53 protein-coding genes and 3 pseudogenes (1 of these 56 running past the window's edge) are annotated in these 57,671 nt (G+C 67.3%); 16 read left to right on the plus strand and 40 right to left on the minus strand.

Annotated features, from left to right (window positions below; all coding sequences use genetic code 11):
* Window positions 1–538: pseudogene (locus tag NA10_RS37490) on the plus strand (ABC transporter); the annotation flags it as partial.
* Here NA10_RS37490 and NA10_RS07180 read toward each other — a convergent pair.
* From NA10_RS07180 to NA10_RS39750, 5 genes are all read right to left on the minus strand, one after another.
* Window positions 539–1,708: a glycoside hydrolase family protein gene (locus tag NA10_RS07180; protein WP_084514391.1), complete on the minus strand. Its 1,170-nt coding sequence runs from the start codon at window positions 1,706–1,708 to the stop codon at window positions 539–541.
* Window positions 1,709–1,784: 76 nt separating this feature from the next.
* Window positions 1,785–5,330, minus strand: a complete 3,546-nt coding sequence (gene dnaE / locus NA10_RS07185; protein WP_084514392.1) for a DNA polymerase III subunit alpha — start codon at window positions 5,328–5,330, stop codon at window positions 1,785–1,787.
* A gap of 109 nt (window positions 5,331–5,439) precedes the next feature.
* Window positions 5,440–6,327 (minus strand): DMT family transporter, encoded by an 888-nt coding sequence (locus NA10_RS07190; RefSeq protein ID WP_067564945.1) that lies wholly within the window; start codon window positions 6,325–6,327, stop codon window positions 5,440–5,442.
* 57 nt (window positions 6,328–6,384) lie between these two features.
* The gene (locus NA10_RS07195; RefSeq protein ID WP_067564950.1) at window positions 6,385–7,635 is read right to left on the minus strand and encodes a serine hydrolase domain-containing protein; all 1,251 of its coding nucleotides are present in this window, start codon (window positions 7,633–7,635) and stop codon (window positions 6,385–6,387) included.
* Between the two features lie 217 nt (window positions 7,636–7,852).
* Window positions 7,853–9,343 carry a hypothetical protein gene (locus tag NA10_RS39750; RefSeq protein ID WP_507763260.1) on the minus strand — a complete coding sequence of 497 codons (1,491 nt, stop codon included), beginning with the start codon at window positions 9,341–9,343 and terminating at the stop codon, window positions 7,853–7,855.
* Here NA10_RS39750 and NA10_RS07205 point away from each other — a divergent pair.
* Entirely contained in the window at window positions 9,251–9,808 is a 558-nt protein-coding gene (locus tag NA10_RS07205; RefSeq protein WP_507763259.1) for a class I SAM-dependent methyltransferase, read from the plus strand. The genes NA10_RS39750 and NA10_RS07205 overlap by 93 nt on opposite strands.
* A gap of 25 nt (window positions 9,809–9,833) precedes the next feature.
* Here the strand turns inward: NA10_RS07205 and NA10_RS07210 are convergent, their stop codons facing one another.
* The 4 genes from NA10_RS07210 to NA10_RS07225 form a co-directional block, all read right to left on the minus strand.
* On the minus strand, window positions 9,834–10,235 hold the full coding sequence (locus tag NA10_RS07210) for a VOC family protein (protein WP_067564956.1): 402 nt from the start codon (window positions 10,233–10,235) through the stop codon (window positions 9,834–9,836).
* 164 nt (window positions 10,236–10,399) lie between these two features.
* Window positions 10,400–10,606: a hypothetical protein gene (locus tag NA10_RS07215; RefSeq protein ID WP_067564958.1), complete on the minus strand. Its 207-nt coding sequence runs from the start codon at window positions 10,604–10,606 to the stop codon at window positions 10,400–10,402.
* Between the two features lie 32 nt (window positions 10,607–10,638).
* Window positions 10,639–11,322: a response regulator gene (locus tag NA10_RS07220; protein WP_067564960.1), complete on the minus strand. Its 684-nt coding sequence runs from the start codon at window positions 11,320–11,322 to the stop codon at window positions 10,639–10,641.
* Window positions 11,304–12,992 carry an ATP-binding protein gene (locus tag NA10_RS07225; protein ID WP_067564961.1) on the minus strand — a complete coding sequence of 563 codons (1,689 nt, stop codon included), beginning with the start codon at window positions 12,990–12,992 and terminating at the stop codon, window positions 11,304–11,306. The genes NA10_RS07220 and NA10_RS07225 overlap by 19 nt, the downstream gene beginning before the upstream one ends.
* A gap of 162 nt (window positions 12,993–13,154) precedes the next feature.
* Here NA10_RS07225 and NA10_RS07230 point away from each other — a divergent pair, with 162 nt between their 5' ends.
* From NA10_RS07230 to NA10_RS07240, 3 genes are read left to right on the plus strand one after another with little or no spacing between them, the layout of a single operon-like run.
* Window positions 13,155–14,072: an ABC transporter ATP-binding protein gene (locus NA10_RS07230; protein ID WP_245677080.1), complete on the plus strand. Its 918-nt coding sequence runs from the start codon at window positions 13,155–13,157 to the stop codon at window positions 14,070–14,072.
* A 4-nt stretch (window positions 14,073–14,076) separates the two neighbouring features.
* Window positions 14,077–14,952, plus strand: a complete 876-nt coding sequence (locus tag NA10_RS07235; protein ID WP_067565376.1) for an ABC transporter permease — start codon at window positions 14,077–14,079, stop codon at window positions 14,950–14,952.
* A 2-nt stretch (window positions 14,953–14,954) separates the two neighbouring features.
* On the plus strand, window positions 14,955–16,007 hold the full coding sequence (locus NA10_RS07240) for an ABC transporter substrate-binding protein (RefSeq protein ID WP_067564962.1): 1,053 nt from the start codon (window positions 14,955–14,957) through the stop codon (window positions 16,005–16,007).
* Between the two features lie 69 nt (window positions 16,008–16,076).
* On the opposite strand, the gene NA10_RS07245 is transcribed toward NA10_RS07240, so the two are convergent.
* Window positions 16,077–16,466: an ArsR/SmtB family transcription factor gene (locus tag NA10_RS07245; protein WP_067564964.1), complete on the minus strand. Its 390-nt coding sequence runs from the start codon at window positions 16,464–16,466 to the stop codon at window positions 16,077–16,079.
* A gap of 168 nt (window positions 16,467–16,634) precedes the next feature.
* On the opposite strand from NA10_RS07245, the gene NA10_RS07250 reads away from it, so the two are divergent.
* Window positions 16,635–17,105 (plus strand): GtrA family protein, encoded by a 471-nt coding sequence (locus NA10_RS07250; RefSeq protein ID WP_245677081.1) that lies wholly within the window; start codon window positions 16,635–16,637, stop codon window positions 17,103–17,105.
* A gap of 1 nt (window position 17,106) precedes the next feature.
* Here NA10_RS07250 and NA10_RS07255 read toward each other — a convergent pair whose 3' ends face one another.
* Window positions 17,107–18,135, minus strand: coding sequence for a DUF1444 domain-containing protein (locus tag NA10_RS07255; protein WP_157556171.1), 1,029 nt, complete (start codon window positions 18,133–18,135; stop codon window positions 17,107–17,109).
* Between the two features lie 77 nt (window positions 18,136–18,212).
* A complete protein-coding gene (locus NA10_RS39440; RefSeq protein WP_084514415.1) occupies window positions 18,213–18,575 on the minus strand; it encodes a CGNR zinc finger domain-containing protein in 363 nt (120 codons plus the stop codon).
* Between NA10_RS39440 and NA10_RS07260 the strand changes: the two genes are divergently transcribed.
* Together NA10_RS07260 and NA10_RS07265 are read left to right on the plus strand one after the other, a co-directional pair.
* Window positions 18,557–18,913: an MBL fold metallo-hydrolase gene (locus NA10_RS07260; RefSeq protein WP_373862345.1), complete on the plus strand. Its 357-nt coding sequence runs from the start codon at window positions 18,557–18,559 to the stop codon at window positions 18,911–18,913. The genes NA10_RS39440 and NA10_RS07260 overlap by 19 nt on opposite strands.
* 8 nt (window positions 18,914–18,921) lie before the next feature.
* Window positions 18,922–20,196, plus strand: coding sequence for an MFS transporter (locus tag NA10_RS07265; RefSeq protein WP_067564970.1), 1,275 nt, complete (start codon window positions 18,922–18,924; stop codon window positions 20,194–20,196).
* Here the strand turns inward: NA10_RS07265 and NA10_RS07270 are convergent.
* Window positions 20,190–20,657 (minus strand): annotated as a pseudogene (locus NA10_RS07270) (EamA family transporter); the annotation flags it as partial. The gene NA10_RS07265 and the pseudogene NA10_RS07270 overlap by 7 nt on opposite strands.
* 212 nt (window positions 20,658–20,869) lie before the next feature.
* On the opposite strand from NA10_RS07270, the gene NA10_RS07275 reads away from it, so the two are divergent.
* Complete coding sequence (locus NA10_RS07275; RefSeq protein WP_067564973.1) at window positions 20,870–23,383, plus strand: HAD-IC family P-type ATPase; 2,514 nt, start codon at window positions 20,870–20,872, stop codon at window positions 23,381–23,383.
* 146 nt (window positions 23,384–23,529) lie between these two features.
* Window positions 23,530–24,357, plus strand: a complete 828-nt coding sequence (locus NA10_RS07280) for a PhzF family phenazine biosynthesis protein (protein WP_067564974.1) — start codon at window positions 23,530–23,532, stop codon at window positions 24,355–24,357.
* 89 nt (window positions 24,358–24,446) lie between these two features.
* Here the strand turns inward: NA10_RS07280 and NA10_RS07285 are convergent, their stop codons facing one another.
* The 8 genes from NA10_RS07285 to lspA all read right to left on the minus strand — a co-directional run bounded on the left by NA10_RS07285 (window position 24,447) and on the right by lspA (window position 30,561).
* A complete protein-coding gene (locus NA10_RS07285; protein ID WP_067564976.1) occupies window positions 24,447–25,358 on the minus strand; it encodes an ADP-ribosylglycohydrolase family protein in 912 nt (303 codons plus the stop codon).
* Window positions 25,359–25,786: 428 nt separating this feature from the next.
* Window positions 25,787–26,158: a hypothetical protein gene (locus NA10_RS07290; RefSeq protein WP_067564978.1), complete on the minus strand. Its 372-nt coding sequence runs from the start codon at window positions 26,156–26,158 to the stop codon at window positions 25,787–25,789.
* 11 nt (window positions 26,159–26,169) lie between these two features.
* Window positions 26,170–26,607 (minus strand): roadblock/LC7 domain-containing protein, encoded by a 438-nt coding sequence (locus NA10_RS07295; RefSeq protein WP_245677082.1) that lies wholly within the window; start codon window positions 26,605–26,607, stop codon window positions 26,170–26,172.
* A 120-nt stretch (window positions 26,608–26,727) separates the two neighbouring features.
* Window positions 26,728–27,585 (minus strand): hypothetical protein, encoded by an 858-nt coding sequence (locus NA10_RS07300; protein ID WP_067564980.1) that lies wholly within the window; start codon window positions 27,583–27,585, stop codon window positions 26,728–26,730.
* On the minus strand, window positions 27,575–27,967 hold the full coding sequence (locus NA10_RS07305; protein WP_067564982.1) for a hypothetical protein: 393 nt from the start codon (window positions 27,965–27,967) through the stop codon (window positions 27,575–27,577). The genes NA10_RS07300 and NA10_RS07305 overlap by 11 nt, the downstream gene beginning before the upstream one ends.
* 336 nt (window positions 27,968–28,303) lie before the next feature.
* Window positions 28,304–28,996 carry a hypothetical protein gene (locus tag NA10_RS07310; protein ID WP_157556173.1) on the minus strand — a complete coding sequence of 231 codons (693 nt, stop codon included), beginning with the start codon at window positions 28,994–28,996 and terminating at the stop codon, window positions 28,304–28,306.
* Between the two features lie 15 nt (window positions 28,997–29,011).
* Window positions 29,012–29,938 (minus strand): RluA family pseudouridine synthase, encoded by a 927-nt coding sequence (locus tag NA10_RS07315; RefSeq protein WP_067564984.1) that lies wholly within the window; start codon window positions 29,936–29,938, stop codon window positions 29,012–29,014.
* Window positions 29,935–30,561 (minus strand): signal peptidase II, encoded by a 627-nt coding sequence (gene lspA / locus NA10_RS07320; RefSeq protein WP_067565388.1) that lies wholly within the window; start codon window positions 30,559–30,561, stop codon window positions 29,935–29,937. Before lspA ends, NA10_RS07315 begins: the two co-directional genes overlap by 4 nt.
* A gap of 89 nt (window positions 30,562–30,650) precedes the next feature.
* Between lspA and NA10_RS07325 the strand changes: the two genes are divergently transcribed.
* Window positions 30,651–31,652 carry a hypothetical protein gene (locus NA10_RS07325; RefSeq protein WP_245677083.1) on the plus strand — a complete coding sequence of 334 codons (1,002 nt, stop codon included), beginning with the start codon at window positions 30,651–30,653 and terminating at the stop codon, window positions 31,650–31,652.
* Between the two features lie 34 nt (window positions 31,653–31,686).
* Window positions 31,687–32,424 carry a hypothetical protein gene (locus tag NA10_RS07330; protein WP_084514394.1) on the plus strand — a complete coding sequence of 246 codons (738 nt, stop codon included), beginning with the start codon at window positions 31,687–31,689 and terminating at the stop codon, window positions 32,422–32,424.
* Between the two features lie 61 nt (window positions 32,425–32,485).
* Here the strand turns inward: NA10_RS07330 and NA10_RS07335 are convergent, their stop codons facing one another.
* The 3 genes from NA10_RS07335 to NA10_RS07345 form a co-directional block, all read right to left on the minus strand.
* Window positions 32,486–35,791, minus strand: coding sequence for an arabinosyltransferase domain-containing protein (locus NA10_RS07335; RefSeq protein WP_067564986.1), 3,306 nt, complete (start codon window positions 35,789–35,791; stop codon window positions 32,486–32,488).
* Window positions 35,792–35,893: 102 nt separating this feature from the next.
* Window positions 35,894–36,397, minus strand: coding sequence for a WKL family lipoprotein (locus NA10_RS07340; RefSeq protein ID WP_067564987.1), 504 nt, complete (start codon window positions 36,395–36,397; stop codon window positions 35,894–35,896).
* A 204-nt stretch (window positions 36,398–36,601) separates the two neighbouring features.
* Window positions 36,602–37,933: a DNA polymerase IV gene (locus NA10_RS07345; protein WP_245677084.1), complete on the minus strand. Its 1,332-nt coding sequence runs from the start codon at window positions 37,931–37,933 to the stop codon at window positions 36,602–36,604.
* A 230-nt stretch (window positions 37,934–38,163) separates the two neighbouring features.
* Between NA10_RS07345 and NA10_RS07350 the strand changes: the two genes are divergently transcribed.
* Both NA10_RS07350 and NA10_RS07355 read left to right on the plus strand, forming a co-directional pair.
* Window positions 38,164–39,042, plus strand: coding sequence for a UTP--glucose-1-phosphate uridylyltransferase (locus NA10_RS07350; protein ID WP_067564990.1), 879 nt, complete (start codon window positions 38,164–38,166; stop codon window positions 39,040–39,042).
* Between the two features lie 189 nt (window positions 39,043–39,231).
* Window positions 39,232–40,260 (plus strand): alpha/beta hydrolase, encoded by a 1,029-nt coding sequence (locus NA10_RS07355; protein WP_067564994.1) that lies wholly within the window; start codon window positions 39,232–39,234, stop codon window positions 40,258–40,260.
* 131 nt (window positions 40,261–40,391) lie between these two features.
* On the opposite strand, the gene NA10_RS07360 is transcribed toward NA10_RS07355, so the two are convergent.
* On the minus strand, window positions 40,392–40,850 hold the full coding sequence (locus tag NA10_RS07360; protein WP_067564996.1) for a MarR family winged helix-turn-helix transcriptional regulator: 459 nt from the start codon (window positions 40,848–40,850) through the stop codon (window positions 40,392–40,394).
* Window positions 40,851–40,904: 54 nt separating this feature from the next.
* Between NA10_RS07360 and NA10_RS07365 the strand changes: the two genes are divergently transcribed.
* On the plus strand, window positions 40,905–41,942 hold the full coding sequence (locus NA10_RS07365) for a hypothetical protein (RefSeq protein ID WP_067564998.1): 1,038 nt from the start codon (window positions 40,905–40,907) through the stop codon (window positions 41,940–41,942).
* A gap of 25 nt (window positions 41,943–41,967) precedes the next feature.
* Here the strand turns inward: NA10_RS07365 and NA10_RS07370 are convergent, their stop codons facing one another.
* On the minus strand, window positions 41,968–42,510 hold the full coding sequence (locus NA10_RS07370) for a TetR/AcrR family transcriptional regulator (RefSeq protein ID WP_157556175.1): 543 nt from the start codon (window positions 42,508–42,510) through the stop codon (window positions 41,968–41,970).
* Between the two features lie 75 nt (window positions 42,511–42,585).
* Here NA10_RS07370 and NA10_RS07375 point away from each other — a divergent pair, with 75 nt between their 5' ends.
* Window positions 42,586–42,999 carry an organic hydroperoxide resistance protein gene (locus NA10_RS07375; RefSeq protein WP_067565002.1) on the plus strand — a complete coding sequence of 138 codons (414 nt, stop codon included), beginning with the start codon at window positions 42,586–42,588 and terminating at the stop codon, window positions 42,997–42,999.
* Between the two features lie 18 nt (window positions 43,000–43,017).
* Here NA10_RS07375 and NA10_RS07380 read toward each other — a convergent pair whose 3' ends face one another.
* The 14 genes and pseudogenes from NA10_RS07380 to ftsW form a co-directional block, all read right to left on the minus strand.
* Entirely contained in the window at window positions 43,018–43,545 is a 528-nt protein-coding gene (locus NA10_RS07380; protein WP_084514395.1) for an NlpC/P60 family protein, read from the minus strand.
* A 229-nt stretch (window positions 43,546–43,774) separates the two neighbouring features.
* A complete protein-coding gene (locus NA10_RS07385; protein ID WP_218021471.1) occupies window positions 43,775–44,185 on the minus strand; it encodes a carboxymuconolactone decarboxylase family protein in 411 nt (136 codons plus the stop codon).
* Between the two features lie 176 nt (window positions 44,186–44,361).
* The gene (gene ileS, locus NA10_RS07390; RefSeq protein ID WP_067565006.1) at window positions 44,362–47,517 is read right to left on the minus strand and encodes an isoleucine--tRNA ligase; all 3,156 of its coding nucleotides are present in this window, start codon (window positions 47,515–47,517) and stop codon (window positions 44,362–44,364) included.
* A 292-nt stretch (window positions 47,518–47,809) separates the two neighbouring features.
* Window positions 47,810–48,013, minus strand: coding sequence for a hypothetical protein (locus tag NA10_RS07395; RefSeq protein WP_067565400.1), 204 nt, complete (start codon window positions 48,011–48,013; stop codon window positions 47,810–47,812).
* An 88-nt stretch (window positions 48,014–48,101) separates the two neighbouring features.
* Window positions 48,102–48,926 carry a DivIVA-like cell division protein Wag31 gene (gene wag31 / locus NA10_RS07400; protein ID WP_067565008.1) on the minus strand — a complete coding sequence of 275 codons (825 nt, stop codon included), beginning with the start codon at window positions 48,924–48,926 and terminating at the stop codon, window positions 48,102–48,104.
* Between the two features lie 71 nt (window positions 48,927–48,997).
* A complete protein-coding gene (locus tag NA10_RS07405) occupies window positions 48,998–49,300 on the minus strand; it encodes a YggT family protein (protein WP_067565010.1) in 303 nt (100 codons plus the stop codon).
* A 466-nt stretch (window positions 49,301–49,766) separates the two neighbouring features.
* Window positions 49,767–50,555 (minus strand): cell division protein SepF, encoded by a 789-nt coding sequence (locus tag NA10_RS07410; protein ID WP_067565012.1) that lies wholly within the window; start codon window positions 50,553–50,555, stop codon window positions 49,767–49,769.
* Window positions 50,556–50,659: 104 nt separating this feature from the next.
* Complete coding sequence (locus tag NA10_RS07415) at window positions 50,660–51,454, minus strand: YggS family pyridoxal phosphate-dependent enzyme (protein WP_084514396.1); 795 nt, start codon at window positions 51,452–51,454, stop codon at window positions 50,660–50,662.
* Window positions 51,451–52,191: a peptidoglycan editing factor PgeF gene (gene pgeF / locus NA10_RS07420; protein WP_067565014.1), complete on the minus strand. Its 741-nt coding sequence runs from the start codon at window positions 52,189–52,191 to the stop codon at window positions 51,451–51,453. Before pgeF ends, NA10_RS07415 begins: the two co-directional genes overlap by 4 nt.
* A gap of 129 nt (window positions 52,192–52,320) precedes the next feature.
* Window positions 52,321–53,592, minus strand: a complete 1,272-nt coding sequence (gene ftsZ / locus NA10_RS07425; RefSeq protein WP_067565016.1) for a cell division protein FtsZ — start codon at window positions 53,590–53,592, stop codon at window positions 52,321–52,323.
* A gap of 317 nt (window positions 53,593–53,909) precedes the next feature.
* On the minus strand, window positions 53,910–54,719 hold the full coding sequence (locus NA10_RS07430) for a cell division protein FtsQ/DivIB (protein WP_084514397.1): 810 nt from the start codon (window positions 54,717–54,719) through the stop codon (window positions 53,910–53,912).
* Between the two features lie 6 nt (window positions 54,720–54,725).
* Window positions 54,726–56,171, minus strand: a complete 1,446-nt coding sequence (gene murC / locus NA10_RS07435) for a UDP-N-acetylmuramate--L-alanine ligase (RefSeq protein ID WP_067565409.1) — start codon at window positions 56,169–56,171, stop codon at window positions 54,726–54,728.
* Between the two features lie 319 nt (window positions 56,172–56,490).
* Window positions 56,491–56,643: pseudogene (locus NA10_RS39445) on the minus strand (glycosyltransferase); the annotation flags it as partial.
* Window positions 56,640–57,671: the 3' portion of a putative lipid II flippase FtsW gene (gene ftsW, locus NA10_RS07445; RefSeq protein WP_067565019.1), read on the minus strand. 483 nt of this gene lie beyond the right edge of the window; 1,032 of the gene's 1,515 nt are visible here — the last part of the coding sequence; its start codon lies off the right edge, out of view — the gene reads right to left on this strand; the stop codon is at window positions 56,640–56,642. The pseudogene NA10_RS39445 and the gene ftsW, both read right to left, overlap by 4 nt.

The following is a 57,671-nucleotide window of genomic DNA, read 5'->3' on the forward strand; positions in this document are numbered from 1 at the left end:
GGCCGCACCGCTGGCGGCCGCGGGCATGGCGGCGGCGCTGCTGGTGGTGGCGCTGCCGGTGACCGCGCTCGGTATGGACAATCAGCTTATGGCCGTGCAGGAGTACGCCCTGGACGCGGCGCTCTTCCCGGATCCGCACGATGTCTCCGCCAAGCACGACGATGAACTCCGCATCGCCGCCACCTTCCGCACCGAACGGCGGCTGGCCGACTATCTCGACGATCTGGACCTGCCGCCGGGTTCGGTGGTGATGGATACCGTGTACGGCTTCGCGGTGCTGGTCGCCTCCGACAAACCCGATCGTTTCGTCATCCCCTCGGATCGCGATTTCGTGCGGGTGCTGAACCGCCCGCTCGATCGCGGCGCGAAATACATTCTGGCGGTGCCCAATACCGGTCGCGGTAGCTCCGATGCGGTGAACCGGCGCTATCCGAGCATGTACGAGAACGGTGCGCAGATCGCTACCCTGGAACTGGAGATCCCCAATGACGGTGCCGGACAGCCGAACTGGCGGCTGTACCGGATCATCGGGAGCTGATCAGCCCAGGGTGCTGTGCTCGGCCACCACACGCCAGAGCGGATCATCCGGTCCGACATCGTAGGTGCACTGATCCAGCCGGGGGTCGGGGACATAGGCCCAGATGAGCGCGCCCGCGCTACCGGCCGCACGCTGCCCGTCCATACGACGGCCCATGATCTCGGCCCGCCGTTCCAGGCTGTCGCAGGAGCCCGCGTATTCGCCGATCTCCCCCACCAGCAGGGGTTTTCCGAGTGCGCGCGCCTGGTCCAGGCGGTAGGCCAGACCGTCGGCCGGGCCGCCCGGCAGTGGATTGCCGTCCTCGGTGTAGTCGTGAAACTCCACCACGTCCACATTGCGCGAGGCGCTCACCAGGCCGAATTTCTCGCCGGTGATACCGCATTGGCTGCCGCCGACGTATCCGGCGAAGATCAGCCGGCCGGGATCCTTGGCGCGCAGCACATCTCCGGCCTGATCCATGAAGGTGCGTAGCACCTCGGCGGCGTCGGCGGGGCAGGTGCGGTGCCGCAGATCGCAGCGGGTGCCATCGCAATTGCTGGGTTCGGGCTCGCCGACCAGCTCCCAACCGGCCAGCATCGGCGAGCCGCGCCAGCGATTCACCGCGGTGTTCACCCAGTCGCGGTAGCTCATGACCGAGCGGCCGGGGACCTCGACCGGCTTGGTCCAGCCGTCCACGTACCACTGTCGCTGTTTGAAGACCTCGTCCCCGCAGTCGCCGGTCTGCGCGGCCAGCACCGGCAGCACCGGGTGGCCGTACTTCTCGGCGGCGGCGAAGACGGCGTCGGCGGGCTTGAAGTTCAGCTCCCCGGTGTCCTTGTTCAGCACGAACGCCTGGAAGAGCGAGAAACGGGTGAGGGTGTTCGGGGGCAGGACGCGGAAGAACTCGTCCAGATCCACCTCCGCCCCACAGCCGAAATTGACCGCGTAATCGGTGGCGAGCTGCGGGCCGTTGAAACCGCTGGGCCACCACGGCTGTCCGTGCCAGCGCAGTCCGGCGGGGGTGGCGGTCACCGCGGCGGGCGCGGCCGGTGCACCCTCGGGTTGCGGTATGCCCCGGGCGATTCGGGGTGCCGAGGTGCTCACCACCGAATGCGGGCCGCTGTGCCCGCACGCGGCGAGCAGGCTGACGGCCGCGAGCGCGGCCAGTAGTCGAGCGCGCGGGAAGGGCACCTCGGATATCCTCTCCGGTCCTGATCACGGCTGCTCTTCGCACCATACTGCCGTGATCAGCGAAATCCGGGGAGGCTCAGCTCGCCAGACAGCCCGGGCCCAGCAACGCTTTGAGATCGCCCATGAGCGCCGAGGAGGGTGAAACCCGCAGGTTGTCAGCCACTTTCAGCACGGTGGTGCGCTCGCGGGAGCCGACGTGCTTGATCAGGACATCGGCGGTGCCCGGATGGCTGACCAGCACCCGCTTGAGCGCGCCGATCTTGTCCGGGGTGCACAGGCGGGTCGGAATGATCACCGACAGCGGTTTCTCCACGCCGATATGCGAAAGGTCCGGCACGATCAGGTCGTTGGCGATGAGCGAGATTCGGTCGTCGCGCGCGGAGACGCGGGCCTTGACCAGCACGATGGCGTCCTCGGTGACATCCATGCCGTACACCGAGTAGGACTGCGGGAAGAACAGCACCTCGATACCACCGCTGAGGTCTTCCAGCTGCGCCGAGGCCCAGGCCAGACCGTTCTTGTTCACCCGGCGGGTGACGCTGGCGAAAATACCGCCGATGGTGACCTGCTGGCCGTCCTTGACATCGCCCTCGAGAATCGTCGGAATCGCCGTATCCGATTGCGCCGCAAGCACATGCTCGACGCCATTGAGCGGATGCCCGGAGACGTACAGGCCCAGCATCTCGCGTTCGAGGGCGAGTTTGTGCTTGGACTCCCACTCCTCGTCGGGCACCTTCACATTGAAGACGCTGGCCATGGAATCGTCATCGTCCAGGCCGCCGAAGAGGTCGAACTGGCCGATGGCCTCGGCCTTCTTGGTCGACATGACCGCGTCGATGGCATCGGAGTGCACCAGCAGCAGACCCTTGCGCGGATGGCCGAGCGAATCGAAAGCGCCTGCCTTGATGAGGGATTCGGTGACCTTCTTGGAGCAGGCCGTCGCGTCGATCTTGTTCAGGTAGTCGGAGAAGTCGGTGAACTTCGACTTCTCCTTGCGGGCGGCGATGATCGAGGAGACCACATTCGCGCCGACGTTGCGGACCGCGCCCATACCGAAGCGGATATCGCCGCCCACGGAGGCGAATTCGATCTCGGACTCGTTCACATCCGGCGGCAGCACCTGGATGCCCAGGCGGCGGCAGTCGGCCAGGTAGATGGCGGCCTTGTCCTTGTCGTCACCGACGGAGGTGAGCAGACCGGCCATGTACTCGGCCGGATAATTGGCCTTGAGGTAGGCGGTCCAGAACGAGACCAGGCCGTAGCCCGCGGCATGCGATTTATTGAACGCGTACCCGGCGAACGGGAGAATGGTGTCCCACAGCGCCTTGATGGCGGGTTTGGAGAAACCATTGTCCAGCATGCCCTTTTCGAAACCCTCGAATTCGGCTTCCAGGACTTCGGCCTTCTTCTTGCCCATGGCGCGGCGCAGAATATCGGCTCGGCCGAGCGAGTAACCGGCGACCTTCTGCGCGATCTGCATGATCTGCTCCTGATACACGATCAGGCCGTAGGTATCGCGCAGAATGTCCTTCAGGGGCTCCTCGAGCTCCGGATGGATGGGTTTGACCTCTTGGCGACCATTCTTGCGGTCGGCGTAATCATTGTGCGCGTTCATGCCCATGGGGCCGGGGCGGTACAGCGCGAGCACGGCGACGATATCCTCGAAGCCGGTGGGGATCATGCGGCGCAGCAGATCGCGCATGGCGCCGCCGTCGAGCTGGAAGACGCCGAGAGTGTCTCCGCGCGCGAGCAATTCGTAGGTGGCGGGATCTTCCAGCGGCAGCGTGTCCAGATCCAGGTCGATACCGCGGTTGTTCTTGATATTGAGCAGCGCGTCACCGATGACGGTCAGGTTGCGCAGGCCCAGGAAGTCCATCTTCAACAGGCCGATGGCCTCGCACGACGGGTAGTCCCAGCCGGTGATGATGGCGCCGTCCTGGGCGCGCTTCCAGACCGGGATGGCGTCGGTGAGCGGTTCGCTGGACATGATGACCGCGCAGGCGTGCACGCCCGCATTGCGGATCAGGCCCTCGAGGCCGCGGGCGGTCTCGTAGATCTTGTTGACGTCCGGGTTGGTATTGATGAGCTCGCGGACCTCGGCGGCCTCTTTGTACCGCTCGTGTTCGGGATCCATGATGCCCGAGAGCGGAATGTCCTTGGCCATGATCGGCGGCGGCAGCGCCTTGGAGATCTGGTCGGCGATGGCGAAGCCGGGCTGGCCGAACTGCACGCGTGCCGAATCCTTCAGCGCCGCTTTGGTTTTAATGGTACCGAAGGTGATCACCTGGGCGACGCGGTCGCTGCCCCACTTCTCGGTGGCGTAGCGGACCATCTCACCGCGGCGGCGATCGTCGAAGTCGATATCGATATCGGGCATGGAGACGCGCTCGGGATTGAGGAAGCGCTCGAAGAGCAGCCCGTGCGGAATCGGGTCGATATTGGTGATGCCCATGGCGTAGGCGACCAGTGAACCGGCGGCCGAACCACGACCGGGGCCGACATTGATGCCGACCGAGCGGGCGTAGTTGATGAGGTCGGCGACGATGAGGAAGTAGGCCGGGAAGCCCATTTCGATGATGACGTCGAGTTCGAATTCCGCACGCGGAATGTAGTCGCCCGGAATGCCTTTGGGGAAGCGGCGCTCCAGGCCCAGCATCACCTCGCGGCGCAGCCAGCTGCCCTGGGTCTCGCCCTCGGGGACCGGGAAGATCGGCATCCGGTCGCGGTGTTCCCAGACATCGTCGTACGGCTGCACACGCTCGCCGATCAGGACCGTATTGTCGCAGGCCCCAGGGACTTCCGCGTCCCAGATGGCGCGCATCTCCTCGGCGGACTTGAGGTAGTAGCCGGAGCCGTCGAATTTGAAGCGGGTCGGGTCCGAGAGGGTCTTACCGGTCTGGATGCAGAGCAGCGCCTCGTGATTGGCCGAATCGGACTCGTGCACATAGTGGCAGTCATTGGTGGCCAGCGGCGGGATGCCCAGCTGTTTGCCGACCATGAGCAGACCCTCGCGCACCCGGCGTTCGATGGACAGGCCGTGGTCCATGATCTCGAGGAAGAAGTTCTCCGGACCGAAGATCTCCTGCCATTTGGCGGCGGCCTCGAGGGCCTCGCGCTCCTGGCCCAGGCGCAGGCGGGTCTGCACCTCGCCCGAGGGGCAACCCGTGGTGGCGATGATGCCCGCGGCGTGCTCGGCGATGATGTCGGCGTCCATACGCGCCCACTTGCCGAGCTGACCCTCGATGGAGGCGAGGCTGGAGAGCTTGAACAGGTTCCGCAGACCCTGCGCGTTCTCCGCGACCATGGTCATATGGGTGTACGCACCCGAACCCGAGACGTCATCGCTCTTCTGCGAGGGGTCGCCCCACTGCACGCGCTTGGTGTTGAAACGCGATTCGGGCGCGATGTACGCCTCGATGCCGATGATCGGTTTGACGCCGAGCTTCTTGGCGGAGTTGTAGAACTCCGAGGCGCCGTACATGTTTCCGTGGTCGGACATTCCGACGGCGGTCATGCCCAGCCGTTTGGCCTCTTTGAACAGAGGCGTGATCTTCGCCGCGCCATCGAGCATCGAGTACTCGGTGTGGTTGTGGAGGTGAACGAATGATCCCGACGACGACACGTCACGATACCTTAGGTGCTCCCACCGACAAGTAACGACTCGACCCTCCGACAGCGCCGAGGCAATCTCGATCGTCGGCGTGCCGCGCCTCAGCGTGTCGTGACGAGAGTCACTCTGGGAGTTGCGAAGCCGGCGCGGAATCGGACGCTTCGAGCGGTTCGCCCGCCTGCGCGCGCGACAGCGCAACGGTCGCAACGCACATGACGACGACCGCCACCAGCACGCACGCGGTGCCCACCGGACCGCTGCGCAGGCGCTCGTCCAAGACCGTGATTCCGACGAACGCGGCGACGAGCGGTTCGGCGATCGTGAACGCCGGCAGACAGGCCGCGAGCGAACCCGCTTGATAGCCACGCTGTTGCAGATAGACGCCGCCGACCCCGGTGGCCACCAGCACGTAGATCTCCCAACTGGTGAGCGCCGTGCTGATCCCGTGCCCGAACAGCCTAGTCACATTCGCGGTCAACGCCGCCGAAACACCCACCAGCGTGCCGCCCGCACCACCGAGCAGAAGTGCCCGCAGCGCAGGCGTTTTCACCACCCGCGCTCCCAGGACACCCGCCGCCACCACCCCGAACACCAGACCGAGCGGCAGCACCCACCGATGCCACGGCGCGGTGTCCAACCCCTCGGTGGGGTCGCCGACGATCAGGAAGATCGCCAGCGCCGCCGACAGCGCCAGCGCGTTCGCCCACATTCCCGGCGTCGTCCTGCGCCCGCTGTAGCGCGCCGCCATCGGCAGCGCGAACACCAGCGCACTCACCAGAATCGGCTGCACGATCAGCACCGACCCCAACGCCAGCGCCGCCACCTGGAACGCGAATCCCCCACCGTCCCCGATCATTCCGGCCCACCACGTCGGACTCCTGATCAGCGCCCGCATCAACCCCTGATCCTGCGGCACCTCGGACGCCGCCCGCTGCTGCGCCACCGCCGACACCGCGAACAGCAGAGCCGCGACGAAGGCACAAATCACCGCACCGAGAGGAAGTTGCACGCCCCCAGTCTGCCGTCCGGCCCCGCTCCCCGAACGGCGGGGCCGGGCGCGCGGCGCTCAGGCGGCCCGCGAAGCCGGGAGTTGGGTGGTGCGACGCGCGGATCGGGCGCCCCGCACCACCAGCGGCAGCACCCATGCCGAGGCGAGTTGATCCGAGGTGAGCGCGGAGAGCGAGAGGCGGTTGTGCACGAAACCCACCGAGAGGCCGCGGTTCGGGTCGGCCCAGCCGAAGGAGCCGCCGAGGCCGATATGACCGAAACCCGCTCTGGCGCCGGGGATGGGCAGGGAGTGGTAGCCCATGCGCCACATCATCGGGATGTACATCAGGGCGTGGTCCAGCCCGAAGGTCTCGATATGGCGCATCGCCTTCACGGTGGCGGGGCTCAGGAAGCGACGGCCCTGGGACATACCGCCGTTGGCGAGCGCACCGTAGAGGGTGGCCAGGCCGGTGGCGGTGCAGACGCCGTTTCCGGCGGGCAGTTCGGTATCCAGGATGGGCGGGGTGTCACCCTCGAGGAACTCCTCCAACCCGGGCAGGAACAGGGCGCGAGCCGCCGCGCCCAAAGCGCCGGGGAAAGAATAGGAACGGCCCAGCACCAGCGAGACGTACGTGGTGCCGACGAAGGCGAGGCCACCGCCGTGCAGGGTGGCGGCCGTGGTCGCCGAGGTGGCGGGCGGACGGCCGAGGTGGATGCCGTCGGTGCCGAGGGGTTCGGCGATCTCGGTGCGGAAGAGTTCGGCCATACCGCGGCCGGTGACCGCGCGCGCCAGACCGGCCAGCAGCCAGCCGTAGGTGAGGGCGTGGTAGGTCGGAGTGCCCAGCAGGTGATCTGGTTTCGCGGCGGCCAGGCGCTGTTCCATCAGGCGGTGGTCGAGGATGTCGTCCAGGCCCGCGGCGATGGCGGGGAGGCCGGACAGACCCGCGCGGTGGGAGAGCAGGTGCCGCACGGTGATTCGCTCTTTGCCATTGGCGGCGAACTCCGGCCAGTAGGCGGCGACGGGAGTGTCGTAATCGATGAGACCGCGGTCCGCCAGGCGGTGGATGACCGTCGCGGCAATGCCTTTGGTGGCCGAGAAGACGACCGCGCCGGTATCGGCGGTCCACGCGGTGGCGGGGGCGGAGTCCCCGGTCCAGATCTCCACCAGCGGGGTGCCCCGCAGGTGCACGGTGAGCGCACCGCCCGAGCCGGGCCGACCACCCATCAGGCGGGCGAAAGTCCTTACCAGGGGGCCGAATTCGGGTGTCGCGTAACCGCCCACACCGGGGGGAAGATCCGCGAGATCGGGGGCGGCGGCGACGGTGCTCATCGACCCACGGTACGACCCGGACAGCTGTCCGGGCAATGGAATGAGCCGGAGAGTTACCGGTCATGGCGCAGAGGTTATTTCGGGTGTCGAATCGGTAATGCGCATGTGACCCGCGCGTAGGCTCGGCACCATGCGTGCACTGCGTTCGCTCTCGCTGGGTCTGTTCGTCGTGCTGGCCCTGGTGGCGGCGGGTTGCTCGGATTCGAAGACCGAGACCTCACCGGTGATCGGCGAGTGGAACGGGAAGATCGAGATCCCGGATCACCCGCTCGAGGTCGGGGTCGCCTTCACTGCCGACGGCAAGGCCACCATCGATATCCCGACCCAGGCGGTGGTGGGCAAGAACCTCACCGATATTCGCACCGGTAGCGCGGACATCGCCTTCGCGATCCCGGATTTCCCGGGCGCACCTGCGTTCAAGGGCACATACGACAGGCCCTCCGACAGCATCGCGGGCGATTTCACCCAGTCCGGGCAGAGGGTGCCGCTGCGCCTGACGCGCGGCCGGCTCGCGTCGATGGCGCGCCCGCAGGAGCCGAAACCGCCGTGGCCGTACCGGTCCGAGGAGGTCAGCTACCGCAGCGGTGATCTCACCATCGCCGGAACGCTGACCGAACCGGAGAGCGCCGGACCGCATCCGGCGGTCGTGCTCGTCACCGGCAGCGGTGCGCAGAATCGCGACGAGGAACTGCTGGGGCATAAGCCGTTCCTGGTGCTCGCGGACACCTTCACCCGCGCCGGGTATGCCGTGCTGCGCACCGACGACCGGGGCGTCGGCGGCACCGGCGGTGATCTGTCGCAGTCCGACTACCGGCAATTGGCCGACGATATCGGCGCGGGAATCGCCTTCCTGCACGGCCGTTCGGAGATCGACGCCGCCCGCATCGGTCTGCTGGGGCACAGCGAGGGCGGCTACCTGGCACCGCTGTACGCGGCGCGGCCGAACAGCGGTGTGGCCTTCGTGATCATGCAGGCCGGGCCCGCGGTCACCGGCGCGGACGTGCTGCTGGAACAGAATCGGATCATCGCGACCGCACAGGGCGCGACCCCCGAGCAGATCTCCGAACAGCTCGCCTATGTCTCCGGACTGGTCGATATCGTGCGCACCGGCGATCTGGCGGCCGCCAAGAAGTACGCGACGCAGCACAATGACGGCCTGCCGCCCGAACGCAAACAGTCCGAGGCCGCCATCGACGAGCTGGTGTCGCCGTATATGGCCGCGCTCATCAATTATGATCCGGCCCCGGCGCTTTCGGCGCTGCGCATTCCGGTGCTCGCGGTGTACGGGACCAAGGATGTGCAGGTTCCGGCGGCGCAGAGCGAGGGACCCGCACGCACGCTGCTGGCCGCCGATCCGGATGCCACCGTGCACGTCTTCGACGGGCTCAATCACCTCATGCAGCCCGCGGGATCCGGGCTGCTCACCGAGTACGCCGCCATCGGGACGACCGTCGATCCGCAGGTGCTGGACTTCTACACCGCCTGGCTCACCCAGCGCTTCGCACCGCGGCGCTAGTCCTGGCGTGGCACGTATTTCACTGGGAGAGTGACCGATATGGGCATCTACGAGAACCACGTCCTGCCCCGCATCGTCGATCTGTCGTGCGGGTCGGCGATGCTCGATCCGGTGCGCGAGCAGACCTGCGAGGGTCTGCACGGCCGAGTCGTGGAGATCGGTTTCGGATCGGGACGCAATGTGCCGTTCTATCCGGGCGCGGTGGCTTCGGTGACGGCGGTGGAACCGGTCGACACCGGCTGGCATATGGCGGGCAAACGCCTCGCCGCCGCAAAGGTCCCGGTCGAGCGGTCCGGACTGGATGGACAGTCACTGCCGTTCGCGGACAACAGTTTCGATTCGGCGCTGTCCACCTGGACGCTGTGCACCATTCCCGACGCGCGGGCCGCGCTGGCGGAATTACGGCGGGTGCTGGTGCCCGGCGGCACTTTTCACTTCGTCGAACACGGACTCGCACCCGACGCCGGAGTCCAGAAATGGCAGCAGCGCCTGAACCCGATGCAGCGGACGCTGTTCGGCGGTTGCCACTTGAATCGCGATATTCGCGCCATGATCGAGAACGCGGGCTTCGAGATTCGCGAGGTGGATCGGTTCTACGAGAGCAGGACCCCGAAATTCCTGGGCGCGCTGTCACGGGGCGTGGCGATCTCGGTGTGAGAGCGCCGACGCCCCGTTCCGGAGACTACTTCTCCGGCCAGCCGCCGTACGGAACGGTGATCAGCTCCAGGTAGTGGCCGTTGGGGTCGGTGAAATAGATACCGCGGCCACCGTCATTGTGGTTGATCTCGTTCACGCCCTGCCTACGCGGATCCGCCCAGTAGGTGAGTCCGCGCTCCCGGATCTTGCGGTAGGCCGCATCGAATTCGTCCTCCGAGACCAGGAAGGCGTAATGCGTGGGGTGAATGCCGCCGGGAATATCCGGCGGGCTGTTCGCGAAGTCGAAGGTGACGCCGTTGTGCACCGGCAGTGCGATGAACGGTCCCCACTCCGCCCCCACCTCCAAACCAAGGATGTCCGCCCAGAATTCGGCGGTCTCCCGATTGTCCTTGCTCGCGACAATGGTGTGGTTGAACTGAATAGTTATGGGAATTCTCCTGTGTCCGTGGCGATCCCGACCCTGGACCGGTGCAAGTCGGCCGACAGGAGCACCGCCACGCCTTCGAAGCTAGCCAATGAACGGACGATCCGCCAACCATCCTGTGACAGGCGTCATAGGATGGTTGGCGGATCAGCTAACTTCGGGACAGGCTACTTCTGCGCCGACGCCGAGGCCGAGAAGGTGCTGAGCAGGCAGATCACGCTCTGCGGGAACTGCTGGATGCAGACGGTGCCCGCCACGTCGGCGTTCTGCGTCGGAGCCTGGTCCAGCGGTACGGCCGAGGCGGTGGCGACGGCGGCGAGTGGCGCGAGCAGCAGGGCGCTCGCGAGGACTCCGGCACGGAAACGATTGCGCATGAGGGTATTTCCTTCCTTGATGACTATCGATCTCAGCGTACGGGTCCGGCGGAGTACTCCTGCTCGGGACGACCGGTGCTGCCGTAGCGCAATTGCATGCGCACCCCGCCGGTGGCGACCAGCGCGGCGAGATAGCGCTGGGCGGTGGCGCGGGAGATGCCGATGGCGGCCGAGACCTGCGCGGCGGACATCGGGGCGGTGGCGCTCTGCACGGCTTGCAGCACAAGGTCTTTGGTGGGCGAGGCGACCGTCGCGGACTGGGCCGGGGCGCCGCCCGCGGTGGCACTGGGGCGCAGGGCGAGCAGGGCGGCGTCGACCTCGGCCGCGTCGACCTCCGGACCGGCGAGAATACGGCGGTAGCGGGCGTATCCGGCCAGTCGGGCGGCGAGCGCGGCATGGTTGAACGGCTTCACCAGGTATCCGAGCGCGCCGGCGGCCAGCGCGGCCCGCACCGTCTCGGATTCGGTTGCGGCGGTGAGCATCATGGCGTCGAACCGGATCTCGCGCACCAGCTCCACCCCGGAACCGTCCGGCAGATAGACATCGACCAGGGCCAGATCGAATGCCGCGCTTTCGATCTCGGTCCGCGCGGCGGCCAGGGTGTTGGCGACCGCGCCGACGGTGAAGCCCGGCAGCGCCGCGACGATTCCGGCGTGCATATTGGCCACCCGGAAGTCGTCGTCGACCACCAGCACATTCAGCTCTCCAGCACCCACGCCGGTTCTCCCTCGGTCAGTACACCCGGCAATCGGGCAATGAATTCCGCACCCCGCAAAGGCTTTTCGGCTCCGATACCACCCGCATGCCCCAATCGCACGTCACCGTCGCGGGCCCGGGCGACCTGCCGGGACAGCGCCAAACCGACACCGCGCCCGCCGGGCGCTCCGGTGTCGGCGCGCGTGGAAACCCCTTCGGTGAATATCGAATCCACCAGGTCGGCCGCGACGCCCTCACCGCTGTCTGCCACGGTGAGGTGCAGTGTCTCACCCTCTTGAACCAACTCCACCTCGACGATCTTCCCCTCCGAATCCCGGGCGGCCTCGATGGCGTTGTCGAGCAGGTTGCCCAGGACCGTCGTGACATCCACCGGCGCGGCGAGATTCGCGGCGACCCAGGTATTGGGACCGAGGCGTAATCGCACGCCCTTTTCGCGGGCGTGCGCGGCCTTGGCGGCGAGGAAGGCTTGCAGATACGGGTCGGTGACCGCGTCCATACCGGGCAGGGCCGCGCCGAGGGGGCCGGAGCCGAGCAACTCCCCCAGGTAGACCGCGGCCTCGTCGGGGCGGCCGGTGTGCAGCAGGCCACTGAGCAGGTGCAGGCGATTGGCGAATTCGTGGCGCTGGGCGCGCAGCACGGTGCTCAGGGAGCGGACCGCATCCAGTTGGCGAGTAAGGGATTCCACATCGGTGCGGTCGCGCACGCTCAATACCGCGCCGAGCGGGCGGCCCTCGCGCGTGACGGCGCGGGCGGTGACCACGACGATGCGCGCGCCGACCGCCGCCTGTACCGGTTGTCCGTCCGCGGCCCGGAAGGCCCGCACCACACGGGGAGTCAGGCCGATCGCATCGATATCCGCACCCGGCGCGGCGGTGACGCCGAGCAGTCGGCGGGCCTCGTCATTGACGACCGTGACGCGCCAGGCGGAGTCGGCGGCGACCACGCCCTCCCCGATGCCGTGCAGCACCGCGTCCTGTTCACGCACCAATTCGGCGAGTTCGGACGGCTCGAGGCCGAGCGTCAAACCGTGCCAGCGACGAGCCAGCAACACCGATCCGGCAATGCCCGCGAGCAGTGCGCCACCGATCAGGAGACCGGCACGGCGCAGATCGTTCAGCAGTTGTTCGCGCACCGCCTCGGTGGAGATGCCGACGCTCACCTCGCCCACCACGCGGCCCGTACCCCGTTCGAACACCGGCACTTTGGCGCGCACGGATTCACCGAGGGTGCCGTGTTCGCGAATCACCACCTCGGCTCCGGCGAGCACCTTGGACGGGTCGGTGCTGACCATCTCGCCGAGCCGACCGCGCTCGGGATGCGCCAGGCGTATGCCCGCGTCATCGGTGATGACCACGAACAATGCCCCGGTGCGCACGCGCGCGTCACCGGCGATCCGCTGCAATTCGCCCGCGGCGAGCTCATCCTCCAATTGCGGTCCGGGTCGCAATGCGAGATTGGCATAGCGCGCGACCTCGGTCCGCACCTCCGGATCCGAGGCGACGGTCCGCGCGATGGCAAGGGCCCTTTCGCCGTACTCCCCCGAGAGCCGCTGTCCGCTGACATACGCGAAGACGCCGAAGGCCAGGCCCAGGGTCAAGCCGACCACCGCGACCTGCAACAGCACGATCTGGGTTCGAAGGCGAACCGAGCGGGGGCCGAGCGAGAACACCCGCGACAGGATAGACAATGCTCCGCAAACCCATGAGCAGAATGCACGAAACGTCCGAATTGCCACTTGTGCGGGTAGCGCACACAAGGGGGTCCGGTGTGACCCGGGACACGTAGCTTCTGTCCAACGCCGCAGAGACGCGGCAGGGACACAGGAGTAGTAGTGACCGATCCACTCATCGAGCACAGCGGCGGGCCGCTTATCGAACACAGCGGCGGGCCGATCATCGAGCACAGCGGCGGGCCGCTCATCGAGCACAGCGGCGGGCCGCTCATCGAGCACCCGCTCATCGAGCTGAGGGGCGCGACCAAGCGCTTCCCGGGCACGAACGGTGGTATCCACACCGCGGTGCGCGACCTGAACTTCGCCGTCGCCCCGGGCGAATTCGTCGCCGTCGTCGGCCCCACCGGCTGCGGCAAGTCCACCACGCTCTCCCTGGTCTCGGGCCTCGAGCCCGCCTCGGCCGGGCGGACCCTGGTGCGCGGCAAGGATGTTCGCGGTATTCCGGACGGCGTCGGCTATATGTTCCAGCAGGACGCGGTGCTGCCGTGGAAGTCGGTGCTGGACAATGTGGCGCTGGGCCCGGAGTTCCGGGGCGTGCCCAGGAAGCAGGCGCGCGAACGCGCCGCCGAATGGGTGCGCACGGTCGGCCTGGCCGGATTCGAGGGCTACTACCCGCATCAGCTCTCCGGCGGTATGCGCAAACGCGTTTCGCTTGCGCAGACCCTGGTCAACAATCCCGAGATCATTCTCATGGACGAGCCGTTCAGTGCGCTCGATGTGCAGACCCGCCAGCTCATGCAGGACGAACTGCTGCGCGTGTGGTCCGGGACCAATGCGGCGGTCATCTTCGTGACGCACGATCTGGAGGAAGCCATCGCCCTGGCCGACCGGGTGGTCGTCATGACCGCCTCGCCCGCGACGGTCTGCGGTGATTTCACCGTCACCCTGGAGCGCCCGCGCAATGTCGAACAGGTGCGGCTCACCGAGGAGTTCCGCGACCTCTACCGCGAAATCTGGGAAACGCTGCGCGATCAGGTCGATGCGGCACGCAAGAACGGAGCGGCTCGTGTCGCATGATGTCATGACCGAGATCGCCAAGGGCGCACCGGAATTCGAGGCCGAGACCGAGGAGCAGATCCTGACCCGGGTGCGCAATCAGGCGCGCCGGGTCACATTGCGCACCTGGGGCCTGCGGGCGCTGCTGGTGGCGCTGTGGCTGGGCTCGTGGGAACTGACCGCCTCGCTGTGGATCGATCCCTTCTTCTACTCCAAGCCCTCGCTCATCTGGGACCGGCTCTACGAATGGTTCACCGAGGGAACGCAATTCGGCTCCATCTGGTTGCAGCTGTTCACGACCGTGCAGGAGGCCGTGCTGGGCTTCGTCATCGGCACCGTGGCCGGTGTGGTGCTGGGTGTGCTGCTGGGCCGCAGCCGCTACTGGGCGGATGTGCTCGCGCCATTCATCAAGGCGCTCAACGCCGTTCCGCGTATCGTGCTGGCCTCACTGTTCATCATCTGGTTCGGCCTGGGGCTCAGTTCCAAGGTGGCCACCGTGGTGGTGCTGGTGTTCTTCGCGGTGTTCTTCAACGCCTTCACCGGTGCGCGTGAGGTGGACGGCAATGTGATCAACAATGCCCGCATTCTGGGCGCGTCCAAGCGACAGGTGCTCACCTCGATCGTGCTGCCGAGTGCGACCACCTGGATTCTGTCCAGCCTGCACACCGCCTTCGGCTTCGCGCTGATCGGTGCGGTGGTCGGTGAATACGCCGGAGCCAGTAAGGGTTTGGGTCTACTCATCTCCAATGCGCAGGGCACCTTCGACGCAGCGGGCATCTACGCGGGCATGATCGTCATCACCGTGGTGGCGCTGGTCGCGGAGTGGATCATCGGCGTGGCCGAGGGTCGATTGCTGAAATGGCGTCCCTCGCAGGCCGGCGCGGGCCACGGCGGGATGTGAGCATGCGCTACCGCAAGAGCCTGGCGCTCATTCTGCTCGCCGTCTCCTCACTGCTGCTGGCCACCGGCTGTCGTGATTCGCGCACCATTCCGGTGGCGAACGGGCGACCGCAGATCACCATTATGGTCGGCGGCCTGGAGAAGGTGATCTACCTGCCCGCCATGCTGACTCAGCAACTGGGCAATTTCGAACGCAATGACATCGATGTGAAACTGCTCGGCGAGCAGTCCGGCGCGACCGCCGAGACCGCGCTGCTCACCGGCGATGTGCAGGGTGTGGTCGGGTTCTACGACCACACCATCGATCTACAGGCCAAGGATCAATGCCTGCGCACCGTCGTCCAATTCGCCGATGTACCGGGCGAAGTGGAGCTGGTCTCCAAGGCCGACGCGGGAACCATCCGCTCCCCCAAGGATTTCCGGGGCCGGAATCTGGGGGTCACCTCGTTGGGCTCCTCCACCGACTTCCTCACCCAGGCCCTTGCCGGGCAGGAAGGATTGCAGACCTCGGACTACACCCGGGTGAAAGTCGGTGCGGGACAGACCTTCATCGCCGGTATGAACCACGACGGCATCGACGCGGGGATGACCACCGATCCGACCGTCGCCAAGATGGTCAGCTCCGGTGATGCCCAGGTGCTCATCGATATGCGCAATGAACAGGGCACCCGCGCCGCGCTGGGCGGGCTGTACCCGGCGGCCTCGCTCTACATGCGCTGCGAGACCGTGGACAGCCATCCCGAGATCGTGCAGAAGCTGGTGACCTCGTTCGTGCAGACGCTGCAATGGATCAAGGCGCATTCGCCGCAGGAGATCGCGGCCAAGATGCCGTCGCAGTACGCGGGCGGCGATCCCACGCTGTACGTCAAATCGGTCGGCGATTCGATCAGCATGTTCAATGGCGACGGCCTCATGAAACGCGAAGGGGCCGAGAACGTGCTGCGCATCCTCGGCCGGTACTCGCGCAATGTGAAGCCGGTGCGCGACCGCATCGATCTCGATGCCACCTACACGAATCAGTTCGTGGAGCAGGCGCTGAAACCCGGCGCGCAGTAGTCCATTTCGGTAACACCCCGGGCGACCGCGCATCCGATGAGGGGATGCGCGGGTTCGCACGGGGTGTTCTCAGGCCAAACGGGCGTCCGGCCCGGCGCTCGACGCGCGATTCCCAGTGCGGCGCTCTCGCTTTCCGCGCGCGATCTCGGTGGCCAGGGCATCCATCGGCTGGGCGAAGGGTTGTACGGTCAGCGCCGTCAGCCAATGCCGGGCCGCTTCCGTCGCGGCCGGATCGACGGCATGGATCCGGCGGGTGCCCTCGGCCCGCACGGTGAGCAGTCCGGCATCGCGCAGCACCCTGAGATGCTGGGAGACGCCGGGCTGCGAGATCGAGGTGAATTCCTGCACCGCGGCGACTATCGCCCCGGCGGGCAGCTCCCCCGCGCCCACCAGTTCGAGGATGAAGCGGCGCACGGGATCGCCGAGCGCGTCGAAGATCTTCGCCGGAGCGGGTTCCATCAGGACTCCGTACTGTCCTCCGGTGCGGCACTGCCCTCCGGTGCCACGGTGTAGAACTCGATCGTATTGTCCCGGGCCGCACCTTTATATAAGTTGCAGCTTATATTCCCAGCGGTGCGTTGGTGCGCCGCTAACCTGCCGGCCATCTCGCGATGCCATCGTGACCTCGTGCGGAAAGTCATGCCCGATACCTGGTTCCACCGGCTGTGCACGGGTATCTCCGAACGCCTGCCCTTCGGGCTGGAACGGCTCGCACCGCCCACCTTCGTGGGCTATCTGCTGGTCAGCGCGGTGTGCTTCGCCTCGGATATGGCTTTGCTGACCGTTCTGCACGGCACGCTGCGGGTGCCGCTGCCGATCGCGATCACCGCGGGCTACATCACCGCGTTCGGGTTGAGCTATCTGCTGAACCGGACGCTGAACTTCGCCTCGCACGCCGCGATCGGGCCGCAACTCGCGATCTACGTCGTGGTGGTCGCGGTCAACTATCTGGTCTTCATCCTCGGGGTCACCAGCGGACTGGCCACCCTCGGGCTGGAGTATCAGCTCGCACGGGTGGCGGGCGGGATCGGCGAGGGCCTCTATATGTACGCGGCCATGCGCTGGCTGGTCTTCCGCGGTGCGATGTACCGGGAGTGACTCAAATGGTGACGGCGGCGGCGCGGATGGCCGAGTAGACCGACCGGCTCGGCCAGGAGCGAATCTCGAAGCGCTCCGGGCGCATTCCGCGCGCGGGCCGCAGACCGAGCAGATTGACGACCACCTCCGAGGGCACCACGAAATCGCCGAGAACGGTGTTGTCCTCGGCGAAGCGCACGAAGGAGATGCAGTCTGTCCGGGGTAGCAATACGTCGAATTCGCCCTCGACCCAGGTGGTGAGGGTGAGCGCGTCACGACCGCGATCCACCAGCAGCGCCTCGGGGGCGAAGGCGGGAGCCAGGCCGTAGGGCTCGAATCCCGTTCCGTACCCCTGCGATTCGTTCAAGGCCCGGCGCAGCGCGGCGGTTTGCGGTGCGTAGGCGTCGACGGTGAGCGCGCAGCGGGCGCGGACCGCGGCCGGAAGGCAGGGGTGCGGGCCCGCGCGATCGAAGGGCACCACCCGGCCCCGCTCATCGGTCGTATAGCCTTGCGGGGACAGCGGATTCGCGGCCGTCTCGTAGAGTTCGGCGACATCGGCGAAGACGCGCTCGAGTAGATCCGGTTCATCGGCGACGAGCAGCAGGCTGTCCTGATCGGGCATGAAGGCCACCGCGCGCCTGCCCCGATGGCCCATCCCGGAGAGCCATTCGGCGAGCAGCGGCAGTGAGGTGGCGTAGCCGTCGCTGTCGATCATGCGCAGATACGGACCCGTCACCGGCCCGACCGATGCCGCGGACGCGGCCAGATTGGCCCGGGCCACCGCGAAGACCCCATCCGGCGGAACTCCCCAGTGGCGCACCAGATTCGAGTCGACGAACGCGCGCTTGTCCGGCAGATCCACCACCACCAATTCGTCGATGAACGGGAAGATCTCACGGCGCAGCAGACCGTCGCCGGAGGGTCCGGCGCGATAGCCGATCGGGCGCAGCACCGGGCGCAGCGACGCCTGGACCCGGGACCATGACGACACCTCGCGGCGGTCGATACCGAGGTTGCCGGCGTTGCCGCCCTGACCATTTCGCGCACCCACCGCCACACCCTAAGGCGATCGGCGCGAGTCCGCTCTGCCCGAATACGTCGCCAATCGGCCAGTGACCGCGACGGGCGCTATCGCGATTTCGATTGTGCGCGACGGGCGTACGCACGGGCGGCGCGCACCCGGTCGCCGCAGCGGGTGGAGCACCAGTGACGACGGCCGTGCCGCAGCAGATAGCGATTGCAGGGAGCCGAGTCACACGGGGTGAGGTATTCGGCGTCGGGGCCGGTGAGCAGGTCCGCGGCATCCGCGGCGAGGGTGGCGAGGGCGCGCTGGAGGATTTCGTCGGGCGGGCAGGCCGCCGCTCGATGCGGGCCGTCATGCTCATCCCACAGCAGCAGGGCCGCGGTCGGGATACTCGTCAGGGCGCTGTTGACGGCGGAGAGCGCGGTGGGAACGGGCGTCAGTCCCGCTGCTGGGTCAGGTCGTCGGATTCGTGCTCAGCGCAGCGGATCTGCCCACGGTGTACGTCAGCGGCGACAATGCCTCACTCGAGGTGGTGCGGGAGATCGCCGATCGCTGCGGCACCATCGACACCGCCATCCTCTTCGCCGGAGCGCCGCGCATCCCGGCCCTGTTCGACGGCGCGACAATCGTTTTCGACAGCGCGCAGGCCGCCGAGGCCGCCCGCATCCTCGGCGCGCGCCGGGTGGTTCCGGTGCACTACGACGGCTGGGCGCACTTCACCGAGGGCCGCGCCGAATTGGTGGCCGCCTTCACCGCCGCCGGTCTGGCCGATCGCCTGGACCTGGGCGAAGTGGGGCCCGCGTGACGACTCCCATGGCGGCCCCGGTGCCGGACGCGCATCCGGCACAGCGCCGGATTCTGATCGTGCTGGTCGCCGCGCAGGTGCTGAGCGGGGCGGGGCTGGCCGCCGGGGTGACCGTCGGAGCATTGCTCGCGCAGGACATGCTCGGGTCCACCGGGCTCGCCGGACTGCCGAGTGCGCTGGGGACCGCCGGGTCCGCGCTGGCGGCGATCGCCGTGGGGCGGATTTCGCAGGCACGGGGTCGGCGGCGCGGGTTGGCGACCGGGTATTCGGCCGGTGCGGTCGGCAGTGCCGGTGTGATCGCGGCGGCCGTCGCGGACAATATCGTGCTGCTGTTCGCCGCATTGTTCATATACGGCGCGGGGACGGCCACCACTCTGCAGGCCCGTTATGCCGGAGCGGATGTGGCCGCGCCCGCGCATCGCGCCCGGGCGGTGTCGACCGTGCTGGTGGCGACCACGCTGGGCGGGGTGATCGGTCCCAATCTCACCGGGCTTACCGGCGATCTCGCACGCGCGCTTGGTATTCCGTACCTGACGGGGCCGTTTCTGCTCGCCGGGGTCGCGTACGGATCGGCGGCGGCGGTGCTGGCCGTCTGGCTACGCCCCGATCCATTGCTGTTGGCCCGCACCATGAATGACGAAGGCGGTGCGGCCGGGACACTGCGGCCCCGCGCGTCAGCCGGGGCATCATCACCCCGCGAGGCGGACCCTCCGGGGCGGCGACGTTCCGGCGTTCTCACCGGTGCGCTCATCATGGTGGTGACCCAGCTGGTCATGGTGGCGATCATGACCATGACGCCGGTCCATATGCACGATCACGGGCACAGCACCGCCGCCGCCGGGCTCGTCATCGGTATCCATATCGGGGCCATGTACCTGCCCTCACCGCTCACCGGCCGGCTCGTCGACCGCTACGGTCGACTGCCGATCACGGCCGCCTCCGGGGTGATACTGCTGGCCGCCGGGATCATCGCCGCCGCATCGGACGACTCGCTCATCCCGATCACCGTGGCGCTGGCGCTGCTGGGGCTGGGCTGGAACTTCGGCCTGATCACCGGCACCGCGATCATCACCGATGCGGTGCCCCTGGAGACCCGAGCCGAAACCCAAGGGCTGGTGGATGTCTCGATCGCCCTCGCCGGTGCGACCGGCGGTATGGCCTCGGGTGTCGTCGTCGCGGTCGCGGGCTTCCCGCTGCTGGCGCTGGGCGGCGGCATTCTCGCGCTGGCGATCGTGCCCGCGGCCCTACGCGCCGGTGGCCCGCGCTGCGGCGCGGGTCCGTAGGTGGCGAACGAACAGGCCAGAATGAGCGCGATCCACGGCGGGCGGCCGTAGTCAACGGTCAGCACGATGACCGCGCTCGCACCCAATGCCAGTGCGACCCACTGCACCCGGCGCAGCCGCTCCCGAAAGATGAGGACGCCGAACGCGACCGTCACCAGCGGATTGACGAAGTAGCCCAGAGCGCACTCGACCACCTGCGCATTGATGACGCCGTATACGCAGACGCCCTAATTGATGGACAGCGCAAGCGAAGCCGCCGCCGCGAGCCGCCAGGTGCGGGCGTCGATACCGCGCAGTTCGCGCAGTCGTCCCGCCGCGAACAGGGCCGGCAGCGCCACAGCGAGGTTCCAGAGAATCCGTTCGGCCAGCACCTCCCCCGGATTCGCGAACGTCAGCAGTCCGAAGAAGGCCGGGAACAAGCCCCACAGGAGATAGGCGGCGAAGCCGAAGGCGATACCCACCTGGTTGCCGGTGTATCTCCCGCGCCCGGCGCTGGACGGTTCGGCCGGACCTGCCTCGGCGTCAGCGGGACCCTCTGACACCCATCGACGTTAGCTTGCGCAACGACCGAGCGACTATCGGACATCCGCCCCGTAAGTCCGCTTTGCCGACGCGCGCACGGCCCACCTGCGGAAACTCGGTTAATGACAAGCAAACCTCTAGGCTGTCGATCATGTCGATCACCGCACAGGCAGCGACACCCGCGACGGGCCTCACCTCCGCGGAGGTGGAGCAACGACGCCGCGACGGGCTCACCAATGATGTTCCCGAGCGGGCCTCGCGCTCGGTCCGGGACATCGTCAAGGCGAATATCTTCACGCGCATCAACGCGATACTCGGCGTGCTGTTCATTCTGGTGCTGGCGACCGGATCGATTATCGACGGCATGTTCGGTTTGCTCATTATCGCCAACAGCGCGGTCGGCATCATTCAGGAGGTTCGCGCCAAGAAGACCCTGGACCAGTTGGCCATTTTCGGCCAGGCGCAGCCGGTGGTGCGGCGCGACGGCAAGGCCGCCAAGGTGGCACCGCAGGAGATCGTGCTCGGCGACATCATCGAACTCGGGCCGGGCGATCAGATCGTGGTCGACGGCGAGGTCATCGAAGCCGAACTCCTCGAGGTCGACGAATCACTGCTCACCGGTGAGGCCGATCCCATCGACAAAACCGTTGCGGGACCGGTCATGTCGGGCAGTTTCGTGGTCTCCGGCAGCGGCGCGTACCGGGCCACCAAGGTCGGCAAGGACGCCTACGCCGCCAAGCTCGCCGATGAGGCCAGCAAGTTCACCCTGGTCAATTCCGAACTGCGCAACGGTATCGACACCATTCTGAAAGTCATTACGTACCTGCTGATTCCGGCGGGACTGCTGTCGATCTACAACCAGCTGGTCTCCAGTAAGGAATCCTGGCGGCCCGCCGTCAACGGCATGGTCGCGGCGCTGGTGCCCATGGTCCCCGAGGGCCTGGTGCTGATGACCTCCATCGCCTTCGCGGTCGGCGTGGTACGCCTCGGGCGGCGGCAGTGCCTGGTGCAGGAGCTGCCCGCCATCGAGGGTCTGGCGCGCGTGGACGTGGTCTGCGCGGACAAGACCGGCACGCTCACCGAGAACGGTATGCGGCTCAGCGAGATTCGGCCGGTGAGCGCGGACGGTGTAGCCGAGGGGCTGAAACTCTCCGCCGCGAACGACGGTTCAGCGCGGACTGCCGCACCCGCGTCGGGTGGCGAATCGGCTACCGGCGCTGACGAATTGGCCCGCGTGCTGGCGGCCATGGCGTCGGATGATCCGCGGCCCAATGCCAGCGTGGCGGCCATTGCCGAGGCACTGCCGAATACGCCCGGCTGGAAGCCCAGCGGCATCGCGCCGTTCTCCTCGGCCAAGAAATGGAGTGGCTTCTCCTACGGCGAGCACGGCAACTGGCTGCTCGGCGCACCGGACGTACTGCTCGATCCGAACTCCGAAACCGCCGCCGTCGCACAGGATATCGGCGCGCAGGGGTTGCGCGTCCTGCTGCTCGCGAGCAGTGACCGACCGGTCGACGCCGCCGACGCGCCGGGTCAGGTGACACCGGCGGCGCTGGTGGTGCTGGAGCAGCGGGTGCGGCCCGACGCCAAGCAGACCCTGGACTACTTCGGATCGCAGCACGTCTCCACCAAGGTCATCTCCGGCGACAATGCGGTCTCCGTGGGCGCGGTCGCGTCCTCGCTCGGCATGGCGGGCGGCGCGGATCCGGTGGACGCCCGCACCCTGCCGAGCGATCAGAACGAGCTCGCCGATGTGCTCGAACACAAGACCGTCTTCGGCCGGGTGCGCCCGGATCAGAAGCGCGCCATGGTCTCCGCGCTGCAATCGCGCGGGCATACCGTCGCCATGACCGGTGACGGTGTGAACGATGTGCTCGCGCTCAAGGATGCCGATATCGGCGTGGCCATGGGCTCGGGCAGTCCGGCCACCCGCTCGGTGGCGCAGATTGTGCTGCTGGACAACAAGTTCGCGACGCTGCCCTATGTGGTGGGCGAGGGCCGCCGGGTGATCGGCAATATCGAGCGCGTCTCGAATCTGTTCCTCACCAAGACCGTGTACTCGGTGGTGCTGGCCTTCCTGGTGGGCATCGCGGGGATCGGCTCGCAGATCTTCCATTACAAGGCGATCGGCTATCCGTTCCTGCCCCGGCATGTGACCATCGCGGCGTGGTTCACCATCGGCATTCCGGCCTTCATTCTGTCGCTCGCGCCGAACAATGAGCGGGCGCGCACCGGATTCGTCGGGCGCGTGATGCGATTGGCGATTCCGTCCGGGCTGGTCATCGGCGTCATGACCTTCATCGCGTATCTGATCGCCTACAAGGGGCCCGATGCGGGCGAGACCGCCAAGGTGCAGGCGGGCACCACCGCGCTCATCACGCTGCTGATCATCGCGGTGTGGGTGCTGGCCATCGTGGCGCGGCCGTGGAACTGGTGGAAGATGCTGCTGGTCGCGGGTTCCGTTGTGGGATACCTGATTCTGTTCGCGGTGCCGTTCACCCGGCACTTCTTCAAACTCGATCCGAGCAATATCGCCCTGACCACCGCGGCGATCGTCTGCGGTGCGATCGGCATCGTGCTGGTCGAGGTGGCGTGGTGGGTGAGCGCGAAATCGCAGGGCGAGACACCGCATCTGCTGCCCGGCGCGCCCGGCGAAAAGGACTGATCCCGACCGTATTCCGGGCTACGGCGGCGGCGCACCGACTCGGTGCGCCGCCGCTTTCATAACATCCAAACTGGTCGCATGGTTTGGCTCGCCGGTGAACTGCCTTGTCCGGGACGTTCTTTGACTCGCGAGGTACCTTGGGCCGCATGGAGGTCCTGCTGCACCAGATCGACGCGTTCGCGGACGCACCGTTCTCGGGCAATCCCGCCGCTGTCATGCCGCTGCTGTCCTGGCTGCCGGATGAGCTGCTGCAACACCTCGCCGAGGAGAACAATCTCGCCGAGACGGCCTTCTACACCTCCGCGCTACCGCCCGACGCCGGTGCCGCGCCGGACAATTCGCCCGCATACCATCTGCGCTGGTTCACCCCCGCCACCGAGGTCGACCTCTGCGGTCATGCCACGCTCGCCGCCGCCGCGCAGATTCTGGACGATATGCATCCCGGGGCGGACCGCGTGCACTTCTATACCCGCAGTGGCTGGTTGCGGGTGGATCGCGATCGCGATGATCTGGTGCTGGATCTGCCCAGCGCCGCCTCGGTGGAGATCGATGTGCACGAACAACTTCCGCGGACACTGGCCAAGGCGCTGGGGGTGCGGCCGCTGCGCGCCTACGCCGGGGTCGACGTGGTGCTCATGGTGACCTCCGAACATGAAGTGCGCGAGGCGAATCCGAACTTCTCCGAATTCCCGCGCATGCACCGCGGGGCCATTCTCACCGCCGCCGGGGAGGAAGCCGACTTCGTCTCCCGGTTCTTCGCACCCGGACAGGGCATTCCCGAGGATCCCGTCACCGGCTCCGCGCACGCGCAACTCATGCCGCTGTGGAGTCGTGAGCTCGGGCGCACCACGCTTTCCGCCCGCCAGCTCTCCGCGCGCGGCGGGGCGCTGCGCTGCACCCTCAGCGGCGACCGCGTCCGATTGGCCGGGCGCTGCCGCCGCTATCTGGACGGCGTGGTTCGCCTGGCGGACTGAGGCTTTCGGCGCGGGGGCCGCACGCGAACCGGTGCCGCCCTCGTCATCCCCGCGCGGTGGTAGCCGGGATGCGCACCACGATAACGCCGTCAGCGATGCACGATGCGGGTGGTGAGCTCCAGGAGATCGGCTTCCCGGTAACCCGGGTAGCCGTGCAGTGTGTCGCGCCACTCCCGTGGAATGGCCGAAGCGCCCCAGCGCGCGCCGAGCAGACCACCGGCGATGGCGGCGGTGGTGTCGGTGTCACCGCCCGCGCGGACCGCGAGTTCCAGTGCGGCGGGCAGGGTGTCGGCGTGCGTAATGGCCCACCAGGCCGTCTGCAGGGCGTGCACCACCCAGCCGTTCTTGGGGAAGTCCGCGGGGGTGCCGCACTCGGCCTTGTCCAGCAGCGGGCCCCAGAATCCGGCGTCCACAATCGAAAGCGCCTGCCGCAGACCGTCATAGGTGCCGTACAGCACCGCGTGCCGGATGGCGAGCGTCCAGATCTTGCACGCCTGCATGGCCTGCATATCGTAGTGCGTGAGCGAGCTGACCACGGCCGCGGCCTTGGCGCAGTGCGGTTCGTCATCCAGGTAGGCCAGCGCCACCGGGGCGGTGCGCATGAGCGAACCATTGCCCGCCTTCAGACCGCCCAGCTCATGCGCGTGCACCTGCATCTCGCGCCCGGACTTGCTGCGCCACTGCAATACCTGACTGGTCTGGAAGCCGACATCGGCCGGTTTGGAATCCCACCAGGCGATGAACTCCGCGGCCACCGCATCGAGCCCGGCCTCCTCGTGCACATTGCCGACCGCGGCCGCCGCACGCGCCACGCCGATCGCCATGGCGGTGTCGTCGGTCCACTCCCCCGGGGCCCAGCCGAAACTCCCGCCGCCCTTCATCTCGATCACGACCTCGGGTCCGGGATGGGTGAACTCGTAGCCCGCGCCCAGCGCATCGCCCGCCGCGGTACCCAACAGCACCCCGGCCGCGCGATCCGCCTGCTCCGTAGTCAGTTCCATCCGTTCCCAGCCCCTCTCGGCATTCCGGTCGCCCACCACTCTCGCACGGACGACTCTCCTGCCACGGTATCTCTCACAGCATGGCGAGCGTGCCCGCGGCCGCGGAAGACAGCGGTTTCTCGACGGGCTGCCTCCCCCGTCAATTAGGGCATATGTCCGATACTGCGCGGCCGGGGCGGACCATACCGTGGATGCCGGAGGTTTGCCACCGGTTCGCGGTGATGTGCCTCCGGGGCGGAATCATCGAAAGATGATGCCGCGCACCACCGATCGGGCGAAGTGTGGCATCACGGTGAACGAGGGGTTTCCATGATGCACACCACCCCGCGGGCGGTCGCGCACCGCCCGTGGTCCCGACCGACCCCACCGCATCGGTCGTCGCGGACCTCCGCACCTCGGCGGCCGCCTCCGCCGGGGTCGGGAGCGAGTCAGACCTCCAGCTCCTCCTCGATGCCCCGGAGGCGGTGGCGGGCCATGGCGAGATTGGCGCGGCCGCGGTCCAAGGCGAGGTAGAGGAACAGACCCTTGGATTTGCGGCCGGTCATGGGCCGGATGATGTGGTACTGGTTGCCGAGGGTGATGAGAATGTCCTCGATATCCTCATTGATGCCGAGCTGTTCGATGGTGCGCATCTTGGCGCGCACCACCTCGGTATTGCCGGCGGCGGCGACCTGCAGATCCAGCGCCTTGGAGCTGCCGAGCATGCCCAGCGCCATCCCGCTGTTGTAGTCGACCACGGCGGCGCCGACCGCGCCGTCGATCACCATCATGTCCTTCAGTGCGATATCCATGTTGGACATGGCCTTTCCTTTCAATCGGTGTTCTTCTTCGGGGTGCGCTTGACGTTGTTCGCCAAGGCGGTGAGTTCTTCGGCTATGGCCCGCGCGACCGGACGCGACTCCAGATGCAGGCGGCCCACATTCACCTCCGGACCCGCCAGCACCGTCAGCGAGGCGGTCCAACCGGCCGCGTAGATGACCACGTATCCGCCGGAGCCGTGCACCACGACCTCGTGGAATCCGCCCCCGTGCGCGGTGGTGGCCAGCCGGTGCGAGAGCGAGAGCTGGGATGCGGTGAGCGCGGCCATCCCGGTGGGTTCGATATGCGGCGGCAGATCGTGTGCGATGAGCAGCCCGTCGGTCGAGGCCACCAGCGTTCCGGTCAGCCGGGGGATGCTCTCCCGCAGCGACTTCAGCTGAGTCACCAGCACGGTATTCGGTTCGGGTCGCGTGGTCGCCACCTTCGTCATCCTTCTTCCCATCATTTCGCCGAGCCGCCTCCTGCGCGCGGTCACACCAGCTCCTCCAAGGCCGCCTCCCAGTCCGTCCGCCGAATACCCTGCGCTCGTTCGAGCGCGGCCTCCGCACGGTCATGCCAGCTCCTCCAGTGCCGCCCGCACCCGGACGAGCACCTCACGGTCGATGGGTTTCCAGCGTTCCGGCACCGGAGTCGGTGTACCCGAACGTGTTCGGCGGCGGGGAAGCTGTGCGGGCGGACCGCCCGGACGCGGTAGCGCGATCAATTCCGCCACCTTCGATTCGTGCGCCTGTGGCGCGGGCATCGCGCGCGTCGCGGGCTCGGCCGCGTGTTTCGGTGCGCGAGCCGGTACCGGGGGTTCGATCAATCCGGCCGCGGTGAGCTCGCGGACCGCGGTGAGACAGCCGTAGGTGGTGCGGCCCAAATCATTCGCGATCACGGTGATGCTGCGCCGGGCATCGGCGGCGGCGAGCAGTTCGGCCTGCCCGCCGGTGAGTACGACCCGGCGGCGCGGAATACGGCGAGCCGGGACCACGGGGGCGCGATCGACCAGCGCCACCGGCCACGGCCCGGATTCGGGATCGCCACGGCGCGTGCACTCCCGCACCACGGCGGGCGGATCGATCCGGCAGATCGGGGCCAACCAGTGCGGCGGCGCGGGCCGGAATTCGGGGACCACCGGTTCGGCGAGCAGGAAATAGGCGGCATCGAAAACCGCGAGCAGCGCCAGGGTTTCGAGCTGCGGTCGGCGCAGCAGCGCACCGAACTCCCCGGACTCGGCCCGCCGCCACTCCTCTGGGGTCGCCACACCCGCCTCGACGACCAGTCGATCGAGTCCAGTAGTCCGGCGGCAATCGGCGCCGGCGATCGCACCCTCGGCGATATGGAATGCGCCGTCCCCCGCGTGCAGCACCCCGGTGGAGCGCTCCGCCGCCAATCTCCGCAATTCACTTGCGAGTTCAGCGCTCATGACCGCCCTCGGTGAATTCGGCCAGAATTCCACGCAGGCGGAATCGGGCCATACCAAGATTTCCGGTTTCGTCATCGAAGAGCACATGGACGAAGAGTCGCCCGTCGAAGTCCCCCTTGACGAGATTCAACAGGTGGTACCCGTGCGTCCCGCAGACGATGATCTCGGAGATGTCATCGTCGTCCCGGCCACTTGTCAGCGCCGGGCAACCGAGCACCGCGCGCACCACATCGGTGCTAGCCGCGGCATCCTCATGCTGATCGAGAGGGTCCTGCCGCCCCGCCCCCGCTACCGCGAGCCCGCTGGCGCCATCCACCAGCGTCACACTGCGCGCACCCGGAATATCCATGATCCGTTGCAGACAGCCGTCAATACCGATCACTGCGTCACCGCTTTGTCAGATAAGCCTTTTCGAGTTCCAGACGCTACACACGCGCGACGCCGACCGTACGCCGATTGCGCGAGAATTACGGGCGGACAAAGAATTCGCCGCGTAAATCCGCGAAGAATACCTCCCGGTACTGAATACCCGCTGGTATCAACAACATTCGAAATGCAATATTCACTCGAATTGTTTGCTGAATCCACCCCGTCAGCAAACCTCACGCCGCCGGACCGCCCACCTACCGACCGGCACAGGCAATAGTGATGTGCATGTGACTACGCGGGTGAAACGTCGAGAGGATTCCCGCGTGAGCGCATCGACGTCGGAGAGGGACTAGTTGTCGGGGACCGGGCCGTCGTTGGGGCCGGGGCCTGCGAGGGTTTGGTGTTCGGGGAGCAGGGGGGCGATGGCGAAGACGGCGGCCGAGGCATCGGCGGGGAGGGCTTCGACGGCGCGAACTCCGGGGTGGGCGGCGAGGTTTCGGAGGTCCGGCAGCGTGCCGTACACCACCAGGCCGACCAGGCAGGGGCAGTTCGCGGCGAGGCGGGCGGCCACCACCGCGTTGGTGCGCATGCCGCGGTCGTCGTAGGCGGGTGTCGCACGCACCGCCGCGGCGGCGGACCGCTGCGAGGCCGTCGCGACTGCCTCGCCCGCGGGCAGCGGCATATCGATGACCGGCGTGGCCACCCGATCGATCGCCACGTGATAGATCGCATCCGAAATACGCAGTCCACCACTGTATTCCGGGATCCGATCGGCCGAAATCCCTGCGGTGAAAGAGATCAGCGCCCAATGCCCCGCAACGTCGTTGCCGCCCAGGGTGTCCCCCGCCCGCGCCAGATACTCCGGCACCGGCTCATTGTTCTCCGGCCCCAGCCGATCGGTGGAGATGATCGCCGCCCGCGGCGGAATCGCCCACCCCAGCACCAGGATCAGAATCACCAGGGCGGCCACGACCGTCCAGCCCACCACGCGGCGCGCCCGGGGGTCGCGTGTGAAACCGGCTACCGCCGCACCGACGTGCACGAGCTACTCCCGAACTCAGTGTGTGCGCAGGACGTCCAGGGCGTGTGCGAGATCGGCGGGGTATTCGCTGGTGATCTCGATCCAGCGGCCGTCTGCCGGATGGTTGAAGCCGAGTTGGCGAGCGTGTAGCCACTGACGTTCCAGGCCGAGGCGATCGGCCAGGCGGGGGTCCGCGCCGTAGGTGAGGTCGCCGCAGCAGGGGTGCCGGACGGCGGAGAAGTGCACCCGGATCTGGTGTGTGCGACCGGTTTCCAGGTGGATGTCCAGCAGGCTCGCGGCTTGGAAGGCCTCGACGGTGTCGTAGTGCGTGACGCTGGGACGGCCGTCGGCGGTGACCGCGAACTTCCAGTCGTTTCCGCGCGCCCGGCCGATGGGTGCGTCGATGGTGCCGCTGCTGGGATCCGGATGTCCCTGCACCAGCGCGTGATAGCGCTTGTCCACGGTGCGCTGTTTGAACGCGCGCTTCAACACCGTGTACGCGTGCTCGGACTGCGCCACCACCATCACACCGGAGGTGCCCACGTCCAGGCGGTGCACGATGCCCTGGCGTTCATGCGCGCCGGAGGTGGAGATGCGGTAGCCCATGGCCGCCAGCCCACCCACCACGGTCGGGCCGGACCAGCCGACGCCGGTGTGCGCGGCCACGCCCACCGGCTTGTCCACCGCGACGATGTCATCGTCCGCGTAGAGGATCTTCATACCGTCGACCGGCGTCGCCTCGACGGTGAGTTCCCGCTTGGGCTCGGGGAATTCGACCTCGAGCCAGGTACCCGCGGTCAATTTGTCGGACTTGCCGGCGGCCACACCGTCCAGTTGGACCGCGCCCTCCTCAGCCATGGCGGCCACCGCCGTGCGCGACAGGCCCAGCAACCGGGAGAGTCCGGCATCGACACGCATGCCGTCCAGTCCGTCCGGCACGGGCATACTGCGGGTTTCCCTCATACGGTCTTCTCCTCCGCGCTCTCGTCCTCCTCGTGCCGGTGCGCACGCGTGCCATCGGGTTCGAAACCGAACACCGTCAACGCCACCAGCAGTACCGCACCGCAAACAATCGCCGAATCCGCGACATTGAAGACCGGCCACCAGCCGACCGCCACGAAATCCACCACATGACCCTGGAGCGGGCCGGGCGCCCGGAACAACCGGTCGATCAGATTGCCCAGCGCGCCACCGAGCACCATGCCCAGCCCGATCGCCCACGGCAGCGAGCGCATGGTGCGCCCGATCCGGATCACACCGATCACCACGGCCGCCGCGACCAGCGTCAGCAGCCAGGTCATCCCGGTCGCCATCGAGAACGCCGCGCCCGGGTTGCGCACCAGGGTCAGCCGCAGCCAATCGCCGATGAGGTAGATCGGATGGCCCGGTGTCATCTTGGCGACCACGAGGGTCTTGGTCAGCAGATCCAGACCGAGCAGCACCGCGGCCACGATCAGCAGCGTCCGCAGCCGCAACGGCTGGGCGGCGGCCGGTTTCGGGGTGCCGAGGGGGGCGCTATCTGCTGGCGACTCGTCTGGTTCGTCTGTGCCGGATTCGCGCGGCCGGTCGGTACTCACCCTTGACATCATTCCCTATGGCCATCGGGTGACCGTTGACCGGACGCCGCGCCCGCATCCCAAGCTGATTATCAGGAAGTGGCCGTAACCTGTTCGACGTGACGGTGTTGTCTTCATCCCCCAGCTCGGCGAACGCCACCGCACGCTGTACCGGTTCCCCCGGCCGAGCCCGGCCGGGACAGCGCGCCACGCGATCCGGCGTCCTACTCCTGGTGCTGGCGGTCACCCTGTCGGCCTTCGGGGTCGGCTGTAGCGACGGCTCCGAGGCCAGCACCGAAACCGACAGCGCGGAACCGCTGGGACTCGGCAAAGAGGTCACCATGCCGATCGCGGCGGTGACCACCACCGTCCTTGATCCCGGCGCCGAACCGCGCGCCACGCTGCGGCCCGCGCTCGAACCGAACTCGACCCAGCAGGTCACCCTCAGCACCAACCATCACATCGAACAGCAGATCGGCACGCAGGCGGTCCGCGATATCTCACCGCCGGCGGTGACCATTCCGCTCACCGCGCGCGCGGGCGCCGACGGGGTGGAGCTCACTCTCGGCACCGTCACCTCCCCCGATCCCGCCCTGGCCAAGGCGCTGCTGCCCGCCGACGGATCGCATGCCGGATTCGATATCAGCGAACTCGGGGCCATCACCGCACTGCGGCTCACCCCCAAGCCCGCGACGCCCGATGTGGCGCGCGCGGCGCTCGAGCAGTCGTTCTATCAGGCCGTGTACCAGTCCATCGCCTTCCCGGACGATCCCGTCGGCGAGGGTGCGATATGGACGGTGCGGCAACAGGTTTCCGGCAGTGTGCCGCTGGAGCAGGTGACCACCGCGACGCTCGCCCATCGCGACGGCAATCTGCTCACCATCGAACTCGATGTGACGCAGACCCCGAAATCCACCGTCTGGCATCTGCCCAATGAGGCCGGACAGCTGGAGATCATGGACTACCTCATGCACGGCACCGGTGTGATCACCGTGGATCTCGGCCTGCCGTTGCCCGTTTCGGGCTCGGTGCAGGTGGGCGGCAAGCAGAGCTACCGCGATCTGAACAGCGCGGTCACGCTCAGCCAGACCCTGCGCACCCAGGTGCAGTGGGGCGCCTGAGTCGTGCGGCGGGCGCGCCGGGCATGATGGCGCCGTGACCGCCACCCGTACTCCGACGCATCGGCCACGCGGACGGACCGCCGCGGCCGCACTGCTCGGCCTCACCGCCCTCACGCTGACCGCCTGCGGCTCGCATGATTCCGCGCCCGCCCTGCCGACCCTGGGGCCGGTGGTGCAACCCAAGACGCAGGAGGGCGCGCCCGTACCGGATGTGACGGCGCTGCGGAACAGTCTGCTCGAGGTGTCGCAATTGCCGAGCGGCTACACCTCGCTCGGCGATCCGCCCACCGGCAGCACCACCGGGGCGGGCACCAATACCGTTCCGGCGCAGTGCTCGAAGGTGCTCGCGCCCATTGCCGCACAGGCCACCAATGCCGCCACCCGCGCGGCCGCGCAGTACGGCGGACCGGACTTCGACAGTATCGACATCGACGCCGCCGCCTATGCGAACGGCGGAGCCGGGCAGGCGTTCTCGACGGTGCAGGCGCTGTTGCGCGCCTGCGTGACCTACTCCAGCACCGATCCCGACGGGACCAAGGTCGAATACCAGGTCGGCGGGCTGGAGCAGCCGGGATCCGGGGACGCCTCCTTCGCTTTCCGCGTGCACACCACCAGCCAGGGGCTGACGCTGTACTCGGCCGTGACGGTGACGCAGGTCGGCTCCACCGTCGTCCAGCTGTCGATGTCGGGCGCGAAAGAACCCGACCCGCAACAACTCACGGCGCTGACCACGGCCCAGGTACGCAAGCTCCGCGGCGAACCGTCGTCGTAACCCTCACCCGACAGCCCCGAAAAAGCTCCGCCCCCGCTGATTCAGCGGGGGCGGAGTGTTTCTACTTCCAGCCGTTCACATTGATCCGGCCCGGAGTCCATAGGCCCGAATGGGTTTCGGGGGCGATGGTCGGGTGCACCGGGATGGCGGTGTCGTCGATGCGCGAGAACTGTTGCAGCTCACCCCAATCGCGTCGCCAATCCTTGTTCAGGTAGGTGGCCAGGGTGTGCGGGCGCAGCAGCATGGTGCTCCAGCCGAGCGGGCCGCCGCTGTCGTGGTTCTCCCACAGATTGGTGTCGCGCGCGCCACCGCGATCCGGCAGGATGCGGTAGCCGGGCACACCGTCGACGATGCCGTAGCGGTGATCGAACGGCCGCTGGCACGGGAATTGCAGGCCCACCGCCCAATCCAGCAGCACCGGCTGGGTGGAGCCGATGAGGTCCTGTAGCACCCGGGTGTGCGGGATACGCGGCGGAGTCAGCGCCACCCACTGCTTACCGTCCTGATTGCGATCGGTGGCGACAATGCGGATCGCGGTGGCCGCGCCGGGGATATCGGTGAACGGCACCCGCAGATTGCGCCAGGTCGGCGTGGGACCGATATCGATGGGCGTGATCCGCCCCTGCGGCTCCACCTGACCGGCGGAATCGGCTGCGCCGTACTCGATTTCGACAGACTGGCCGGGCGTGACCACCCCGTACTGATCGACCGAGCGGATCCGGCCGGCCGCCGTAATGGCAACAATGCCGTCGCGGGCGTTCTCGGCGGGCAGCCGGTACCAGCCCGTGGTGAGCGTGGCGATCGTCTCCGCACTGCCATTGCTGCCCAGCACCGGCACCTTCTCCGGATCCAGGCCGAAAGGCAGTGCGGTGGTGGTGGTTCCGGACTCGCTGTTACTGGACTTGCTGTTCAGCGTCGTGGTGATGGCACTGGTGTCCACCTCGTCGTCGGCGCGCATATCGGTCGCCACCCCGCCCGGGGTGAAACCCTTCGCCTCGGCGGTGAAGGTGCTGAACGCATCACCGGTCAACGGTGGCAGCAGCCCCGCATTGGGATCGGTCTCCACCAGCACATCACGTGCCAGACCGCACGGCTCCCCCATCACCGCGTCCACATTGGAGCGCGCCAGTGAGAACGAGGGATACCGCGCGACAGTTGATTTGGCGAACGAGGCCACCTCGAACACCACCATGAACGCGGCCACGACGGTCAATGGCGAGAGCGCCGCCACCCGCCAGGCATTGCGCGAAACACGGTGCGGGGCAGCGGGCTCGGGGGCGCGCACGTGCCAGAATCCGGCCAGGACCAGGAGTAGCACCGCGGCCAGCAGGAACAGTGTGTTCACGCCGACACCCGCGATCACCGGCATCTTGTCATTCCACGAGATACCCCAATTCGATACGTACCACCAGCCATTCATGCTGGAGAACGTCATCGCCATCAGGAATGCCACCAGGGAGGCGAAGAGCGCGCGATTGCGCGGCGACCGCATGACCCTGGGGCCCACGGCAACCGCCGCGATGACCGCGATCACACCGGCCAGACCGGCGTAGATGCCGTTGTGGTGGGTCCACTTGGTAGGTGTGGTCATCATCAGCAGCATGACGCCGACCGTGCTGCCCAGCACCCGGCGCGCCGGACCCGACGCGATCGTCGGAATCCGGCCGCCCTTGCGCAACAGCACGAACGCGCACGCGGCCATACCCAGCCACAGCATGAACATGCCGAAGCGGCGCGCCACCGAACCGTCGATGGTGACCATGAACAGGTACTGGTAGCGCAGATATTCGTCCGGCCACTTCACATTCGGGCCGACGATCGAATGCACGCGGCTCATCTCGAACATGGCCGCCAGGGTCTGCACGCCGAACATGGCGACCAGCACCACGGTTCCGGCGGCGACCAGCGGGGCGGTCAGGGTGAGGTACGCGACGAAGCGGGTGCGCAGCACGGTCGCGAACTTCGCGCCTTCGGGGACCGGCTTGCTCAGCGCGGCCGCACGCGCGTCCAGCACCCGCCACATCGGGCGGATACCGGCCAGCAGCGGCGCGAAACAGATGACGCCCGACGGGCCGACGGTACAGCTGAACGCGCCGATCAGAATCGCGACGCCGTACGGCAGCAGTCGGCGGGTGGCGATGGCGCGCTCCACCGAAACCCAGGTCAGCAGGACCCCGAGGGCGACCATTGCCTCGGGGCGCAGACCGTTGTTGTACGGCAGCCAGACCGCTAGGAAGCCCAGCGCACCCGTCCACACCGCGACCCGATTGCGGCGAATCCTCACGCCCAGGCGCGGAATCACCTCGCGGTTGATCACCAGCCAGCACAGGAAACCGGCCAGCAGTGCGGGCAGGCGCACGAACGGGCTCGCCACGCTGATCTCGGCGAGATGGCCGATCAGGTCGTAATACGGTGTGCCGACCGGGTTTTCGGGGACGCCGAAGTAGGCGAAGTAGTTCGCCATATAGCCCGCGTGAATCGAGGTGCGGCCCATGCCGAACTGGTAGCCGTCATCGGAGGTGGTGGAACCGATGAAATGCCACAGCAGCAGGGTGCCCAGCACCACCGCGTCGACCACCGAGAAGGTCCACCAGCGCTGGGGCAGGAAGCGGCGGGCGCGACGGCCGTCCAGCCGATCGAGGCGGTAGAGGGCGAACAGGGCGAGCAGGGTGGCCAGCACCGCGGTCCATATGGCGATGCGTTTGATCGGCGAGGGATGCGCGGAGAAGCGGCTGTCCACCTTCGCGGTGGCGGTGACGCCGTCCGGGGTGGGAAGTTCGGTGAAGAAGCCGACCACCTGCGGGCGGTAGTCGCCTTCGAGGGTGACCGGCGCCACCTCCGAACCACTGAGAACGGCTGTCGCCTTGGTCATTTCGGTGTGCACGGTGAGCACACAGCCCGCCGGGAGCTGGTCCACGGGGACGCTCACCAGGCTCTGATCCTGTAGTACCGCTTCGAATTTGCCGGGGGTGACCGTACCGTCCGCCGCGGTTGTGGCAGCGGTCACACGGGCGGCGAAACCGTATCTATCCCGATTCGGCGCACCGTTCGGACCGGTGGCGATCAGCGTTCCGCCGTGTGAATCGAACTGTGCCGCCGCCGCGCACGGAACGGTCGCGTCGAAGGTCAACGGCGCGTACGAGATCAGCGGAGCTTCCACGCTCTTCGCCGAATCCCCTTGCGGCCAAGCGATTGTCGCCGCATCGATGCGCACCGGCAGCACCGGCACCGCAATCGCCGCGAGCACCGCGATCAACCCCGCGATGAGGGCGACCAACCGTTCCCATCCCCGGTATCTTCGTCGATCGGTGTCGGGCCCAGTTCGTCCGGCGGAATCCTGCCCCGCCTTCTCCATCACGTCGGTCACGATCGCCGATATTAAGGGGCGTTCCTGATAATCCGTTCCCGAGTACCCACACAGCGCCCGAGCCCGCCGTCCACGCGGGACGACGGGCTCGGGCGGGAAAACTCAGGAGCAGGCCGGAGAGGTCTGATTCGCGAGGGACAGCATGTTGCAGATCCACTCCTTCTGGACCTTCCACTTGCCGTCCTCGGCCACGAAAGGCACCACGGCGTTCTGCGGCGCACCACCGGCGACGGCGACCTGCGCGTCGGCGGTCAGCGTGCCATTGCCCAGATCGGTGACGCCGGTGACGGTGATGGTGGCCTGATTCTGCTTGTACGCCTCGATCATCCGCGACGGCAGGCTCGGATCGGCCGAGACGCCCTGCAACTGGTCCAGCTTCTCCGAGTCCGGAACGTTCGGGTCCAGGGCCTTCTGCAGTTCGGCGTTCAGATCCGCCGCGGTCGGCGCCGGCGGGTAGTTGTTCTGCGCGGCCGATGTCTGCGAGGTAGAGGTCTTCGTGGGCTTGGTGCTCTCCTTCTTGTCACCGCTGCCACACGCCGACAGCCCGAGTACGGTCACGACAGCCAGCGTGGCGACCGCGATACGTCCAGTTTTCTGAAGCTTCAACTGCTCGTCCTTTACGTTCGAGTAGGTCCGTTCGACAAACGTGTCAGCGCGACAACCCGACCGGCGACGCTGCACGACGACACAGAGGCTACCAACGTGGTCCGTGCGAAGCCGACTCCGAACACGCTGCGACGGCACTTTCAGTCCGAATCCTCATAATTGACGTAATCGTCCCTTACCTCCGGTGTTCGGTCCGCGTGCCGTTCACCCCAGGCTGCCGAGCGGATCGGCCCGTGTCAGCGCCGGATCCCCGGCCGAGAACGTGCGCGCCGCACCCGGGCCGGTGCTGCGCGTCTCGAAACGCACCGTCACCACCCCGTGCCCGGCCCCCTGCACCCACCCGTGACCGAATTCGGGATGCGCGACATCCAGTCCCGGATACCAGGTTTCGGTGGTGAACGACCGCGTGGCGGGCGGCACCTCGGGCACCGGACCCGCGGCGACACCCAAAGTCGGCTCCTCCGAAACCGATTCGCCGGTGTCGACGACCTGATCCAATTCCGGAAACAGCGATTCCTGCCGAATCTCCGACAGCCCCGCGAAACCCACGCCGACCAGGCGAATCGGCCCCAACTCCACCGGATCGACGGCCGAGCGCTGCGCCGCCGCGCTGAGCGTGGCCAAATCCTCGGTGGCATAGGGCAGCGTCGAGGACCGCGTCACGATACTCATATCCGCGCGTTTGAGTTTGAGCACCACCGTGCGCGCCGCCCGCCCGTCGGCGATGAGCCGCCGATGCGCGTGCGCGGCCATGGCCTCGATGGCCGGGCGCAACTGCGGCAGCGTGACGATATCGGTCTCATAGGTGGTCTCGGCGCTGATCTGTTTGGCCTCGGCCCGCTCGGCCACCGGCCGATCATCGATCCCCCGCGCCAGCCGATGCAGCGCTACCCCCATGGCCCCACCCAGAATCGAGGACGCCTCGGACTCCGGCAGCGCCGCCAGCGCGCCGACCGTCTCGATTCCCAGTGTGCGCAAACGGCTTTCGGCCACCGGCCCGATCCCCCACAACCGCCGCACCGGCAGCGCCGACAGAAATCGCTGCTGCTCGGCGGGTGAGATCACGCGCACCCCATCGGGTTTGGCCATATCCGAGGCGATCTTGGCGAGCTGCTTACCGCTGCCCGCCCCCACCGAGGCCACCAGTCCGGTTCGCTCGCGCACCAGCGCCCGCAACTCCTCGCAGAAGGCCAGCACCTCCTCGGCGGTGGCACCGGCCAATTCGGCGGGCTCACCGAACGCCTCATCGAAGGAGAGCGTCTCCAGCACCGGAATCCGCGACCGCATCACCTCGAACACCTGCCCGCTGAGTTCGGCGTAGACCGCCCCGCGCGGCGGCACCACCACCACATTCCCGCCGACCAGCCGCCGTGCCTGATGCATGGGCATGGCCGAGCGCGCACCGAACACCCGCGCCTCGTACGACGCACCCGCCACCACACCGCGCCCGCCCATACCGCCGACCAATACCGGCCGCCCGCGCAGCGTCGGCCTGGTCAACTGCTCGACCGAGGCGAAGAAGGCGTCCATATCCATATGCAGCACCCAGCGCCGACCGCGCTGACTGTTCGCTGGGTGTCCGCTCGAAGTTAACTGCGAGTCCGGCGCGCCGCCCACGCCCCGCGCCCCTTCCGCGCGCACCCCGGCAAAAGCGCTGCGACCAGGCACAATGCGCTCCGCGGCGGAGTGGGCAGGGGTGTTCACGCTCGCGAATCTACGCGCCACTACCGACAAGTTCGGCCGGGCGGGTGTGTGATGATCGGAAGATGACGATTCGCAAGGCCGTGATTCCCGCCGCAGGCATCGGCTCCCGCCTGCTGCCGCTCACCAAGGCGATCCCGAAGGAGATGCTCCCGGTCGGCGACAAGCCGGTCATCGAACACACCGTGCGTGAACTGGTCGCGTCCGGCATCACCGATATCACCATCGTGGTGAGCGGCGGAAAGTCCTTGATCCAGGATCACTTCCGCCCCAATCCGGCGCTCGTCGCCCAGCTGCGCGCGGACGGTAAGGCCGCCTACGCCGACGCCGTCGAAGAGGTCGGCGAGCTGAGCCGCCAGGGCCACATCACCTACCTGGACCAGCACGGCCCCTACGGCAATGGCACGCCCGTACTGAATGCCGCCCGCACCCTCGGCGATGAACCCATGCTGGTGCTCTGGCCCGATGACGTCTTCGTCGCCCGCGTCCCGCGCGCCCAGCAGCTCATCGACGCCTACGAGAAGACCGACGCGCCGGTGCTCGCCCTCATGCCGATGGACCCGGCCGAATCCCAGCGCTACGGCGTCCCGGTGGTGGAGGAGACCGAGGGCGACGGACTCATGCGCATCAGCGGTCTGAAGGAGAAGCCCAAGCCCGCCGACGCACCCTCCAGCTACGCGGCCATCGGCGGCTACGTGGTCACCCCGGGCATCATCGCCGAACTGCGCCGCCAGGTGGACAACTGGTACACGCACGGCACCGGCGAGGTGTACCTGACCGATGCCATCAATATCTTCGCGGCCTCGAATCCGGTGTACGGCCAGGTGATTCGCGGTAACTGGTACGACACCGGCAATCCGGCGGACTACCTGGTGGCCCAATTCGCCTCGGCGCTGGCGCATCCGGAGTACGGTCCCCTGCTACGCGGCATCGTCAACGACTGATCCCGATCACCGAACGCGTCCCAAACACGCCAGGGTCACTTTTGCCGAAACCCGAAACGCACGGGCAACATTCAGCGATCATCCAGGCTGGATCTTGCTGGCTAGTTTGGGAGTTCGGTTTTGCTACGCGGCTCAACGCTATCGTTGCTACACAGCTCTACCTCTTCACACGGAACGGCACTGCGGGCAATGGCTCTCACCGCCTGCCTGCTCACCGGATCGGTCACCGCGCTCACGGCGACCGCTACGGCGGCCCCGCCCGACCCGATCACCAGCACCTCAACCCTCTACAGCACACCGGTTTCCGAGGACGGCTCCCGGATCACGCACTTCGAGATCCGGGACGCGCACAACCTCACCCTGCATGTGCGCTCGGCCGCGATGGACGCCGAATACGCCATCGAGGTGCAGCGCCCCGCCGACGCCTCGGTCCCGCGCCCGGTGCTGTACCTGCTCAATGGCGCCGGCGGCGGCCAGGATACGGCGAACTGGAAGCGCAATACCGATGCCACCCAGTTCTTCGCCGACAAGAACGTGAATGTGGTCATGCCCATCGGCGGCGCGTTCAGTTACTACACCGATTGGCGCGCGGACGATCCCAGGCTGGGCGTGAACAAGTGGAAGACCTTCCTCACCGAGGAACTGCCCCCGCTCATCGACGGGGCGTTGAACACCAATGGATTACGCGCCATCGTCGGCATGTCCATGTCCGGCACCTCGGTGCTGCAATTGCCGATCGCCAAACCCGGACTCTATCGGGCGGTGGCGGCGTACAGCGGGTGCGCGCAGATCAGCGATCCGATCGGCCGTAAATTCGCCGAACTGGTGGTCTCCATCGGCGGCGGCAATCCAGCCAATATGTATGGGCCCGAGACCGATCCGGAGTGGGCGGAGAACGATCCGTACCTGCACGCCGAGGATCTGCGCGGCCTCGATCTCTACATCTCCAATGGCAGCGGCCTGCCCGGACCGCACGACAATCTGACCGATGTGCGCAGCCTCGGTCCCGCCGACGGCGGCATCATGCAGCAGCTCCTGGTGGGCGGCATTCTGGAGGCGGCCAGCGACTGGTGCGCGCGGAATCTGCAAACCAAGTTGGCGGAGTTGGAGATTCCCGCCACCTTCGACATCAATCAGGCGGGCACGCACTCCTGGGGCTACTGGCAGGATGCGCTGCGCGACTCCTGGCCGGTGCTGGCCAAGGGGCTGGAGCTGTAAACCCTTACGGCAGTGGGACGATGACCAGCCGATTGTCCGGCATGGCGGGCACCCGGAGATTGCGCCCGGCCGGGTCGACGGTGAAATCGGCTGGGCCGTGCACGTTCTCGGGCAGTTTCAGCACGCGTCAACTATTCGTCGGCGGCGTTGTAACGGACCAGATAGTCGGCCATGCGTGCAATGTCCGCATCATCCCAATCCCGCAGCCGATCCGCGAAGGCGGCGGAGCGACTGCGCGCGGCGGCCCCCGCGACCCGCCGCCCCTGGGCCGTCGCGGTCAGCACATGATTGCGCCGATTGGCCGGGTCGACCTCCCGATCGAGGTACCCGAGCCGCTCCAGCGCCGCCACCTGACGACTCATGGTCGATTTGTCGAGATGGAAATGACCGGCCAGATCGCTGGCCAGGCAACCATCCCGCTCGATGACCAGATCCAGAATGCTCGACGCCACCAGTGACAGCTCCGGATGCAGTTCGGCGGCACGCCCGCGCGCCCGCCGCGCGAAGGCGGTGAGCTCGCGCTGAATGACCTCGATCGCCTCCGCGCGATCGTGGTCCGCACCACCCGGGAATGCCGAATCGGTCTTCATAGTTGTATAGTACAACTTAAAGATAGTTGCATTTACCAACTGTTCGGAGAATCCATGGCCTCGCATCAAATTCGGCATGTCGCCACCCACCTGCTCACCCCACTGCTCATGTGCCTGGGCATGGGACTGGCGTACCTGGGCGCATTCCATCAGCCCGAGCCCAATCACCTCGCCATCGCCGTCGTCGGCGACACCCCGCAGGTGAAGGTGCTCGCGCAGACGCTGAAGGACACCGGCGGCGACAAACTCGATGTGATCACCCTGCCGAGCCGCGAGGACGCCATCGGCCAACTGCGGCACCGGGATCTGGCGGGCGCGTTCGTCCCCGACGCCCAGCACCCCGAGGCGCTGGTCGCCACCGCCGGATCCGATACCACCGCCATGGCCGTCGAGACCGTCTTCCAGCAGATCGCCGCTAAGCAGGGCACCCCGCTCACCGTCACCGATATCACCAGCCCCGCCTCCGGCGATCCGACCGCACAGGGCATCTTCTTCCTCTTGGTGGCGCTGAGCATCGGCTCCTACGGCAGTGTCGCCGCCATCGGCGCGGCCGGGGCCGAACTACCCATGTGGATTCGCGCCATGTTCGGACTGGTCACCTCGCTCATCGTCAGCCTCATCGGGCTGGCCATCGCGGGACCGGTCTTCCATGTGGTCGAGCACGACAATGCCGCCGTCTGGGCGATGTCCTGGCTGTACTCGGCGGGCATCCTGGCCGTCGGCATCGGCCTGCACACGTTCCTGAAGCGCTGGACCACCCTGGTGATGATGATCCTGTTCGTCATGCTGAACTTCACCACCTCGGGCGGGGTCTACACGCCGTGGTTGCAGAATGACTTCTTCGGCGCACTCCATTCCTTCTGGAACGGTGCGGGTTTCGTGGAGGGCGCGCGCAGCCTGCTGTACTTCGACGGTGCGGGCTTCGGCTCGCGACTGGCGAGTCTGTTCCTCTGGTTCGGCGCGGGCGTGGTGCTCGTCATCGCCGCCGGGCTGACCGAAAAGCGCCGGGCCGCAAGCGCTCCCAAGCATGCGGCGATCGAGGAGCCGCGGGAGGAGGCCGAACAGGAGATGGAGGAGACGGTCGGCGTCTGAGCGCCGACCGGCAGCCGGACCGGTTTCAGCGGCGAATATCGAACTGCGCCACCGCGGTTCGGATTCCCGCCCGCACGGTCTCGGCATCGCCGATACCACCGCTGACGGTCACCCCGTCCCTGGTCAACAGCAGTGCGCGCGCCGCCTGGTCCGGATCCTCGTGACCGGCGGCGCGCAGCCGTTCGGCCATCAACTCACGGAACCAATCGCGATAGTCCCGCACCACCGCGCGCACCGCGTGCTCCGGATTCGGAAACTCCACGGCGGCATTGAGGAAGGGGCACCCCCGGAAACCCGGACCCCGGCTCAGCTCGCCGAGCTTCTCGAAAATGGTGACGATCCCGTCCGCGCCCGCCCCGGGCACCGACTCCAGTACCCCGCGCTGCCGGTCGTATTCGCGCTCCAGATACGCGACTACGAGGTCCTCCTTGGTCTTGAAGTGCCGATAGAAGGTGGCCTTGGCGATTCCGGCCTCGGCGATGATGCGGTCGATGCCCACGGTGTGAATGCCCTCGGCGTAGAAGAGCCGGGTGGCGGTCTCCAGCAGGCGTTCGCGGGCTTCACTCATACCCTTGACGATAGCAGACAGACCTGTCTACTCTGGGGGAGCACGCGAACAGACAAGTCTGTCTAGGAGGCAGTCATGGCACCTCTCTACACCGCAGTCGCCACCTCGGTCGGTCGCGAAGGCCGCTCGTACACCGATGACGGCATTCTCGACCTCACCCTGGCCCGCCCGAAGGAGATGGGCGGCGACGGCGCGGGCACCAATCCCGAACAGCTCTTCGCGGCCGGCTACTCCGCCTGCTTCGCCAGCGCCCTCGGCCTGGTCTCCAAGCGCATGAACCTCGATGCCTCGGACGCGTCGGTCACCGCCGAGGTCGGCCTGAACGCCCTGGAGGGCGGCGGCTTCGGACTGTCCGTCGTGCTGCGCGTCGAACTGCCCGACCACCTGCACAACGAGCAGGGGCAGGCACTGCTCGAGGCCACCCACCAGGTCTGCCCGTACTCCAATGCCACCCGGGGCAATATCCCGGTGGAACTGGTTGTGGAGTAAGACTTTTCAGCGAATCCCTCAGTAGAAACGGCGAATGTCGTAGATGTCGAACTGCGACAGCGGGGTCAGGCCGACGGGCACACCCCAGTCGTAGGCATTGAGCACATTGCCGCCGCCGGCGTAGATGCCCACGTGGGAGGCATCGCCATTGAGAATCACCACATCACCCGGTTGCAGCGCCCCGAACGGGACCTCGAGGCCCGCTGCGGCCTGCTGCCAGGTGGTGCGCGGCATATCGATTCCAACGCTGCGGAAGGCCCACTGCACCAGACCGGAGCAGTCCCACGCGTCGGGGCCGACGCCGCCCCACCGATAGGGCTTACCCGTTTGAGTCTGAGCCAGCCCGAGCGCGATCATGGCGCGCGGGCTGGTTATCGGCAATTGCGCGGAGCCGCTGGCACTTCCGGAGGCCGAACCGCTGCCGCTCCCGGAGGCGGCGGAACCGGTGTCGGCGTGCGCGGCCCCCGCCCAGAGCGCCCCCGCGAGAATCAAGGCCGCGGACGTCGTCAGGAACGACGCGGATCGGCGCAGCAGTCTTCGTGTCATGCACTCGCCCTTCAGCTCAACCGCGCTGAGTCGCACGACAGATAGCTGGCTATTGTTCAGCTAATGGCTGTTTAGTGCCCGTGACGTGAGAATCAGCGTCTTTCGACTGGAACTAGCAAGACATCTCGTAAACACCGTAAAGCTGTACGTTAGCTCTATAGTTGCTGTTCTATCTCATTCGTCACACGGTTCACAAGGGGTGTCGTGCGGGCGAGTCTCGCGACCCGGATCACTCGCGGGCCGCGAACACCTCGCGAGCGGCGCCGACGGCATTGAGCGCGGCCGGGAACCCGGCATAGCCGCCGCGCTGGATGATCGCCTCGCGGGTGCCGCCGACATTCAGGAAACCGTGCAGACGGACACGGAGCTGCGGACCCGCCGTCCCGAGCGTCGTACAGACCGCGATGGTCGCGAGTTCGCGCTCGGCAAGACCGAGGCCGGGCCGCGAATACGCATCGGCGAAGGCGAATTCGATGAGGTAGCGGCCCAGGTCCGGGGCGATATCGGCACGGCCGTTCAGCACGGCGCGACCGGACGGGCCGCCGACCTGGTCGAGCACCGCGAGGCCGCGCTCGTAGCGGGTTTCGGGGGTGGCGGGGCAGCGGGTGGAGAAGGCCATCGCCGCGGGGCAGACCCGCACCAATAACGCACCCCCGTGCCATCGTCGACATGCTGGGCCGGTGTACTACCGATCCCTGCTCGGCACCGAGGATGCGCGATGCCCGGAGTTGGTGCGGGACATACTGTCCGGGCTGCGACCTCTCGAATGACGAAGGGGCGCGGCCGGTGTGGCCGCACCCCTTCGCATCCGGTCGATCAGGCCTTGGTGACCCCGGCCTTCACACCGCCGACGAGCTCGGCGGCATCCGCGCCCGCCTCCCCGAAAGTCAGGGTGGTGGCGAGGATTTCACCGGCGATGAGATCGCGGTGGGTTTCGGCCCAGACCTTGCGGTCGGCCGGGACATCGAGGACCACGGTGATGCGGTCCGAGACGTCCAGGCCCAGGGACTTGCGGGTCTCCTGGAGGTCGCGGATGAGGTCGCGGGCCCAGCCCTCGGCCTCGAGCTCCTCGGTGACCACCGAATTCAGCACCACCAGACCGGCATTGCCGGGCAGGGCGGCGGTGGATTCGGGTTCGGCGGCGACCAGGCGCCGGGTGTATTCCTCGGGCAGCAGCTCGATTCCGGCGGCGGTGACGGTGCCGTCGGCGGCCTCGGTCCACTCCCCGGCCTTGACCGCCTTGATGACCGCCTGCACCTGCTTGCCGATGCGCGGACCGGCGGCGCGGGCGTTCACCACGAGTTCGAAGCGGCCGTGCGCGGCCACATCGGTGGTGAGGTCGACCTTCTTGACGTTCACCTCATCGGCGATCAACTCGGCGAAGGGGCGCAGTCGCTCGGCATCCTCGGCCGCGACGGTGAGCTCCGAAAGCGGCAGGCGCACACGCAGATTCTGTGCCTTGCGCTGTCCGAGCACGGTGGAGCAGACGGTGCGCACCTCATCCATGGCCGACACCAGCTCCGGATCACCCGGCAGTTCGTCGGCGCTCGGCCAATCGGCCAGATGCACCGACCGCTCCCCGGTCAGCCCGCGCCAGATCACCTCGGTGAGCAGCGGCAGCAGCGGAGCCGCCAGACGCGTAGTCACCTCCAGCACGGTGTGCAGGGTGTCGATGGCATCGCGATCCTCTTCCCAGAAGCGCGAACGCGACCGGCGCACATACCAATTGGTGAGCGCGTCGGCGAACGAGCGCAGTTCGTCGCACGCGCCCGCGACGTCATAGCTCTCCAGCGCGGTGGTCATGACATCGCGTGTCACGGCCAGCTTGGCCAGGATGTAGCGGTCCAGCACATTGGCCGAATCCGTGCGCCACACACCGGGTGTCGAGGCGTACAGCTGCAGGAAGGTCCACGCGTTCCATAGCGGGCGCATGGTGTGCCCGACGCCCTCGCGGATACCGCGCTCGGTGACGATGAGATTGCCGCCGCGCAGGATGGGCGAGGCCATCAGGAACCAGCGCATGGCATCGGAGCCGTCGCGGTCGAAGACCTCGTTCACATCCGGGTAGTTGCCCTTGGACTTGGACATCTTGAGGCCGTCATCGCCCAGCACGATGCCGTGCGCCACAACCGATTTGAAGGCCGGGCGATCGAAGAGCGCGGTCGAGAGCACGTGCAGGTTGTAGAACCAGCCCTTGGTCTGACCGTTGTACTCGACGATGAAATCGCCGGGGCTGTGGGCGGCCTCGGTGGCGGTCCCCTCGAACCACTCTTTGTTCTCGAACGGGTAGTGCACCTGCGCGTACGGCATGGAACCCGATTCGAACCAGCAGTCGAGCACCTCGGGGACGCGGCGCATCATCGACTTCCCGGTCGGGTCATCGGGATTCGGGCGCACCAGATCGTCGATGACCGGCCGGTGCAGATCGGTCGGGCGTGCGCCGAAGTCCCGCTCGAGCGCGTCCAGCGAGCCGTACACGTCCACGCGCGGGTACTGCGGGTCGTCCGAGACCCAGACCGGGATCGGCGCGCCCCAGAAGCGATTTCGGCTGATATTCCAGTCGCGCGCGTTCTCCAGCCACTTGCCGAACTGACCGTCCCGCAGATGCTCCGGGGTCCAGCTGATCTCCTTGTTCAGCTCGAGCATGCGATCGCGGAACTTGGTGACCGCCACGAACCAGGACGGCACCGCCATGTAGATCAGCGGCTGACCCGAGCGCCAGCTGTGCGGGTAGGAGTGCTCGATCGTCTCGTGCCGCAACAGTTTTCCGGCGGCCTTGAGGTCCTTGATGATGACCGGGTTGGCGTCGAAGACCATCTGCCCCTGGTACGGCGGCACCATGGAGGTGAACCGGCCGCCGGCGTCGAGCGGCTGCACGATCTCGATGCCGTTCGCGGAGGCCACATCCATATCCTCCTCACCGAAAGCCGGTGCGAGATGGACGATGCCGGTACCGGAGTCGGTGGTGACATAGTCGGCGTTGAGCACCCGGTGCGCGTTCGGATGGCCGAGGAAGAAGTCGAACGGCGGGCGATACCGCAGGTCGGCCAGGGCCGCGCCGGAGTGCTCGGACAGCACCTCGGGCTCCTCGCCGAACTCCCGCGCGTAATGCGAGACCCGTTCGGCGGCAAGCAGATAGCGCTTGCCGTCCTGCCCGCGCAGATGCACGTAGGTGACATCGGGATGCACCGCGATGGCGAGGTTCGACGGCAGCGTCCACGGCGTGGTGGTCCAGATCAGCGCGTTCGCGCCGTCGAGCTGATGCAGCGGATGATCCTGCGGCACCGACAGCGGCATGTCGACGGTGACCGCCGGATCCTGGCGCATGCGATACGAATCATCGAGGCGCGCCTCCTGATTCGACAGCGGCGTCTGCTCGTACCAGGAGTACGGGAGCACCCGGAATCCCTGATAGATCAGGCCCTTGTCGTACAACGACTTGAACGCCCACATGACCGATTCCATGAAGTCCAGGTCGAGGGTTTTGTAGTCGTTGTCGAAGTCGACCCAGCGCGCCTGTCGCGTCACATAGTTACGCCACTCGTTCGTGTAGCGCAGTACCGAAGATTTGCACGCGGCATTGAATTCCGCGAGACCCATGGCATCGATCTGTGATTTGTCCGTGATACCGAGCTGCTTCTCCGCTTCGATTTCCGCGGGAAGGCCATGAGTGTCCCAGCCGAAGCGCCGTTCGACCTTCTTCCCGCGCATCGTCTGAAATCGCGGGATCAAATCCTTGACATATCCGGTCAACAAGTGCCCGTAATGCGGCAACCCATTGGCGAAGGGGGGACCGTCGTAGAAGACGAATTCCTCTGCATCGGAACGGTTCTCGATGCTGGCGCGGAAGGTGTCGTCGGCGGCCCAGTACTCCAGCACGCGCTGCTCGAGCTCGGGGAAGGAGACCTGCCCGCTGGAGGCGCCCAGGTCGGCGCGGGGGTAGGTGTCGGGGGTCGGGTTCTCGCCGGACATCTCGGCGTCAGCTCCTCGCGTGCCAGTGGGCCTGGAATGACCCGGTGGGCACGGGGACGATGAACGACGCCGGTGCGCCGATACCGCGGTACCACCCCGCTTGTCCGGCGGGACGCCGGACCTCTCATTGACGAGCTGTGACGGGCTCACCCGTTCGGTTCTAGTAGGCGCTCACCACCCGAAAGGGCAGGTCACGCCGTTCTTCCGAAGACTCCCCGGTGATGGCCGGATCACTGCCGAAAAACTACCTTCGATTCTAACCGGGCAGGTCCAGTCGATATTTCCGGCCCGTCTAATGCCGCGCGTGACGCCCGCCCGGACGCGATTGCGCATCCTCCTCGGGTTCACGCAGTGCCAGCGCGCTGACCAGCAGCAACACCGCACCGAGCACGCACACGATGATGCAGCCCCACGCCCAGACCACCGAACCGGTGGTCAGAGCGGTCACCAGCAGGCCGAAGCCCACCGCTGCCAGAGCCAGCGTCATCACGAGCATGGTCACCACCCCTCTTATGGAAACGGTGGCGGCGCCGCCCTACCCGCTCGCGACGGGAAGCGCGGCACCAATGGCCGTGATCACGACTCTACTTGCCGCCCTTGAGGAGTGCGCCGTTGCCCGAGGCGCCCTCGCCGAACTCGCCGCCGTCGACCGGGACCGCGGAGCCGCGGTTCTCCAGCTCTTCCAGCTGCGATTCCAGGTAGGACTTCAGGCGCACGCGGTATTCGCGCTCGAAGGTCTTGAGCTGCTCGATCCGGCTTTCCAGCACGCTGCGCTGCTGGGTGATGGTGGCCATGATCTCGGTGTGCTTGCGCTCGGCATCGGCCTGCAGGGCGTCCGCCTTCTCCTTGGCCTGACGGAGCTGGGAATCGCTGCGGTTCTGCGCATCCGAGAGCATGGCCTCGGACTTCTGACGCGCGTCGGCGATCATCGCCTCGGAGCGGGTGCGGGCATCGCCGACCAGTCGCTCGGAGTTGGCTCTGGCATTGGCCAGCAGCTGTTCGGCCTCGGTCTTGGCATCGGAGGTGAGGCGATCGGCCATCTCCTGCGCCAGCGAAAGCACCTTGGCCGCCTGTAGATTCGCGTCCGCGCTGGGGGCCTCGGCCTTGACCGGCATGGGGGCCGGGGCGGGCATGGGCTGCGGCGGGGCGATCGGCGCGGCCTTGGGCGGCTCCGGCACGGGAGCCTGCTTCACAGCCTGGACCGGACCGCGATTCTTCTTGGCATCAGCCAGTTCCGCGTCCAATTCGGCAACGCGCTGGCGAAGATCTGCGTTTTCCTCGATGAGGCGTGAGAGCTCCTGCTCGACCAGGTCGAGGAAGGCGTCGACTTCATCCTCGTTGTAGCCGCGCTTCCCGATCGGTGGTTTGCTGAACGCGACGTTGTGCACATCGGCAGGGGTCAGCGGCATGGAACGATCCCTTCACGCTTCGTTGGAGATCTAGCGGTAGATCTGGGCAAGCATTCTTTCGGCCCATTCTGTCACACCTGGGCTAACGCCTGCCCCTGCTGGCCCGTGAACGTCATCAAGAGGAACACGATGAAAAGCAGGACCATTATCGACAGATCGAGCCTAATTCCCCCAAGATTCACTGGGGGTATCAAACGCCTCAGGAGTTTCACCGGCGGGTCCGTGATGGTGAAGATCGCCTCGAGGATGATCACGACGAACCCGGTGGGACGCCAGTCCCGCGCGAAGCTGCGAATGAACTCGACGATGACTCGGCTGATGAGCAGCAGCCAGAAGAGGAACAGCAGTAGGTTCAACACCTGGAACAAGGCCACACTGTTCACTCTGCCACAATGTTCGATTTGCGCCGCCTCCGGCATCGTGGGCTGTGTTCTTGGCGCCGCCTTCGGCGTCGCGGTTCGCGGCCCTGTGAGCTCGGTTCTTCACTCCTCCGGTCAGTCGCTGCGCTCCCTCCCTCCGTCGCTCCAGAACCGAGCCGGGCCGCGAACTCGGGGGTGACACGACTCGGTGACGAGTTCGCCAAGGGTGCTCGACGGGGGGAAGCGCAGCGGGTGCACACACTGCAAAAGGACTGGCCCCGACCCCATTTCGACCGCAGGACGGGTCACAGGGGCGAGGCCGATGAATATCGCCGCGCGATAGCTCAACTCACATGTTCGTGGCCCGCCCCCGGTTCTGGACTGAGTGGAGCGGGGGAGCGAAGCGGAGGAGCGGAAGGAGGGAAGAACCGGGGTCACAGGGCCACGAACCGCCGGAGCGGAGCGGAGGCAAAAAATACAGCTATTTCTGGTTGTAGTAGCCGTTTTCGGCCAGTTTGCGACGCTCCTCGGCGGAGACGTCCACGTCGGCCGGGGAGAGCAGGAACACCTTGGTGGCTACCTTGTCGAACGAACCACGCAGGGCGAAGGCCAAACCTGCGGCGAAGTCCACAAGGCGGCGGGCGTCGCTATTGCTCATCTCGACCAGATCCATGATCACCGGGGTGCCGTCCCGGAAGCGCTCACCGATGATGGCGGCTTCTGCGTAGGTGCGCGGGCGCAGCGTGGTGATCTTGGACAATGGGCCTCCGTCCTCGAAGATCGCGGAGCGGCGCGGCGGCTGCTGTTCCAGCCGGCGCTCCTCCATCCGCAGCTCTTCCATGCGCCGCTCGGCCTCCGGGTCCACCGCGAGCGCGCCGCGGGTGGTGCCGCGCACCATCGAGGCGCCGGCGCCGCCCATGGAGCGGCTGCGGGTGGACGGGGCGGTATCGATACGGGTGGGGCGACGCGGCGCGTCGTAGCGGTCGCGGTCACGATCGTCCGCGTATTCGTCGGCGTAGTCGTCCCGGCGCGAGGCGCTGTACGCGGGCTTGTACGGCGCCTTGTAGGGCGGCGGCTCGGCGTACCCGGGCTCATCGTCGTAGCGCTCGTGCTCGTACCGGTCGTAATCACGCTCGGCATAGGACCGGGGCCGGCGCGGGGCACGTTCGTCGACGGCGGGGCGCGGCCCGCGATCCTCGACGTAGTCGTCTTCGTAGTCCTCGAGCGGAACCATGCCGAAGTACGCCTTGAACTTGTGCAGCGTGCTCATCTGGTCGACCTTCCTTCGGCCCCGGTTGGCCTGGGGTGTTGTCCTGCTCAGTCCTCGTTCGCCACCAAGCATATGTTTCATATGTGACTGATGAGGTTTCTTTGCTACGCCGAGGTTATCGGTCGAGCGCCCATCAAAGCGGTACCGACACGCACGCAGGTGGATCCGTGGCGGATTGCCGCCTCCAAATCACTTGACATACCCGCGGACAGCTCGCTGGCCTGGGGATGTTCCGTCAAAAGTGAGCCGTGCATACGGGCGAGTCGCTCGAAGGCCGCATCCGGGTCGGCATCCAGCGGGGGGATCGCCATCAGGCCCGCGAGCTGCAGGTTTGCCGATTTTTCGAGCTGTTCGGCGAGGTCGAGCATGGCGGTGTCCGAGACACCCCCGCGGGTGGGGTCCGCGTCAAGGCTTACTTGCAGAAGTACGCGCAGCGGGGTGGTCCGCTCCCCCGCGTCCAGGGCCGCCCGGACCCCCGCGTCGAGCGCGGAGACCAAGCGGTCGCTATCGACCGAATAGACCGTATCGGCCCAGCGTGCGACGGATTTCGCCTTGTTTCGTTGCAGCCTGCCGATGAACTCCCAGCGCACATGCGACAGATGGCGCAGTTGCGCCACTTTGTCCGAAGCCTCCTGCTCGCGCGATTCGCCGAATTCGCGCAGACCCAAGCCATAGAGAATCTCGATATCCGAGGCCGGGTGGAACTTGGTCACCGGCAACAGCCGCACACCGCCCGGATCACGCCCGGCAGCCGCGCACGCTGCGTCGATGCGCGCGGTCAGGGCCGCGAGCGCCGCCGACAGCCGCGCGACGCGATCGGACCCGGACGTGATGTCCGCCTCGCCCGCCGCGACCGCCGATACTCCGGAACCGGTTGTCGCGCCCAGGTTTTCGGTCATTCTGCGATTCCCTCCGATGACATCCAAATCACACCGGCGAGTCTGCCGGTCGGCGCGCCGCGCCGATGACTGAACAGCGCTTTGTCCTCGATGGTGCAGCGCGGGTCCACCGCCACGGCGCTCACGCCCGCCGCCTCGAGTTGACGGCGGATGCCCGCGCGCAGATCCAATCCGGGAGTACCCCGCACGGTGGTGGTCGCACTCCCCGGCAGATGCTTCTCGACATCGGCGCGCATGGCGGCGGGCACCTCGTACTGCCGACCGCTGGCCGCCGGTCCCAGGAATGCGCCGATCCGCTCCACTTTCGCGCCGAGATCGAGCATGGCCTCGATCGCCTTGGGCACGATGCCGATGCGCGCCCCGATCCGGCCCGCGTGCACCGCGGCGATCACCCCGGCCTCGTCGTCGGAGAGCAGCACCGGTACGCAATCCGCGCTCAGCGTCACCAGGGCCAGATCCCGCTCGGTGGTGACCAGCGCATCGGTGGCGGGCACCGCCTCGGTCTGCGGCCCGTCCACCACCGTCACGTTACGACTGTGGATCTGCTCCATCCAGACCAATCGCTCCGGTGTCAGCCCCAGGCTCTCGGCCAGTCGAACCCGATTGCGCCGCACGGCTTCCGGATCGTCACCGACGTGATCGCCCAGATTGAAGGAGTCGTAGGGCGACTGGGAGAAACCCCCGGCGCGGGCGGTGACTACTCGTCTGGTCCGGTACGTGGTTCCCACAGAAGTCATACCCTCGAGAGTAGTGGCCGATAACCCGCAACCTCGCCTCCGAGCGGGTGGTCCCGCACACTCCGGGCCGGAGATACGACAGCGCCCGCTCCGGAACCGGAGCGGGCGCGGACAGTGCGGATACGCGGGTCAGCGGCGCATGAACGAGGGGACGTCCACGTCATCATCGTCGGCGTCCGGCGGCTGGATATGGGTGCGATTGTTGTGCGCCACCGTCGGATCGACCGCGGGGCGGGGCGATTCGTAGGACGGGGCCGGACCGCGACCGCTCGACTGCGCCGGCGGCGGGGTCTGCGCGACCGGGGCCGGGGCGGGCTCCTGCCGGACCGGGGCCGGCTCGGGGGTGCGGGCCGAATACTCGGGGGCGCGAGCCACTTCCCCGGCGGTCGCCCGGGCGGTTCCGAACGAGCTGGTGGCGGTGCGGCCTACCGCGGGTTCGATGCGTCGTGCCGGGCCGCTTCCGTCAAAACCCGCCGCGATCACCGTCACTCGGACTTCGTCGCCCAGGGAGTCGTCGATGACGGTACCGAAGATGATGTTGGCTTCGATATGGGCCGCTTCCTGCACCAGCGAGGCTGCCTCGTTGATCTCGAAGAGGCCGAGATCCGAACCGCCCGCGATCGAGAGCAGGACGCCGTGCGCGCCATCCATGGACGCTTCCAGCAGTGGCGAGTTGATCGCCGACTCGGCGGCCTTCACCGAGCGGCCCTCGCCGCGGGCCGAGCCGATACCCATGAGGGCACTGCCCGCGCCGGACATGACGGACTTGACGTCCGCGAAGTCGACATTGATCAGACCCGGGGTGGTGATCAGATCGGTGATGCCCTGAACACCGTTGAGCAGCACCTCATCCGCGGAGCGGAAGGCGTCCATCAGCGAGACGGCCGCATCGCCCAGCTGCAGCAGCCGGTCGTTGGGGATCACGATGAGGGTGTCGCAGGACTCGCGCAGCGCCTGGATACCGGCCTCGGCCTGATTGCTGCGGCGCTTGCCCTCGAACGAGAAGGGCCGCGTCACCACACCGATGGTGAGCGCACCGAGCTTGCGTGCGATGCCGGCGACGACGGGTGCGCCACCGGTGCCGGTGCCACCGCCCTCGCCCGCGGTGACGAAGACCATGTCGGCGCCCTTGAGCACCTCTTCGATCTCGTCCTTGTGGTCCTCGGCGGCCTTGCGGCCGACCTCGGGATCGGCGCCCGCGCCGAGGCCGCGGGTCAGTTCACGGCCGACATCGAGCTTGACGTCCGCATCACTCATCAGCAGCGCCTGCGCGTCGGTGTTGACCGCGATGAACTCGACTCCCTTGAGTCCCTGTTCGATCATCCGGTTGACGGCATTCACGCCGCCGCCGCCGATTCCGACGACCTTGATCACTGCAAGGTAGTTGTGCGGGGGCGTCATGGGCTCTCGCCTTCCTTAGATCCAAAAAGCTTGTCGTCAAACGGATGCTCGTCGTATGCCAGCCCGAAGGTCTCGGTTCGATGAACCCTCAACCATAGGTTTAGCCTTATGTCAAGTATCCGACTGGTGCGGAACGCTATTCGCAGCCACCGCGTTACGGGCGCAGGCGCGCCGAAACGAGAATCAGAATCTTGTGTGATCCACCTCGTCCGACCCACCTGGCATCGTATCGTGGACGGTTGCCCTCCGGTGCCGGGATCGGCGCTGGAAACGCACCTGTGAACCACCGAAAATTTCGGTGGCCCAATGGGTATCGCTCACTTTACCGTGGCCAGATTCGGACTCGAAACGTCGAACACGTTGCCGGGCTGGGTCAGTAGAGGTCCGACCACCGCCGCCTTCTTCTGTGAATCACCCGTCCCACCCCACAGCACGGTACGCCCATCTCGCAACTCGAGAGCAATATCCGAAACCGATCTGGCCACAACCTGTCCCACGCCGAGACTCGGCGGGACCACTGCCATCACCGTGACGGCCGCGCGGGTGGCCGGATCATTACCGCCGGGATTGTCGGTGACGAGTTTGGCGACGGTGCCCGCGGGCTGTTCGATCGCGAATTCCACGCTGTCGCAATCGAGCAGATGCGGTCCGTCGGGGGCATCGAAGTAGAGCACGGGATTGCGTTCGACCACCGTCACCTGCACGGTGGACGGGAACTCGCGCTGCACCCGCACACTGCGAACCTTGGGTAACTGTGCCACACGCTGGGCCATGGCGGTGGTGTCTATCCGCATCATGGACAGGCCGTCCGGCACCTGGAGGGCGTCCAGGACTTGATCTTCCGGCACCGCCGACAGGCCTTCGACGCGCACGGTGCGCACCGACAGCACCGGGGTGAAATAGGCAGTCAGGCCGATCGCGAGCAGTACGACGCAGCCCACCGCCACACCGATCCGCACCCGCGGTGAGCGCAGCGCGGTGCGCAGCCGGTCGTCCTCGCGCGACCGGCCCCGGTGTAGTCGGGCCCGGCGCGCGGCCCGGGCGGCCGAATCCCGCTCCGCCGCAGGCTCGTCCACCGGGTCCGGCGACTCAGCGGTCGTCTCGTCCGCTTCCCCACCCGAGCTCATCCGCGCTCACCGCCCGTGCGAGGGTCGCGCGCGCAGACCGTCGAGGATCTGCCCGCCCAGCATGGTGACATCGCCCGCACCCATGGTGATCACCACATCGCCGGGGCGCGCCAGGGCGGCGACCTGACGGCCCACCCGCGACATATCCGGCTGATAGTGCACGGGTTTGGTGACCGCGTTGGCCACCAGCGCGCCGTTCACCCCGGGCAGCGGCTCCTCGCGCGCGCCGTACACGTCCAGCACCACGACCTCGTCGGCGAGCGAGAGGGCGGCGCCGAAGTCGGTCGCGAAAGTGGCGGTGCGACTGTACAAGTGCGGTTGGAAGACCACGATCACCCGGCCCTGCCGCGAGCGCGCGCCATCGCGGGCCTCCTGGGCGACCAGTTCGGCGGCGGCGCTGAGCACCGCGCGCACCTCGGTCGGATGGTGGGCGTAATCGTCGAAGACCCGGACGCCGTTCTCCCGGCCGGTGAGCTGGAAGCGCCGGTGCACACCGCCGAAACCCTCCAGGCCCTGGATGATTTCGCCCATCTCGGCGCCCGCGGCACGCGCGGCGAGCAGTGCGCCGAGCGCGTTCAGGGCCATATGCCGGCCGGGCACCGACAGGCGTAGTGTGCGCGGTGCGGGTTCGTCGGAGAGCTGGAAGACCGCCACACCGCCGACATCACGCGGTTCGAAGGAGAGCAAATGCGCGCCGACCGGGACCCCGGCGCCCGCGAAATCACCCGAACCGTAACCGATTACCTCGACCTCACGCGGATCACCGGCGAGCCGGGCCACGGTGCGCTCGGCCAATCCCAGCGAGCCCGGATCGTCCAGGCACACCACCAGGCGGCCGCCCGGCTGCAACCGGTCCACGAAGTCGTCGAAGACCCGGGTGTACGCCTCGTCGGTGCCGAAGTAGTCCAGGTGATCGGATTCGATATTGGTCACCACCGCCACATCCGGGGCGTACTGCAGCAGTGAGGCATCGCTCTCGTCGGCCTCGGCCACGAAGATGCCGCCGGTGCCGTGATGGGCATTGGTGCCCGATTCGTTGAGCTCACCGCCGACCGCGAAGGACGGGTCCGCACCGCAGTGTTGCAGTGCCACGACCAGCATGGAGGTGGTGGAGGTCTTCCCGTGCGTGCCCGAGACCAGCAGCGTCTTGTGACCCTGCATGAGCTCGGCCAGTACGGCCGGTCGCAGCAGCACCGGGATGCCGCGCCGATGCGCCTCCACCAGTTCGGGATTGGTCTTGGGGATGGCGGCGTAGGTGGTGACGACCGCGGTCGGCCCGCCGGGCAGCAGGTCCAGGGCGCTCGCGTCATGGCCGATGCGCACCTGGGCGCCGCGCGCCCGCAGCGCCAGCACGCCGCGGCTCTCCTTGGCGTCGGAGCCGGAGACCATACCGCCGCGGGACAGCAGAATTCTGGCGATACCGGACATTCCGGCACCACCGATTCCGATCATGTGGACCCGCCGCAGCAGTTCGGGCAGATCGGTCTGCTGCTCCAACGGCACGTTCACGGCCTCGAATTCCTGTTCGGTTTCAGCTGCTTCAGTCACGACCTGCCACCTCCAGCCCAACTCGCGCTACCTCGTCCGCGGCGTCGCAATGACCGGCATCCGCCGCCGCGCGACCCATGACTGCCAGCCGATCGGAATCCCTGAGCAGGGGTATCACCTCGTCGATCACGTATTTCGGAGTCAGCTCCGCGTCCGCCACGATTCTGCCACCGCCCGCGGCGGCCACCGGCCACGCGTTGAGTTCCCGCTCGCTATTGCCGTGCGTGGTCTCCGGCCCGCGCTGGGCGCCCAGGGCGGTGATCCGGATGGCCGGGTCGCGGCGGCGTAGCGCGTCGGCCACCGCCGGGACGGGTTCGATATGCCCCGCGGTGCCACCGCCCGCCACGATCACCGAGAGCGGCCGCTCCACCGTCACCTCGAATGTCCCCTGTCCCTATCGTGCTTCGTCGGATAGCTGGGCTCCCAGGCCCGGGTGCTGCGCCACGATTCGGTGGAGCGGCTGGTGCGCCTGGCGGTATCGGAATCTATCGACCGGCGCGACGGCGCGTCGTACCCGCCCCGGCCGCGACCGCTCGGCGGCAGCGCGCGCCGCTGCGGTGCGGCCTTCATCCCGGATTTGGGTTTGGCCTTGGGTTTGGGTTTGGCCTTGTTGCGGGCGCGGGCGGCCTGCGCCCGTGCGGGAGAATACATTTCGGGCACCGGCAGGCGCAGCAGGCGGCTGAAGCGCCCGTCCTCGCCCGCCTGTAGTGCCGCCACCGCCTCGGGTTCGTGCCGCGCGGCATTGGCGATGATGCCGAACATGAACAGGGTGATGGCGAGTGAGGAGCCACCGGCCGAAACCAGTGGCAGCTGAAGGCCGGTCACCGGGAGCAGCCCGACGACGTAGCCGACATTGATCAGCGCCTGTCCGGTGATCCAGGTGGTGGCCGCGGCGGTCAGCAGCCGGATGAACGGATCCACCGAGCGGGTGGCGATGCGCAGTCCGGTGTAGACGAAGAGCGCGAAAAGCCCCAGCACCAGCGCACATCCGAGGAATCCGAGCTCCTCGCCGATAATGGCGAAGATGAAGTCGTTGTGCGCGTTGGGCAGATAGCTCCACTTGGCCCGCGACTGCCCCAGCCCGCGACCCCAGATCCCGCCGTCGGCAAGGGAATACAGCGCCTGCCGGGCCTGATAGCCGATGCCCTGCGGATCGTCGCCCGGGCTGAAGAACGCGCGCATGCGGTCCGAACGGTATCCGGCCGAGAGCGCCAGAATGCCCGCCGCCACCGCACCGGAGACCGCGATGGTCACGAACATGCGCAGCGGCAGCCCGCCGAACCACAGCAGCGCCGAGAGCACGATGCCCAGCGCGATGGTGGTGGACAGATTGGGTTCGAGCACGACCAGGAAACACACCAGCAGGCCCGCGGGCACCAGCGGCATGAGAATGTCCTTGTACCC

The sequence above is a fragment of the Nocardia acidivorans NBRC 108247 genome (assembly GCF_001625085.1).
In the GTDB taxonomy this organism is placed as follows: Bacteria; Actinomycetota; Actinomycetes; order Mycobacteriales; family Mycobacteriaceae; genus Nocardia; species Nocardia acidivorans.

Bases quoted from the DNA above. Each gene is read 5' to 3' on its own strand.
- NA10_RS07195 (WP_067564950.1), bottom strand. From the start codon at position 7,635: ATGAGCACCGTCGCCGCCGCCCCCGATCTCGCGGATCTTCCCCCCGGT.
- NA10_RS07205 (WP_507763259.1), top strand. From the start codon at position 9,251: ATGCTCGATCCGGTGCGCGAGCAGACCTGCGAGGGTCTGCACGGCCGA.
- NA10_RS07215 (WP_067564958.1), bottom strand. From the start codon at position 10,606: ATGCGCAATCGTTTCCGTGCCGGAGTCCTCGCGAGCGCCCTGCTGCTC.
- NA10_RS07235 (WP_067565376.1), top strand. From the start codon at position 14,077: ATGACCGAGATCGCCAAGGGCGCACCGGAATTCGAGGCCGAGACCGAG.
- NA10_RS07240 (WP_067564962.1), top strand. From the start codon at position 14,955: ATGCGCTACCGCAAGAGCCTGGCGCTCATTCTGCTCGCCGTCTCCTCA.
- NA10_RS07245 (WP_067564964.1), bottom strand. From the start codon at position 16,466: ATGGAACCCGCTCCGGCGAAGATCTTCGACGCGCTCGGCGATCCCGTG.
- NA10_RS07265 (WP_067564970.1), top strand. From the start codon at position 18,922: ATGGCGGCCCCGGTGCCGGACGCGCATCCGGCACAGCGCCGGATTCTG.
- NA10_RS07275 (WP_067564973.1), top strand. From the start codon at position 20,870: ATGTCGATCACCGCACAGGCAGCGACACCCGCGACGGGCCTCACCTCC.
- NA10_RS07280 (WP_067564974.1), top strand. From the start codon at position 23,530: ATGGAGGTCCTGCTGCACCAGATCGACGCGTTCGCGGACGCACCGTTC.
- NA10_RS07285 (WP_067564976.1), bottom strand. From the start codon at position 25,358: ATGGAACTGACTACGGAGCAGGCGGATCGCGCGGCCGGGGTGCTGTTG.
- NA10_RS07290 (WP_067564978.1), bottom strand. From the start codon at position 26,158: ATGTCCAACATGGATATCGCACTGAAGGACATGATGGTGATCGACGGC.
- NA10_RS07295 (WP_245677082.1), bottom strand. From the start codon at position 26,607: ATGACGAAGGTGGCGACCACGCGACCCGAACCGAATACCGTGCTGGTG.
- NA10_RS07300 (WP_067564980.1), bottom strand. From the start codon at position 27,585: ATGAGCGCTGAACTCGCAAGTGAATTGCGGAGATTGGCGGCGGAGCGC.
- NA10_RS07315 (WP_067564984.1), bottom strand. From the start codon at position 29,938: ATGAGGGAAACCCGCAGTATGCCCGTGCCGGACGGACTGGACGGCATG.
- lspA (WP_067565388.1), bottom strand. From the start codon at position 30,561: ATGTCAAGGGTGAGTACCGACCGGCCGCGCGAATCCGGCACAGACGAA.
- NA10_RS07345 (WP_245677084.1), bottom strand. From the start codon at position 37,933: ATGGATATGGACGCCTTCTTCGCCTCGGTCGAGCAGTTGACCAGGCCG.
- NA10_RS07350 (WP_067564990.1), top strand. From the start codon at position 38,164: ATGACGATTCGCAAGGCCGTGATTCCCGCCGCAGGCATCGGCTCCCGC.
- NA10_RS07355 (WP_067564994.1), top strand. From the start codon at position 39,232: ATGGCTCTCACCGCCTGCCTGCTCACCGGATCGGTCACCGCGCTCACG.
- NA10_RS07360 (WP_067564996.1), bottom strand. From the start codon at position 40,850: ATGAAGACCGATTCGGCATTCCCGGGTGGTGCGGACCACGATCGCGCG.
- NA10_RS07365 (WP_067564998.1), top strand. From the start codon at position 40,905: ATGGCCTCGCATCAAATTCGGCATGTCGCCACCCACCTGCTCACCCCA.
- NA10_RS07370 (WP_157556175.1), bottom strand. From the start codon at position 42,510: ATGAGTGAAGCCCGCGAACGCCTGCTGGAGACCGCCACCCGGCTCTTC.
- NA10_RS07375 (WP_067565002.1), top strand. From the start codon at position 42,586: ATGGCACCTCTCTACACCGCAGTCGCCACCTCGGTCGGTCGCGAAGGC.
- NA10_RS07380 (WP_084514395.1), bottom strand. From the start codon at position 43,545: ATGACACGAAGACTGCTGCGCCGATCCGCGTCGTTCCTGACGACGTCC.
- ileS (WP_067565006.1), bottom strand. From the start codon at position 47,517: ATGTCCGGCGAGAACCCGACCCCCGACACCTACCCCCGCGCCGACCTG.
- NA10_RS07395 (WP_067565400.1), bottom strand. From the start codon at position 48,013: ATGCTCGTGATGACGCTGGCTCTGGCAGCGGTGGGCTTCGGCCTGCTG.
- wag31 (WP_067565008.1), bottom strand. From the start codon at position 48,926: ATGCCGCTGACCCCTGCCGATGTGCACAACGTCGCGTTCAGCAAACCA.
- NA10_RS07410 (WP_067565012.1), bottom strand. From the start codon at position 50,555: ATGAGCACGCTGCACAAGTTCAAGGCGTACTTCGGCATGGTTCCGCTC.
- NA10_RS07415 (WP_084514396.1), bottom strand. From the start codon at position 51,454: ATGACCGAAAACCTGGGCGCGACAACCGGTTCCGGAGTATCGGCGGTC.
- pgeF (WP_067565014.1), bottom strand. From the start codon at position 52,191: ATGACTTCTGTGGGAACCACGTACCGGACCAGACGAGTAGTCACCGCC.
- ftsZ (WP_067565016.1), bottom strand. From the start codon at position 53,592: ATGACGCCCCCGCACAACTACCTTGCAGTGATCAAGGTCGTCGGAATC.
- NA10_RS07430 (WP_084514397.1), bottom strand. From the start codon at position 54,719: ATGAGCTCGGGTGGGGAAGCGGACGAGACGACCGCTGAGTCGCCGGAC.
- murC (WP_067565409.1), bottom strand. From the start codon at position 56,171: ATGATCGGAATCGGTGGTGCCGGAATGTCCGGTATCGCCAGAATTCTG.